Raw genomic sequence first — 41,775 nt, 5'->3', positions numbered from 1 at the left:
CCATCAGCATGTTGCCATCTGGCAACCAGTTCACCATCCGTGTGTGCACCCCATCCCTAGAATGCTGATTCCTATGTCGCTTTTTCTTTTCAGACACTTACCTCCCTCCTACCTTAGTAGTGCACATTTCTCCATCAAATCTGCTATGATACCCGGCTTCATTGAGCGCTGTGGCAATGCCCTGTGCGATAGATTTTACCGGAGAGCGAAGATGAGCCCTTGTCCGCTGTGCCATAGCCAAAGCACTGCGCTGTTTTTTGAAGATCGGCGTCGGCAGTATGTCCGTTGCGGTGAGTGCGCATTAATTTTTGCTGATCCCGAGTCGAGATTGTCGTCAGAAGAAGAGAAAGCGCACTATGATTTGCATGAGAATAACCCGGAAGACTTGGGCTACCGGCGCTTTCTCGCCCGGCTTGCTGAGCCACTGATGGAGCGTCTTGGCGCTACCTCGCTTGATGGTTTGGATTTTGGTTGCGGCCCCGGCCCGACCTTGTCGCTGATGTTGGCTGAAGCGGGCCACAAGATGGCAATTTATGATCCGTATTTTGCCAATAAGCCAGAGGTGCTGGACACGCAATATGACTTTGTGACCTGTACCGAGGCAATAGAACACTTTTATACGCCTGCGAAGGAGTGGGGGCAGCTGGTTGGTATGGTAAAATCCGGTGGTTGGCTGGGCTTGATGACCAAACTGGCAAAAGATGCAGATGCCTTTGCGCAATGGCATTACAAGAACGACCCAACGCATGTGAGCTTTTTTAGCCGCGAGACGTTCCAATATTTAGCCCAAAGAGATGGCTTGGACGTCGAGTTTGTTGGGAATGATGTAATTTTGCTGAGGAAAACCCAGTAATGACCCGTAAGAAAAGAAGTCGTGCTACCGGATCATCCGATCAGGTAGTCACCATTAAGACCCGTACTCAGAATGATGTCGATGGCCTACAACGTAAGAAAGATCGTAAGCGTAAGGGCCTGAAGTCAGGTAGCCGCCACTCGATGGTATCGCCAGACGATGCTCGTAAGGCCGCGCAGCGTAAAGATCCGCGTCACGGTAGTAAGAAGGCTATCCCTTTGGTTGTTGAGCCGAAAAAGCCGATGACTAAGCAACAACGCCGCATGAGCGCTGAGCAAGAGCTACAAATGCTGGAAAATGATGCCCAGCTGATGGTACTGCTTGACCGTATCGAAGCCGGTGAGAAACTGGGTGCTGGCTTGCAGAAGCAAGTTGACCAGAAGCTTGATCGTATCGAACAGCTGATGAACCAGCTTGGCCTAATGGAAGAAGACGAGCCGGAAATGAACGAAGTAGATACCCCTCGTGGTCCTCGTTCAGATGATGACCTGCTCGATCAGTTCGAAAACATGGACTTTGACGGTTTAGACAAGGAGTAACCCTTGCAGGATTTGACATTGTGGCTAGGGCTGGCCGGCTTGATTGTGGCGGTATTGGCAAGTTATGCCGGCTATTTGTTGTTTAAACTCTACCAGCAGACCCAGCGCCATAAGGCATTTCTCGCTCGCGCCCAGCGTCAGCAGGAGGAAGGGATTAAGCAGCGCAATGCCAATATCATGGAAAGCGTGTTGATCATTGCTGCCGCCGGCAAGCAAGATGAATGTGATATGTCGGAAATTGCCATTCGTTTGTACAAGCTGATGGAAGTGCTGCAAGGTGATCATCGGGTGGACTTTTCCAACCAGTATCCGGCTATGCATGAGCTTTACCAAGTGGTGAAGGACATGCCACGCGGGGATGCGCGTAAGACCCTGGCCAAGCAAGAGCGCATGCAGCTGGACTTGCTCCGGATGAAGGCCGAAGCGCGCTTGGTTGAAACTATCAAGTCTGAGCTGGATCTGATCTTGGCTGCCAAGCCAACTGTCTGATTTTGGTTCCTGTTTTCCCCTGTCTATACTCAGAGACAGGGGAATACTGATCGGGGTAGCAGTTTAGTTATCTTCTATCTACATCTTTACCAAGTTGTGTCACACTTGGTGATCAATATTCTCTCCCCCTCTAATTTAGTGGAACTAAGTCATGTCAAATGAGCAAATTATTTGGGATCAGGCCTTAATCGAAAAATATAACTATTCGGGTCCGCGTTATACCTCATACCCAACAGCGCTGGAATTTCACGAAGCGTTTACGCCTGCGGAATTTGACATGGCGTGTGCCCAGTATCCTGAGCGCAACCTGTCGCTGTATGTCCACATCCCGTTCTGCCACAAGCTGTGTTATTACTGTGGCTGTAACAAGATCATCACCCGTCACCAGCACAAAGCTGATCAATACCTTGATGCGTTGGAGCAGGAAATCCGCCAGCGTTCGACATTGCTGGGTGAGCGAACTGTTAGCCAGCTTCACTGGGGCGGAGGCACCCCAACGTTCCTGACTAAGCTGCAGGTGAGCCGCTTGATGGGCCTGTTGCGCGAGCAATTTACGTTTACCCCCGATGCCGAGATCAGCATCGAGGTTGACCCGCGTGAAATCGAACTAGATATGCTTGACCACCTGCGTGGCGAAGGTTTCAACCGCCTTAGCATCGGGGTGCAAGACTTCAATAAAGAAGTGCAGAAACTGGTTAATCGAGAGCAGGATGAAGCGTTCATTTTTGCTATGGTAGAGCGTGCCCGCGAACTGGGTTTCCGTTCGACCAACCTAGATTTGATCTACGGCCTACCAAAGCAGACCCCGGATCTGTTTGCCCAAACACTCGATCAGGTGCTGACCATGCGCCCGGGTCGTTTGTCGATTTTCAACTACGCCCACATGCCGACTCTGTTTGCCGCCCAGCGTAAGATCAAAGATGCGGACTTGCCGCAGGCCAATGAGAAGCTGACGATTTTGCAGCAGACCATTGCGACCCTGACTGGTGCCGGATACCAGTTCATAGGTATGGATCACTTTGCCCTGCCGGAAGACGAGCTGGCGGTGGCCCAGCGTGAAGGTATCTTGCACCGTAATTTCCAAGGGTATACCACTCAGGGGGACACTGATCTGCTGGGTCTTGGGGTATCGGCGATTTCGATGATTGGTAATAGCTACGCCCAGAATCAGAAAGAGCTCAAGCAGTATTACGCCAGTGTGGATGAAAAACGTGAGGCGCTCTGGAAAGGGGTTTCGCTGGATGCCGATGACTTATTGCGCCGTGAAGTGATCAAGTCGCTGATTTGTAACTTCCATCTTGATAAAACCGCGATCGAGCAACAGTTTGATATCGACTTTGATAGCTACTTTGCTGAAGATATCGAATTGCTACAGACCTTTATCAATGATGGTCTGGTTGAGGTGAGTGATACCGCGATTGATGTCGCGCTGAAAGGTCGCCTGCTGATCCGAAATATTTGCATGTGCTTTGATAAGTATTTGCGCCATCGCGCTCGTCAGCAACAGTTTTCGCGGGTGATCTAAAACCAGTATTGGTTTTATCGTCCAGATAAACAAAAAGCCCTCGAGCCGTTATGCTCGGGGGCTTTTTGATATTGGCTAGCTCAAGGATTAGCCGTGAAACATGTTCACCGCGGCAATCAGTGCCAGGATACCGGCAGCAAAATGACCAGGGCCATTGGCTGCGATTTCACTGACAGCAGGCATTGCCACGCTGAATGAAAATAGACTTTCCAGCATGGTGGGGATCCAACTGTGTTTTTAGTGTTATGTGGTTTAAGTGATGATTGAAGCCGGGGGTATTGTACGCAAAATGAGCGAAGATGGAATGGGGGGAGGTCAAAAAGCGACCAGTAGTGGCATTTTATTTGCTTCTCACCGCCCTCGCCATGCTGCGGTCGAGTTGTCATCTCGATGGCTTTCACATGCGGTTTTGGTCATCGCTGGGACAAGTTGTTGATGCGGAAAGAAACCCTGTGGTGCTGTTGAATGCCTTTCCGCATGAAAGGTGTGCAGGATTAGTCGGTCATGACATTGAGCTCTTTGAGTTTGCGGGTCAGGGTGTTACGGCCCCAGCCCAGCAATCGCGCGGCTTCCTGTTTATGGCCATGGGTGTGCTCCAAAGCCGCTTCGAGCAGGATTTTTTCAAATTCCGGCAATGCTTCACCGAGCAGGTTTTGGTGCCCTTGTCGAAGGTTGTCGAAGGCCCATTTTTCCAATGCATTATGCCAGTGTAGATGGCCACCTTCGCTGGTGTCCGGCTCGCTCGGGGCAACCAGCTCCGGTGGCAGGTCAGCAGGTAGGATTTCCTTACCGCTGGCCATCACAGTGAGCCAGCGGCAGGTATTTTCCAGTTGGCGGACATTGCCCGGCCAGTCCAGCATCGTCAACGCTTCTTCGGTATCCGGGTGTAAGGTTTTGACCTCGACTCCGAGCTCGTTAGAGGCACGCATCAGGAAGTGGCGGGTTAGCTGCGGAATATCCTGGCGGCGATCTTTGAGCGCGGGAAGGTGAACCCGGATGACATTGAGGCGGTGAAACAAATCTTCGCGGAAGTCTCCGGCGGCAACCAACCTTTCTAGGTTCTGGTGGGTCGCAGCGATGATCCGGACATCAACATTGACTGGTGAATGGCCACCCACTCGGTAGAACTGGCCATCTGCCAGCACTCGCAGTAATCGGGTTTGGATATCTAGCGGCATGTCTCCTATTTCATCAAGAAACAAGGTGCCGCCGTTGGCCTGTTCAAAGCGGCCTTGGCGGACACTATTGGCACCAGTAAAAGCGCCTTTTTCGTGGCCGAATAATTCCGATTCAATCAAATCTTTGGGAATGGCTGCCATGTTGAGGGCAATGAATTCCTTGTGGCTGCGCGGGCTATGGCGGTGCAGCGCATGGGCGACCAGCTCTTTACCGGTACCCGACTCACCGTTGATCAGCACTGAGATGGACGAGCGGGATAGGCGGCCGATAGCGCGGAATACCTCCTGCATTGCCGGGGCTTCACCGATGATTTCTGGGGCGTTTTTTTCAACTGTTTCAGGTTGTTGTTGGCGTTTCTGCTCCTGGCTGTGGGTTACTGCACGTTCGACTAAACTAACGGCTTCATCAATATCAAACGGCTTGGGCAGGTATTCGAAGGCCCCTTCCTGATAGGCATTCACCGCAGCGTCAAGATCGGAGTGGGCGGTCATGATGATTACTGGTAGGGTCGGGTAGTCTGCCTGTAGCACCTTGAGTAAGGTAAACCCGTCCATACCTGGCATGCGGATATCAGACACCAGTACATCGGGTACGCTGCGCTCCATTGCCTCGACCACGCTATCGGCATTGGCGAAAGTTTCACATTTCAGTCCGGCGGCATTGAGGGTTCGCTCCAGTACCCAACGGATTGAGCTGTCGTCATCAACGACCCAAATTAGTCCTTTGCTCATGGTGAATCCTCTACATAATCGGTAAATACAGGGTGAATTTGGTATGGCCTGGCCAGCTGACGACTTCAATCTTGCCTTGATGCTGGTCGACCAGGTTCTGTGCAATGGACAGTCCCAGCCCGGTTCCGCCCTCGCGTCCGGTGATCATGGGGTAGAACAGGGTGTCCTGGATATCACTCGGGATCCCTGGGCCATCGTCGATGATGTCGATTTTGGCGGCAACCCGGTATCGCTTGCCGTGGATCAGTGTCTGATGGGCGGTACGGGTCTTGAGGGTAATATTACCGCCACTGTGTTGCTTGAGCGCCAATGAGGCATTGCTGACAATATTGAGGATAGCTTGCTCGAGTTGGTCGGCATCCATGGTGAAATCGGGCAGGCTGGGATCATAGTCGCGGTGCAGATGGATATCCTCGCCACAATCAATACTGATCAGCTGACGGACTTTTTCCAGTACCACGTGAATATTGTCTTGCTGACGGTTGCCTGGGCGCTGCGGCCCGAGTAGGCGATCGACTAGGTTGCGTAGTCGGTCGGCCTGCTCGATGATCATCTGGGTGTATTCGGTGTAGCTCGGATCGGGCAAGGTTTTTTCCAGCAGCTGGGCGGCACCGCGCAAGCCACCCAGTGGGTTTTTGATTTCATGCGCTAACCCGCGCACTAATTCCTTGGCGGCTTGTTGCTGGGCGTGCTGGCTGAGCTCTTGGCTGATCCGACGTTGTTGATCAATAGGCTTGAGCTCGAGCAATATCAACAACTCGCGCTGCCATGACAGCGGACTCGCATTGAGCTCGAGGGTATGGTGGCGACCGTCGATGACAAAGGTGAGATCGCTGTCAGCCAACCCTTGCCCACTTTGAAGGGTGTCGGAAATAAGGCCCAGATCTAACGATGTGTGCTGGAGCAGATCTGGGAAGCGGGTGTTGTTGAGTCGACGCTTGCTGAACGACAGCAGTTGCTCGGCTGCCGGGTTGACATAGCGTATGGTCAGCGACTCATCGAGTAATACGATTGCCGTGACTTGGTTGTCCAGGATCAGGGAAGAAAAGTCAGCCGTCACAGTTACCATCCTTGTTGGTGCAGTTCATAATGGTGCACTGAACCGCCAATGCACCATATTGGTGCAATCAAGTGTAGCCTGTCTGTCTGGTATCGTGAACGAAAAAATGGCAAGCGCCTGTTATTTGGGCACTGGGAGTGGTGCCGGGCGCTGGTTGATACGGGCACGGTGCAAGAAGACAGTTATTTCTTCAGATGATGCAATAACCTTGCCGTGTTTTAGCAACTCTACCTGTAGGGTATGGCTGCCGCGGTCAATATTGGTGAGAGGCCAAATTAGTTGGGCCTGCGGGCGGCCGTAGATTTCACCATCGAGGCGCAACCGGGTGCTGTGGCCTTGATTGAGTTTGCGGTTACTCGAAGCCATGACTGTTAGGTTGCCCTGGTTGTCGCGTACGGTTTGTTGATCGGACGGACTGGTCAGCTGAATGCTTGCGGCTGGCAGGATCGACTCGTTTGGTTGTTCAGTGTCGAGGTCTGTTTCTGCGACGAGAGGTTGGGGATCCGTTGATTCTTGGGGGGCCTGAATGCTTATCACCGATGCGCCAGGGAAGGGCTGGTCGGAAAAGTGGGTAACGCCATCTTCATCTTGCCAGGTATAGATTTCGCTGGCGGCTGTGGTGGTTGAAATTAGCAGTAGTGCTGTTAGCAAGCGGGATATTCTAGTTCTGTACATTTTTGTTATCAGACGGTGGATGATCCCTCATTGTTGGCATTGGGTTGGTCGGTAACAAGATCAAAAAGGCCAGCTTGTGAAGCTGGCCTAAATCTATAATGTCGAGCTGTTTATCAGTTACTTAAACTGAGTAGTACAGTTCGAACTCTAGTGGGTGCGTGGTCATGTTGATTTTTTCAACATCCTGAGACTTCAAGCCGATGTAAGAATCGATAAAGTCGTCAGAGAATACGCCGCCAGCGGTTAGGAACTCACGGTCATCGTCAAGAGCTTGTAGTGCGCCCTGTAGAGATTCGGCAACGGTTGGGATTTCTGCTGCTTCTTCTGCTGGTAGGTCATACAAGTCTTTATCCATCGCTTCACCCGGGTGGATCTTGTTCTGGATACCGTCAAGGCCAGCCATCAGCATTGCTGCAAATGCTAGGTACGGGTTAGCGGCTGGATCACCGAAGCGAACTTCGATACGGCGTGCTTTCGGGCTTGGTACCACTGGGATACGGATAGAAGCCGAACGGTTACGTGCAGAGTAAGCCAGCATTACTGGTGCTTCGAAACCAGGAACAAGACGCTTGTACGAGTTTGTCGCTGGGTTAGCGAAGGCGTTGATTGCACGTGCGTGCTTGATGATACCGCCGATGTAGTAAAGCGCCATTTCAGAAAGGCCGCCGTACTTGTCGCCAGCGAACAGGTTAACACCGTCTTTCGCCAGTGACTGGTGAACGTGCATACCGCTGCCGTTATCGCCTACTAGTGGCTTAGGCATGAATGTCGCAGTTTTACCAAATGCGTGAGCAACGTTGTGTACAACGTACTTGTAGATTTGGATTTCATCCGCTTTGGTTGTTAGCGTGTTGAAACGGGTAGCGATTTCGTTCTGGCCTGCCGTTGCAACTTCGTGGTGGTGCGCTTCAACAACCAAGCCCATTTCTTCCATGATTAGACACATGGCTGAACGGATGTCTTGTGAAGAATCAACCGGTGCTACTGGGAAGTAACCACCTTTCACGCCAGGACGGTGGCCTTTGTTACCGCCTTCGAAATCTGAACCTGTGTTCCAAGCCGCTTCTACGTCGTCGATCTTGAAGAAAGAACCAGACATATCAGTGGCAAACTTCACGTCATCGAACAGGAAGAACTCCGGCTCAGGACCGATCAATACAGTGTCTGCAACGCCAGTTGCACGCATGAAGTCTTCAGCACGCTTGGCAATAGAGCGAGGGTCACGGTCGTAGCCTTGCATTGTTGCAGGCTCTAGGATGTCACAGCGGATGTTCAGTGTTGCATCTTCTGTGAATGGGTCTAGTACCGCGCTAGCTGCATCCGGCATCATTACCATATCTGACTCGTTGATACCTTTCCAACCAGCAACAGAAGAACCATCAAACATCTTGCCTTCTTCAAAGAAGTCAGCATCGATCTGGTGGGATGGGATAGAGATGTGCTGCTCTTTACCTTTGGTATCGGTAAAGCGTAGGTCAACAAACTTAACTTCATTTTCCTGGATCAGCGCTAGTACACTTTCTACTGACATCTTGAATAACCTCCGGTGTTAGATTGGGCATCAGGCCGCAATAAATTAGGAATGAGCGTGTTTCGCTCTATTGCTAAAAGACAATGCGATAACTGTGCCAACTTTTCAAAGCCCCAAAATAGCGCACTTAGCAGGTATTTGAGGCTGAATTTGTCCATCACTTGCACTGTTATGGGGATTTGCTGCACCAAGTTGGTGCGGTATGGGTTGTTATCCCTTTAATGGTGCGCGTATCTACATTAGCCCAGCGCGATATATTGTCAATTGGCTCGGCCGGGAAAAGTTGATAGAAAAGGCGTTCGGAGGGGGGCTTTACTGGCCTGCGATGCAGCAAAATGCCTGGTTAGAGCAAGTAGAACGAAAAAGGCGGTGATATAAATCACATATTACGTGGGTTTTGGCGTAAAATCTGTTAGATTATGAGCCGTTTTTTTAACCAAGTAGCGCCATCCGGTTGCTGCATGTTCTGAGTGAATGTGAATCCATGTCTAATCCACAGATCGATAAATTAAGAAATATCGCAATTATTGCGCACGTTGACCACGGTAAAACCACCCTGGTTGACAAACTGCTTCAGCAGTCTGGCACGTTAGAGTCTCGCGGTGACGTTGAAGAACGCGTAATGGATTCCAACGACATCGAAAAAGAGCGTGGTATTACCATTCTTGCTAAGAACACAGCAATTAACTGGAATGATTACCGCATCAACATCGTAGATACTCCAGGACACGCCGACTTCGGTGGTGAAGTTGAGCGTATCATGTCGATGGTTGACTCTGTATTGTTGATTGTTGATGCTGTTGACGGCCCAATGCCTCAGACGCGTTTCGTAACTCAGAAAGCGTTTGCCCACGGCCTTAAGCCTATCGTTGTTATCAACAAGATCGACCGTCCGGGCGCACGTCCTGAGTGGGTTATGGATCAAGTATTTGACCTGTTTGATAACCTAGGTGCAACAGATGAGCAGCTAGACTTCACGACTGTTTATGCTTCAGCTCTTAATGGCTGGGCAACAATGGATGAAGGTGAAGTTGGCGAGAACATGGAGCCATTGTTCCAAGCGGTTGTTGATACGGTTGACGCCCCAAGCGTTGACGTTGATGGCAGCCTACAGATGCAAATCTCTCAGCTAGACTACAGCTCTTACGTGGGTGTTATCGGTGTTGCTCGTGTAACCCGTGGCTCTGTGGTACCAAACCAGCAGGTTACTATTGTGGGTGCTGATGGTAAGACACGTAACGGTAAAGTCGGTACGGTATTGGGTTACCTTGGCCTTGAGCGTCACGAAGTTGAAAAAGCAACGGCGGGCGACATCATTGCAATTACAGGTCTTGGTGAACTGAAAATCTCTGACACTATCTGTGATGTGAACGCGGTTGAGGCTCTGCCTGCTCTGTCTGTTGATGAGCCAACTGTAACCATGACGTTCCAGGTCAACACGTCTCCGTTCGCAGGTAAAGAAGGTAAGTTCGTTACTTCACGTAACATTCTTGAGCGCCTACAGAAAGAGTTGGTACACAACGTTGCACTTCGCGTTGAAGAAACGGATAACCCAGATCGTTTCCGTGTTTCAGGCCGTGGTGAGCTTCACCTGTCTATCCTGATCGAAAACATGCGTCGTGAAGGCTTCGAGCTAGCAGTATCACGCCCAGAAGTTATCATCAAAGAAGAAGATGGTCAGCTAATGGAACCGTACGAAACGGTTACCATCGATGTGCTAGAAGAGCACCAAGGTGGCATCATGGAGAACATCGGCCTACGTAAAGGTGAGCTGACTGATATGTCTCCAGATGGCAAAGGCCGTGTACGTATGGACTTCATGATGCCTTCACGTGGTCTGATTGGTTTCCAAACGGAATTCCTAACGCTAACTTCAGGCTCTGGTCTGATGTACCACACGTTTGACCACTACGGTCCACACAAAGGTGGCGTAATTGGTCAGCGTAACAACGGTGTTCTAATTTCAAACGCAACAGGTAAAGCGCTAACTTATGCGTTGTTTAACCTGCAAGAGCGTGGCCGTCTGTTTGCTGAGCATGCCGACGAAGTTTACGAAGGCCAGGTTATCGGTATTCATAACCGTTCTAACGATCTGACTGTAAACTGCCTGAAAGGTAAGCAGCTGACGAACGTACGTGCGTCTGGTACCGATGAAGCGCAGGTGCTTTCGCCACCAATCAAGCACACACTTGAGCAAGCGCTAGAGTTCATTGATGAAGATGAGCTAGTAGAAGTAACACCAGAAAACATTCGTATCCGTAAGAAACTGCTTACTGAAAACGAACGTAAGCGTGCAAGCCGTACAGCAAAATAATTGCTAACTGATTGCCGTTAATCAATCCCCCCATCGGTGCTACCATGGGGGGATTGTTGTATCTGGCCCTACAAAAAAAGAAGAACAGACTATGCAGCCCATAATTATTACCGGGGGACCGGGATCCGGGAAAACCTCGCTGCTGGATACGTTGGCACAGCGAGGATATATGACTTTTCCTGAAGTCTCCCGTAGCCTGATCCGTGAGCAGGCCGCTTTGCTTGACGGGGTTCTCCCCTGGACCGATTTGCCGCGCTTTGCTGCGCTGTGCCTTGAGATAATGAACAACCAGCGCGAGCAGGCCCGGCGAGGGACCATGCCGGCATTTGTCGACAGGGCGATTGGCGATATTTGTGCTTACCTGACTATTGGCGGCGAGAGGGTTGACGAGCACTATTGGGCGATGGCTAAAGGGTACTTTCCAACGGTTTTCGTCTGTGCCCCGCATGCCGATATTTATGTACAGGATGACGAGCGGCCGCACAGTTTTGTCGAGGCAGAGCAAATCCATGCCCAGTTGGTATCAACCTACCGTGAGCTTGGCTACGAGGTGGTCGATGTGCCGTGGGACAAGATAGAAGAGCGGGCCAGCTGGTTACTGGCCCGGCTCAAGCAGGAATAAATAGGTAGGTTAGCTGCGCTGCAACTGGGAGATAAAGCGCTCGGACTCGGTGATAGCGGCTTCCATGTCGGTGATCGCCCGCTGGATATCCCGTTGCAGTGACTGGAATTCTCCCTGTAGAGAACCAATTGCGGCTGCATTGAGGTTATGCTTTAAGTACAGGGTGTTATCCCGTAGGGTATCCAGTACCGGATCCATTTTCTGCTCGGCGCGATGCATCGCACTGAGCATGCGCTGGTATGAGGCTTTAGTGCTGTTGAGCTTTGTTTCGCTGTCGCGGCGCAGCTTGCTGTTGCTATACAGGGACAGCTCATCTTGCCATTCAGCAAACAGGGCGTCGGCGACGTCTTCAATAGCAGCGATGCGTTCACGTACTTTCTCGGCAGCCTCATCGCTGGCCTCGTACTGATCGTTGACTTGGTTGTAGGCGCTTTCCAGATCGCCGCCGTCAAATTGGTTGAGTGCCTTCACTGCATCGAGTGCACTGGTAAATTGCTGTTGGGCGTCTTGCTGGGCCTCGTTGGCATCCTCGACCCGGTCGACCATGATGTCACGTTTGTGGACGCCGACTTGTTCCATGGCAGAGTAATAGGCACTTTGGCAACCGGTCAGGGCGGTGAGGCTGAGAAAGATCGCAAGCAGGTAGGGCATAGTTGACTCCATGTGTCCTAATATGTGAAAAGTGACTGTGAATACAAGCAAATAATGACATGACTATGGCTGACAAACCAATAACTAGCAAGCATACATGGCGCCAGCGGACGCGGAACTTCATGGCGTTTTCCGGTTATTTATACCACCGGGTCGGGCACGATCGATTGACCGTGACGGCGGGATCGATGGCGTATGTGACCTTGCTGTCCTTGGTGCCGTTGATCACTGTGGTGCTGTCGGCCCTGTCGTCTTTCCCGGTGTTTGCCGGGCTGGGGGAGCTGCTACAGAACTTCGTGATTGAGAATTTTGTTCCGGCCGCGGGCGAGGTGGTGAAACAATACCTCAATGAGTTCGTCGCCAATGCCGGGAAGATGACGGCAGTAGGGGTGGCCGCCCTGTTTGTGGTGGCGATGATGCTGATTTCCTCCATCGATAAATCGCTCAACTATATTTGGCGGGTGCATGAAAAGCGCCGCCCGGTGATCTCGTTTTCGATTTACTGGATGGTATTGACACTCGGTCCGATTTTAGTCGGGTCGAGTATTGCTGTTAGCTCCTACCTCGGCTCGCTCAATCTACTCGGTAGCGAAGCTGTCAACGGCTTGCTGCAGCGATCTCTACGTTGGTTGCCAGTGATCATGTCGAGCATGGCTTTTTTGGTTTTGTATCTGCTGGTGCCTAATACCAAGGTGCATTTCCGTCATGCCTTGGTCGGTGCGGTGATTGCCAGTGTCTTGTTTGAACTGAGCAAGAAGGGGTTCGCCCTTTATATTACCAATTTCCCTTCATATCAGGTGATTTACGGTGCCTTGGCGGTGGTACCTATTTTATTTGTCTGGGTGTATTTGTGTTGGTGTATTGTATTGTTCGGAGCCGAGATCACCGCTAGCCTTGGTGAAAAGAGCCATTGGCACCCCGAAACCAAGGGCTGGCAAACTACGGTACCGACCCAGGCCGAATTATCGGGTATCCAACAGGCTGCAGTTCCAGACACAGACATTCAACAGACTGACATTATAGGAAAAGGTAAAAACGAATGATTGCACTGATCCAACGGGTGAGCGAAGCCAGCGTAACAGTGGATGGCCAGGTGACTGGTGCTATCGGCAAGGGCTTGCTTGTTCTGCTTGGCGTAGAGAAAGGCGACGATGAAGCCAAGGCCAAGCGACTGCGTGAAAAAGTGTTGGGCTACCGGGTATTCGAAGACGAAGACGGTAAGATGAATCTCAATGTCCAGCAGGCGGGTGGCAGTGTATTGGTTGTTTCGCAGTTCACATTGGCGGCAGAGACAAAGAAAGGGATGCGCCCGGGCTTCTCCAACGGTGCCGCGCCACAGGACGCCGAGCGGATGTATGAATATTTTGTCGAATGCTGCCAAGAAACAGGGATCAAAACGGAAACCGGTATCTTTGCTGCTGATATGAAAGTGGCACTGCTGAATGACGGCCCGGTAACCTTCTGGTTGCAGGTATAATGATAAAAAGGCGTATTGCCTAGGAATGCTGGAGAAGGATTTCATGTTTCGACTTGTCACCCCACAAACGGAAGAAGAGCTAGCCAGCTATTACGACTTTCGCTGGCGTATGCTGCGGGAGCCTTGGCATATGCCGATCGGCTCTGAGCGAGATGCCTATGATGGCCTCAGCAGCCACCGGATGATCGTCAGTGACAATGGCCAGACGATTGCCATTGGCCGGTTGTATATGACGCCGGATAATGATGGCCAAATTCGCTACATGGCGGTACATCCGGATCATCGCCATCAGGGGATGGGGGCTATCGTATTGATGGCATTGGAATCACTGGCCCGAGAAGAAGGCGCAAAGCGACTGGTCTGTAATGCCCGCGAGGATGCGATTCCCTTCTACCTACGTAGCGGTTTTACCAACCAGGGAGAGTTGAGCGAGGAAAAAGGGCCGGTCAGGCATCAGCAGATGCTCAAGCACCTCGAGCCGCTGGCCGAAGTGGTCCGTCATCCTGATTGGTGTCAGGAGTTGCAGGCGTTGTGGCAGTCCCAGATCCCGATCAGTGAAAGAATGGGGGTGAAGATAAGTCAGTACACTGGCTACCGCTTTGAGGTCAGTGCCCTGATCAATGCCAACCTCAATACCAAAGCCAACATGTTTGCCGGCAGTATCTTCACCATGGCGACACTTGCAGGCTGGGGCTTTGTCTGGATGCTATTGAAAGAGCGAAAATACAAAGCTGATATCGTTCTGGTTGATAGCCATATCCGTTATCGATCCCCGGTCAAGGAGCGGCCGCGTGCGGTTGTCACCGTTGAAGATCTCGAGGGGGATGTTGAGCGTCTTGCCAGTCACCGCAAAGGCCGAGCTATCGTCAAGGTCAACGTATACAGCGGCGATGAGTTGGCATCGACCTTCACCGGCACTTACATGTTATTGCCGACACAAGTCGAAACCGACACCGTCTGCTGACCATCCTGCCAGCGCCTGATAAGGCGTTGGCAACCCAACTTCGCATTCAATTCAAGTTGTTGCCCGGTAGGGCTTGCCAAATCCCATTGCCCTTTCAATGAGGCGTCTATGTCTTTGCCCTTGATAGTGAGCGGCGCTATCGTGAGGCGGCCCCGATCACTGCGGATTTTGAGCGGGGTAATGGCCAGCGAGGTTTTCTCTTCCGTGTCATCTGTTGGTTTTTCACTTTGGCTGCCCGTTATCGTAGGCTCTGCGGTTGCGGATATACTCTCCTGTGCAGCGGGTGGGTGCCAGGCCTGCAGAAAAGTGGTTGAGCCCTGGTTGACCTCGCTGTCGCGGAATGTAGCCCGGAGCTCGCCATTCAGGCTATGGGCAAGACCGGTATAGTGCTGGCCGAGTCCCTGCAGGGCGGCGGTGGCATCTATGCGACCGGCCGCTGGCCATGGCAGGGATAACCACTGTGGCAAAATATTGGCAGGCAGACTATCGCCTTGCAGTGCTGCGTGCCAAGGCAAGCCTTCTTGATTTAGATCCCATTGCCCTGTTGCCTCTAGCAATCCCCCTTTGAATGGTAGGAAGGCTTGCTCCAGCTGCCACTGGCCTTGTTCACTGCGCATCTCGACAAGCGGTTCTTGCAGGTCAATGGTATTGAGACTCGCTTGCCTTGCTGTTGCGGATAGGCTGCCATGCCATAGGTTGAAATAGGGCTGCTGGCGGATCAGCAGATCGCGACCGTTGACGTTAAGCCCATTGATATACCAAGGTGTATTGCTGTCGGCGGCGGTTAGCTGGGCATAACCGATGTTCAGTGTAGCGATGCGAATCTGCTTGAAGGGCGAAACGGCCTGTACCAATTGTCCGGTCCAGTCGGCAGGCAGGAACCATTTGATCCCTTTGCTAGTAAGGTTGTCTAGCCGCAGAGCATCTGGGGTAACGCGGCCGCTTGCACGCCAATACCCTTCTAGCGCGTTGACTGCGACACCGTTGAGAGCAACGGTGCCGGGTGTGAAGCTCAAATCAAGTAGGGGATCGGTAAATGGCCGTTGGCGCCAGCTACCGCTCTCGGCATTGAAAGATAACCAGGCATCCTCTTGTGAGTAAACGGTGCCGGGCCAATGCCAGTTGGTCAGGGATAAATTAGCATGATTAAGGCTCAGCGACGGCAGCTCGATACTGCTGTCGAGAATATCAGCCCGGCGTACTGTCGCCTGCCAGCCTTGCGAGGCCAGCGCATAGGCTTGTTGCTGGATTTCATTGGTGAGCTTGAAATCTTGTAGCTGCAGCCCGGAGAGGGTGAGTTGATGGATATCCACGGAGCGTTTGTCGAGGGCTGCATCAAACTGGCCATTGATGTTGGCATTCTGCCAGTCGAAAGAGAAAGCATTGAGTGTCCACTGATTGTTTCGGTGGCTTCCATCAAGTAGGGGCTGCTGGATCTGCCATTGCTGCCAGCGGGCGCTGTCGGCTGCCAGCTGGAAATTACCATCGAATTGTTGCCACCAAGGGGCCGGATTGCTGGGCTGATAATGCCACTGGTCGAGTTGAAGTTCGCCCTGCTTGAGCCTTAACGAGGGTGTTGATACGTTCAGGTGACTGATCGCGAGCCGGTGGCTGCGTAATTCGGGCAGTGCAAAGGTGCTTGCTTCCATCGCTTCTGGTGCGAGGTCGGATAGCTGCTTGGCGAAAACAACGGGTTCGTCAACCAGTATGCTATCAAATTGCCACTGCAGTTGGAGCAGTGAGCTTGGGTTGAACCAAACAGAAAGCCGGTTGGCGGTTATTGGCGGTTGACCGTCTGTGATAGTCAGTGCGGGGCGTTGTAAGGTCAGGTGCCACGGATCGCGGATATGATAGCGGATGTCGTCAAGGGCCAAGGTATAGGGTGTAAATCGGTTGACGGCTTGGGTGATCATCGGCGTCGCATACCGGGTATGTAGCAGGGCCAGCACGATGGTGATCCCCAGTGCGATAAGTACAGCAAGGGTGGCGATGATCTTCCCGATAAAACGCATATTGGCTCCCAGCACGCTATAGATCTGAATATGCCTTCAGTGCAAAAATACTGATGGTTATGATTATTAGGCGGTAATTTCACCAAGGCTGCAAGGGTTGGGCGGGAAAACTGGCGTTTAATTAACGAAAAAGCCCCTCGTGTGAGGGGCTTAGAACTGTGTGGTTAGCGATTAGTCTAGCTGAGGTCCAGCTGCGACCAGAGCGGCACCTTCGGTATTGTCGGTGTATTTCTCAAAGTTGTTAATGAAACGCTCAGCCAAGTCTTTCGCCTTGCTTTCCCACTGCAGAGGATCGGTGTAAGTCTCGCGAGGGTCAAGGATTTCTGGGTCGACATGTGGCAGCGATGTTGGTACTTCCAAGTTGAAGATTGGGATATTCTTCATTTCTGCGCTGTCGATAGAGCCATCAAGGATAGCATCAATGATGGCACGGGTGTCTTGGATAGAAATACGCTTGCCAGAACCGTTCCAGCCAGTATTTACCAGGTAGGCTTCTGCGCCTGCTGCTTCCATACGCTTAACCAGTACTTCTGCATACTTAGTTGGGTGTAGCGTTAGGAACGCGTTACCGAAACATGCTGAGAAAGTTGGCGTTGGCTCGGTGATACCACGCTCAGTACCGGCGAGTTTAGCGGTGAAGCCAGACAGGAAGTGGTACTTGGTTTGTTCTGGTGTCAGCTTGGACACTGGAGGTAATACGCCGAACGCATCAGCCGATAGGAAGATCACCTTGTTAGCATGGCCGCCTTTAGATACTGGCTTAACGATATTTTCAATGTGGTAAATCGGGTAAGAAACGCGGGTATTTTCTGTTTTCGAGTTGTCATCGAAATCAATCGCACCATCGCTGCGTACAGTGACGTTTTCTAGTAGTGCGTCACGACGAATAGCATTGTAGATGTCAGGCTCGGCTTCTTTCGATAGGTTGATAGTCTTCGCGTAGCAACCACCTTCGAAGTTAAACACGCCGTTATCATCCCAGCCGTGCTCATCATCACCAATCAGGGCGCGCTTAGGATCGGTAGATAGGGTGGTTTTACCTGTACCTGACAGGCCAAAGAAGACTGCCACATCACCGTCTGCACCCATATTGGCAGAACAGTGCATTGATGCGATGTCACGAAGCGGTAGGAAGTAGTTCATCATTGCGAACATACCTTTTTTCATTTCACCGCCGTACCAAGTACCGCCGATAAGCTGCATTTTTTCCGTGAGGTTGAACACCGTGAAGTTTTCGGAGTTCATTTCGTGCTCTTCCCATTTCTGGTTAGTGCACTTGGCACCGTTCATGACCACGAAGTCAGGCTCGAAAGATTCCAGCTCTTCTTCTGTCGGACGGATGAACATGTTTTTCACGAAGTGAGCCTGCCAAGCAACCTCGGTGATGATACGAATACACAGGCGAGTATCTGGGTTGGTACCACAGAAGCCGTCAATCACGAACAGGCGCTTGCCAGATAGCTGGCCTGTCACTAGCTCTTTCAGATCGTTCCATGCTTCAACACCAATGCTCTTATTATCGTTTTTGCCTTGGTCTGCCCACCACATGGTATCGCGGGTGGTGTCATCTTTAACAATGAATTTATCTTTCGGGGAACGGCCAGTGAAAATGCCGGTATCAACCGCGACGGCACCTAGCTCGGTAACGATACCTTTTTCGTATCCCTCCAGGCTTGGCTTGGTCTCTTCTTCAAACAAAACTTCGTAGCTTGGGTTGCGAACGATTTCCGCAACATTACTGATACCGTATTGAGATAAATCTAGCGTTTTTGCAACCTTTTTCTCGACGTTCATGACAGTCATAGGTGCTCCTTGGGTAAGATGTTGTTTAACTGTTGACCATGCTAGCAACCCTAAAGGGGTAATTCAGGGAGGTTTATCAAAAATTAACCATTAAAAGGTTAAAATTAAGTAAAATCCTTTAATTTGTTGTGGGTGGTGATTTTATCGTTATGTGAAGTGTTTAATCTAGCCCCTGTGGTTTAATACTTTTTCTGAAAAAAGCGAGGCTTAGCATGTTGCTTGCTTACAAAATAAACAGCTAAAGTGTGGGGTAGGTAAAAAAAAAGCCGGACAATGTCCGGCTTTTGTAATTCAGTTTCAGTCTTTTTTAAACTGAATAATTAATGCACCTGGTTGCTGTTGCCTGTCGCCGCCTGTTCGAATAGGGCTGCCACATCAACACTGTCGAAGTCATAACTGGTACCGCAGTAGTCACAGTGCAGGGAAACCTTGCCTTCTTCGGTAATGATGCGTTCTACTTCAGCACGCTCGATTGAGCAGATTGCAGAGGCACTGCGCTCACGTGAACAACCACACTGGAAAATTACGTCTTGTGGGTCGAATAGCTTAACTGTTTCCTGGTGGTACAGGCGGTATAGGACATCTTGCGCCTCCAGGCTGAACAGCTCTTCGTTTTTCACGGTTTCCGTCAGCTGCTCAAGGTGATCGAAGTCACCTTCATGGCCTTGGCCGTCCGGCAGGATCTGCAGCAGCATACCCGCTGCTTTGGCATTGCCTTCATGTTCGCCAGTGCGCAGCCAAATACGGGTTTTCAGTTGCTCGGAGTTGGCGAAGTAACCTTCTAGGCAAGAAGCTAGGCTGTCGCCTTCTAGGCCAACTACGCCTTGGTAGCGCTCGCCTTTGGTTGGGGTAATGGTGATCACCATGTGGCCTTTGCCCATCAGGTCATGGATAGTGCCTTCGGCAGGTATGTCACCGTCCCAGCGAGCAACACCACGTAGTTTCTGATCATGGTCACCGTTGATCACTGCCAGTTTTACCGGGCCGTCACCTTGAAGCTGGACAGTGATTGAACCTTCGAATTTTAGCGTGGCAGTTAGCAGGCTTGTGGCAACCAGCAGTTCACCCAACAGGGTCTGAACAGGGGCCGGGTAGTCCTTGCTGGAAATGATCTGTTGGTAAGTATCGCCCAACTGAACCAGTTCACCACGTACTGATACACCGTCAAACAGGTAACGGTATAGACTATCTTTTGTCATTAGCTTGATTTCTCCAGCAGGTATCTAATTGACCAATTTTGGTATTGAACGTCAACATAACGAAACTTTTCTGCGCTACACTGAACTAATACCGTTAATCGGAATGACTTTTAAACTTAATTATATCGCGACGCTGCTTTTTATCAGGACGCTTTTCAGGACTCGGGCTGCCGTAGGCATGGAGGCGACGCATTTTAGCGTGCTCTTCGCGTAATTTTACGCTTTCCGCTGTTTCCCGATAGAGAGTTTGAGCTTCAGGCGCACCGCGGCGGGTGCCTGAGAGTTTCTCTATGATAATGGTTTTGTCTTCATTACCTTGGCGCACACGGATCTCTGCACCTACTTCAACCAGTTTACTTGGCTTGGACCGTTGGCCGTTATATTGCACTTTTCCGCCATCGACCATGGTTCGGGCAATAGAACGGGTTTTGTAAAAACGTGCCGCCCATAACCACTTATCAAGACGGACCTGAAAGTTGTCTGAATGCGATGTTTGCTGGCCCACAGCATGCTCCTTAACCCGAAAGGGCGCTAAAAGTACCATATTGACGACAGAGCGTCAGCAGGCATTGAGAGTTAATAAATGGTGATATGGGATCGGGATTTCAACAACAATCTGGGAATAAATCACATAAAATAGATAGTCTATTGATAGTAGGAGAAACTTTATCGGCTCACTTTGATAAACTAAGTCAGATAATTATACGATTTAACCAAGAAGTAATATGTTTTCCTATTACATTTTGATATAACGCGCTAGTTTTTATTTCCGCAGGATGATGGATTTTTCATGGTAACAGCAAATTGGTTAGGGACCCTGCAGTCCAATAGTAGGATCTCAATCTCTTCATTGGCCCGCCTCCTTACTTGGACGCTGGTTGTGATGCTCGCCTGGGTGATTGGCCGAATGGTTTGGTTGGCCTTGCAGCCAACGCCAGCTCCCGCCACCTGGCAGGCATCGACTGTCGCTGTATCGTCCAGCGCTGGTAATGATCGTGGCGAAATCACCAAAGTATTGAACATGAACCTGTTCGGGCGCTATCAGGAAAGTGCTGCTCCGGTCGTGGAACGTAAGCAACCGGTGAAGCAGGATGCGCCACAGACCCGCCTCAGTTTGACCCTCGTCGGTCTGGTTGCCAGCTCAAACCCGCAAACTGCCCTGGCGGTTATCACCCACCGCGGTAAACAAAATACCTATGGCTTGAACGAAGCGATAGAAGGCACCCGTGCTACCCTTCAGGCCGTCTATCCAGACCGGGTGATTATCCGCAACAGCGGACGTGATGAAACACTGATGCTCGATGGTGTCGATTTCAATAAACCTTCCCAGAATACGGCAAGAACTCGTCCACCAGAGCCCCGGGCTCCCCAAGAACCGGAGCCAACGTCTGATTTGAGCCGTATCAAACAAGAAATTCTTGAGAAACCACAAACATTATTTAGCTATATTCGCCTGTCCCAAGTGAAACGGGATGGCGAGTTGGTGGGGTACCGGGTTAACCCCGGGAAAGAGCGGGCGTTGTTCGACGCCGTGGGCCTGAAGGCCAATGATCTGGCCGTGAGTCTCAACGGCAATGATCTGACTGATGCTGCAGTGATGGCGAAATTGTGGACCGAATTGTCGAGTGCCTCCGATTTTACCTTGACCGTCGAGCGAGAAGGTCAGTTACACGATATTTATATTGAGCTGCAATAGTAGCCCAAAGCGAACATGCGATAGCGCAGGAGTTTTTTGTGAAAAAATGGATGGGTAAAAGTGCCCTCTGGTTATTAAGCAGCTTAATGTGCAGCTCTGCATTGGCGAGCGAGTTTAGTGCCAGCTTCAAAGGAACAGACATTCAGGAATTTATTAACATCGTCGGGCGGAACCTGCAGAAAACTATCATCGTGGATCCAGCGGTGCGTGGTCAGGTCAATGTTCGCAGTTATGATTTGCTCAATGATGAGCAGTACTACCAGTTTTTCCTGAATGTACTCGAAGTCTATGGCTTTGCCGTGGTCGAAATGGACAACGGTGTGCTTAAGGTCGTCCGTGATAAAGACGCCAAGATTTCAGCTATCCCTGTGGTCGGTGATAACAGCAATATTACTGGCGATCAGGTCGTTACGCGCGTGATTGCCGTGCGCAATGTGTCGGTACGTGAACTGTCGCCACTGTTGCGCCAGCTTAACGATAACGCAGGCGCCGGTAACGTGGTGCACTATGATCCGGCCAATATCATCATGATCACGGGTCGTGCGGCAACCGTGAACCGCTTGGCGGAAATCATCGAGCGGGTTGACCGGGCCGGTGATAAAGAGATCGATGTGGTCGAGTTGCGTAATGCCTCGGCGGCGGAAATGGTACGCATCGTAGACGCGTTGAACAAAACGGCTGACGCGAAATCTACCCCTGAATTCCTGCAGCCTAAGTTAGTTGCTGATGATCGTACTAACTCGGTTCTGCTATCGGGTGACCCGCAGGTGCGTGATCGGCTTCGTCGCCTGATCCGCCAGCTGGACGTAGAGATGGCCTCGTCGGGCAACAACCGGGTGGTGTACCTGAAGTATGCCAATGCCGCAGAGATGGTTGATGTCCTTAAGGGGGTATCAGATAACCTGCAGGCAGAGAAACAGGGCAATGCGAGTGCCACGTCAAGCAGCAACTCCCAAGTCATGATTTCGGCCCACGTTGATACCAACTCGCTGATTTTGACCGCGCCGCCAGATATCATGCGCGCACTGGAAAATATCATTGCCCAGCTCGATATCCGCCGCGCCCAGGTACTGATCGAAGCCATGATTGTCGAGCTTGCCGAAGGCGACGGGGTGAACTTCGGTGTTCAGTGGGGTACCACTGACGGTGGCGTGGTGCAGTTTGGTAACTCAGGCGTACCAATTTCCCAGTACGCAATTGGTCTGGAAGAAGCTCAAAGCTCGACCCGTACCGAAACTTATCTTGATGCCAATGGTATTGAGCAGACCCGGACTATTGAAGAAGATGGTGACTTCAGCACCTTAGCTTCCGTGCTTGGTGGGGTAAATGGTGCGGCGCTAGGTATCGTGATGGGTGACTGGACTATGCTGGTCAATGCCGTTGCCTCAGATCGTAACTCCAATATTTTGTCATCGCCGAGTATCACCGTAATGGACAATGGCGAAGCGTCGTTTATTGTCGGTGAGGAAGTCCCGGTTGTGACTGGCTCGACCTCGAGCTCGAACAATGATAACCCGTTCCAGACTGTTGAGCGTAAGGAAGTGGGTATCAAGCTGAATGTGACACCTCAGATCAATGAAGGGGACTCGGTCCAGCTGAAAATCGAGCAGGAAGTGTCTAACGTGCTGGGGGCTGATGGTGCTGTCGATGTGCGTTTCTCCAAGCGGCAGCTCACTACCAACGTATTGATCCAAGACGGTCAGATGCTGGCGCTGGGTGGCCTTATTCAAGAGCAGACCAATGAGAGTGAGCAGAAGATCCCTCTATTGGGTGATATTCCGATCCTCGGCCACTTATTCAAATCGACCAATACCACTACGGCCAAGACTAACCTGATGGTGTTTATCAAACCAACGATTATCCGCGACGGGGTGACGGCAGATGGTATTACCCAGCGTAAGTACAATTACATCCGTGCCGAGCAGTTATACAAAGCGGATCAGGGCTTGCGTCTGATGCCGAACGCTGAACTTCCGGTACTGCCTAAATATGGTGAAGACATTTCGTTGCCGCCAGAGGTCCGCGCCTTTGTTGCCCAGTTGGAGGGCAAACAGTAATGCATGATTTGAGCCAGGAACAGGATAAGCAGCCGCTGTTCCGGCTGCCTTTCTCTTTTGCCAAGCGCCACCGGGTGGTGCTTGAAGTATTGGATCAGGATGTTGCGCTGTATTACAGCGGCCAGATCTCTGGTTCGGTACTGGCGGAAATCCGTCGGGTGGCAGGTGGCAGTTTTGTTCTGCATCCATTGGAAGACAAGGCATTTGAGCTTAAGTTGACCGAAGCGTATCAGCGTGACTCCTCCGAAGCCCGCCAGTTGATGGAAGATCTGGGTTCGGATAGCGATGACTTCTTCGCGTTGGCCGAAGAGTTACCTGAAACAGAGGATTTACTGGAGTCGGAAGACGACGCACCTATCATCAAGCTGATCAATGCCATGCTGGCCGAAGCGATCAAAGAAGCTGCGTCGGATATCCATATCGAAACCTTCGAGAAAGTCCTGTCGATCCGCTTCCGGGTTGATGGCGTACTGCGTGAAGTGTTACAGCCGAGCCGTAAGCTGGCGCCGCTGCTGGTATCGCGTATCAAGGTTATGGCCCGTCTGGATATTGCTGAAAAGCGGGTCCCGCAGGATGGCCGTATTTCGCTGCGGATCGGTGGTCGTGCGGTGGATGTGCGTGTATCAACTATGCCGTCTTCTCACGGTGAGCGGGTGGTACTGCGTTTGCTCGACAAGAATGCGACCCGGTTGGATCTCTACAGCTTGGGGATGACCGAAGCTAACCATGCTAACTTCCGTCATCTCATTGAACGTCCGCACGGCATTATTCTGGTGACCGGTCCGACAGGTTCGGGTAAGTCGACCACCTTGTATGCTGGCCTGCAGGAACTTAACGGCAAAGAGCGCAATATCTTGACGGTTGAAGACCCGATTGAATTTGATATCGACGGCATTGGTCAGACCCAGGTCAATCCGAAAGTGGACATGACATTTGCCCGTGGCTTGCGTGCTATCTTGCGTCAGGATCCTGATGTGGTGATGGTTGGTGAGATCCGTGACCTCGAAACCGCATCTATTGCGGTGCAGGCGTCATTGACCGGTCACATGGTAATGTCAACCTTGCACACCAATACCGCCGTGGGTGCTATTACCCGATTGCGTGATATGGGAATTGAGCCTTTCTTGGTGTCCTCTTCCCTGCTTGGGGTACTGGCCCAGCGCTTGGTCCGGACTCTTTGCCCTACCTGCCGTGAACCGTATGACGCCGATACCGAGCAGAAGAAGCTGTTTGGCCTTTCGGCAGAAGAGAGTTTGACCCTCTACCATGCCAAAGGTTGTGAAGCCTGTAACAACAAAGGGTACCGTGGTCGAACCGGTATCCATGAATTGTTGATGATCGATGACTCAGTACAGGAGCTGATCCACGGTGAAGCCGGTGAGATGGCAATTGAAAAAGCTATACGGGCCCATACACCAAGTATTCGCGATGATGGTTTGTCCAAAGTAAAAGTCGGTATTACTACCCTTGAGGAAGTGATGCGGGTTACCAAGGAGGGCTAACTAATGGCGGCGTTTGAGTACAAAGCCCTGGATGCCAAAGGGCGTCAGAAGAAAGGGGTCCTCGAAGCGGATACGGCGCGGCAAATTCGCCAGCAGCTCCGTGAGCAGGGGATGATCCCGGTTGAAGTCGTACAGACCCGCGAGCGCGAGAAGAAAAAATCCAGTGGCGGTTTTCAACTGCGTCGGGGGATCAGTACCAATGAACTGTCACTGATCACTCGTCAGTTGGCGACCTTGGTACAGGCGTCGATGCCTCTTGAGGAGTGTCTAAAGGCGGTTGCAGAGCAGAGCGAAAAGCCACGGCTGAAAAATATGCTGCTGGCCATACGTTCCCGGGTGGTCGAGGGGTATACCCTCTCAGATTCACTGGCGGAATATCCGCACATCTTTGACCAGCTGTTTCGTGCCATGGTAGCTGCCGGTGAGAAATCTGGCCATTTGGATACGGTGTTGAACCGTTTGGCGGATTACACCGAAAACCGTCAGAAAATGCGCAGTAAACTTCAGCAGGCGATGATTTACCCAACCATGCTGACCTTGATCGCGATTGCCGTGGTGGCCTTTTTGCTGGCAACCGTGGTACCGAAGATTGTTGATCAGTTTGTCCAGATGGGCCAGCAACTGCCAACCATTACCGAAATTTTGCTGGCGGCCAGTGACTTTGTTCAGAACTGGGGGCTGGTGGTATTGCTGGTCATTGCTGTGGTGGTGATCTTGCTTAAGATGGCCCTCAAGCGGCCGGACTTCCGGCTTAAATGGGACCGCTGGGTCATGCGCTTGCCGGTAATCGGCAAGGTTGCCCGGGGCTTAAGCACATCTCGCTTTGCCCGGACATTGTCTATTTGTACCTCGAGTGCCATCCCGTTGCTGGAAGGTATGAAGGTGGCGTCGGATGTAATGACTAACACCTGGGTCAATCAGCAGATCCGCGAGGCCGCGGACAAGGTGCGTGAAGGCTCGAGCCTGCGGGTCTCGTTGGAGCAGACCAAAATATTTCCCCCTATGATGCTGCATATGATAGCCAGTGGTGAGCGCAGTGGTGAACTCGAGCAGATGCTCACCCGTGCTGCTGACAACCAGGACCGGGACTTCGAGTCGCTGGTGAATATGGCGCTCGGGATTTTTGAACCCTTATTGATCGTCGCGATGGCTGGCATCGTGATGTTTATTGTTATTGCTACCCTTATGCCGATCATTGCTTTGAACAACATGGTCGGAATGTAATTTTTGGAGGTTTTCTCAATGCAACGCAAACAACGCGGCTTTACGCTGCTGGAAGTCATGGTCGTGATCGTTATCCTTGGGGTATTGGCCAGCTTGGTGGTACCTAACCTGTTAGGTAACAAGGAAAAAGCGGATCAGCAGAAAGTCGTCACCGATATCAGTGCGTTAGAGCAGTCATTGGACATGTACAAATTGGATAATAGCGTGTACCCAACCACGGATCAGGGCCTTGAGGCGTTGGTGAGCATGCCGTCATCGAGCCCGGAGCCACGTAACTATCGTGATGGTGGTTATATCCGTCGTTTGCCTAACGATCCTTGGGGTAACCCATACCAGTACGTGATGCCGGGTGAGCACGGAGCTGTTGATATTTTCAGCCTGGGTGCCGATGGCCAAGAAGGCGGCGAGGGTATCAATACCGATATCGGTAACTGGAACATGCTGGACTTCTAAATTGTGATGATAAGTAAGCGTGCAGCGGGTTTTACCCTGATCGAGATACTGCTGGTACTGGTGCTATTGGCAACCAGCGCAGTGGCAGTCATCGTGGCCTTGCCCGAAAGCAAGGAAGACAAAGTCAGGGAGGAAGCTGCGCGCTTTCACTACCTCGTCCAGTTACTGGGCGAGGACGCCCTACTCAACGGCTACGACTATGGTGTCAGGGTGGAGCGTAATCGGTACCAGTTTCTTCAGCTAACCAGTCAAGATTGGCAGCCGTTGGAATCTTCTAAGTTCTTCACTGAGGTGGAGATGCCCGAAGAGATTCGTTTGACTGTCGACATTGGCAGCTACTCTTGGCAGGACAAGGATCGCTTGTTTAAGCCTGGCTCGCTGTTTAATGAAGACTTGTTTGCTGAGCAAACTGACAAAGACAAGATAAAGCCGCCTCAGGTTGTGGTGATGGCCAGTGGGGAATACACCCCTTTTACGTTGGAGTTTGAAGTGACGGGCGAGAACCAGTTTTGGCGGGTACAGGCCGATGAATTGGGCCAGTTGTTCCTGTTGCCGCCGGGTGAGACTATCGCTAGCGTGCAGGAGAAGGCCCAGCAGTGAAACACCCATTGATATCCCGACGCGATCGGGGGATGACCTTACTCGAAGTGCTTGTGGCACTGGCGGTGTTTGCTACTGCCGCACTCAGTGTGATGAGAGCGGTCAGCCAACACCTCAATACCCTGGGTTATCTAGAGGAAAAAACCTTTGCCGCCATGGTGGCCGACAATGAAATGGCCAAGATCAGGCTGTCGGGTGAGATCCCGACATCGGCCAAGCGCGGGAAATCCGAGTTGGCTGGACGCGATTGGTACTGGTTGATTACAAGCACCCAAACGGCAGATGGGTTCTTGCGGGCGCTGGATGTCACTGTGGCCACAGACGAAGCACGCAAGCAGTCGGTAGTGACGCTGAGAACTTATGTTGAGAATTAATCCTTTTTCCCATCAGCGCATGTCGCGCCATAGTAGGGCGAAACAAACGGGTTTCACTTTACTCGAAGTGCTGGTGGCCATTGCTGTATTTGCCATGCTGAGCTTGTCGGCCTACCAGGTGATGAACGGGGTGCAACGCAGTGACGAACAGTCGCGTGAGCACAGTGAGCGGCTCAAGGATATCCAGCGGGCGATAGTTATGATGGACAATGATTTCCGCCAGGTAGTCGCTCGTAAGGTTCGCAATCAGGGTGAGACGGTCAGCGATAGGATACTCCAGAGCAGTGAATACCTGCTTGATTCGTCGAGCTATGGCATTTTGTTTACCCGCACCGGTTGGCAGAACCCGCAACAAATGTTCCCTCGCGGAGAGAATGTTAAGGTCGGCTACCGGATCGTCGACGAGCAGTTAGAGCGGGTTTGGTTCCGCTACCCGGACAGTATTGTTGGCACCGAAGCTTTGATCAGACCGATTTTACCTGGGGTTGAGGAAATGTCATTCCGGTTCTATAGCGACAAAACGTGGCTGGAAACGTGGGATCAACCGGCTGCTTTGCCCGAAGGGGTGATGATTAAGCTGACGCTTGAAGACTACGGAGATATCGAACGGGTGTATATGCTGCCGACCTCTGCATTGGAGGCGGGTAGTGATGAATAAGTATACTCCGCTCAAGCAGCAACGTGGCGTGGCCCTGATTGTTGTACTGTTGCTGTTGTCAATGATGACCTTGCTAGCGGTGCAGATGACTGAGCGGCTGCATCTCAATTTTTATCGGGTCGAAAATCAAATCCAGAATCAGCAGGCCTATTGGTTTGCACAGGGAATGGAAGAGTTGGCCAAGGTAGCGATCAAGCAAGGGATTGATGATAGCGATACAGTCAATCTTAGCCAAGCCTGGGCAACACAAGGTCAGCGCTATCCGCTCGATGGCGGTGAGGCCATCGGCGATATTATTGATCGTCAGGCATGCTTTAATCTTAATGCCTTGTCGGGGGTACAGCCGACAACAGAGAGCAGTACCAAACCCTATATCGTGACTGTACTGCAGACCTTGATTGAAGAAACGGGTGTCGAAAGCTACGACGCCGAAGTGGTTGCCGATTCGGTGTGGGAATACGTCGACACGGATGAGAAGGTCAATGCTGCCTTTGGGGCGGGAGACAGTACCTATGAAGGTTTCCGCCCGCCTTACCTCCCGCCACGAGATTGGATGGCCGATGCCAGTGAGTTGCGGGCGGTGAACGGTGTAACGGCGACTATTTTTGACAAGTTGCGCCATCAGGTATGTGCTATTCCCACCACCACGCTGGCGATTAATGTTAATACGCTTTTCGAGCAGCAGGCGCCTATTTTGGTGGCATTGTTCTCACCACGGCTATCGCTATCTGATGCCCAGAAGTTGATCGCCGATCGGCCGTATGATGGCTGGGATAATGTTGATGATTTTCTCGGAGAATCTCAGCTGGCCAGTGTAGATGCCACGATAAAAGATCAGGCCAAGGAATTTTTGGCAATCAGTAGTGATTATTTTCAGATGGATACCGAGGTATTGGTCGATCGTTCTAGGGTGAGGCTAGTGGCCTTGCTCAAACGAGATAGTGAAGACACGGTGACGGTAGTGCGTCGTCGTTATGGAGGAATTAGTGAGCGAATTTCTGACAATCAGGCTAAGTAGCCGTGCTGATCAGCCGGTGCAATGGCTTGTCTGGTCGCCACAACAAAAAGAAGTCATTGCATCGGGTCAGCTTGATGCGATCAGCCAGCTGAGCGAGATTGCCGATTATGCTAGTCAGCGTGTTGTCTATGCATTGGTGCCTGCAGGGGATGTACTGCTGACCCAGATCGCCATTCCTGCTGGTAGTAGCCGGCAGTTATCTGCGGTACTGCCGTTCTTGCTGGAAGAAGAGCTGGCCCAGGATGTGGACAGCTTGCATGTTCATCTTCTCCAGAAAAAAGGTGATATGGCCCAGGTCGCGGTGGTGGAGCATCAAAAAGTCGCGCTGTGGCTGGCGGCGCTGGAAGATGCAGGTATTGAAACCAAGGCCTTACTTCCGGACTGCTTGTGCTTGCCGCTGTTCGATAATGGTTTTACGGCCGCTGAGCTAGATGGCATGTGGTTGATTCGTCAGTCTGAATCCCTGGGGATTGGGGCTGAACGCGCATGGTTGGCACCATGGCTTGAATCACAGAGAGTGACGGATGATCCTGACGCAGATGCAGATAGCACAGAGACTGATGCGATAGAAGTCAAAGACAAGGTTGAGTCGGATGAAGTCGCATCCGATGACGATCTTGTGGTGCATTATTATACCCCTGCACCTGAAAATATGCCGGGCCAGTGGGTTGCGGAAACGCCTGAGTTGGTGATGCAGTTGTTGGCGCAAGGAGCTGCCGAGAGCAAGGTGAATTTGCTCTCTGGCAAATACAAGCAACAGCCGGCGTGGCGTAAGTACCTCAAACCATGGCGCAAGGTAGCTATTGCCGCTGGGCTACTAATGGCTGTGATGGTGGCGGAGCATGTTATTTCGGTACAGGCGATGGAGCAGCAAGCGTTGACCTACAAGGCCGAAAGTGAGCGTATTTTCCGCCAGGTACTGCCTCAGTTCCAGCGTGTGCCATCGCAAAGTTATCTCAAACGACAAATGAACAGTGAGCTGACTCGCCTTGGTGGAGGAGGCAGTACGGAGGGGATTCTGTATTGGTTGGCGGAACTACAGCCATCATTGGCCAAGGTCTCGCAGTTGTCAGTTCAGAACTTCCGCTATGATCAGAACCGCAATGAAATGCGCTTCCAGGCGACTGCCTCTGAGTTCCAGCACTTCGAGCAGCTGAGAACCATGTTGGATGAAGACTTCGAAGTCGAACTCGGTCAGTTGAACCGTGAGGGGAACCAGGTAACCGGTGCTATCGTGCTAAGGAGAAAATCATGAACGCGTGGTGGAAAGGGTTGAGCCAGCGGGAGCAGAAGTTGGTTTTGGGCGGGGGAGCAGCCCTGTTCGTTGCCGTTCTCTATTGGGGGATATGGCAACCGATGGCAACGTCTGCGGATAATACCGAACGTCGCCTGCAAAGTGAGCGCCAGTTACTGAGCTGGGTTAAGACCAAGGCAGATGAAATTCTGTCGCTACGCGGGACTAGTGGCACGACCGGTTCAGTCAGCGACAAAGGGTTGAACCAGGTGGTCAATGAAACGACTAGCCAGTTCAATATTGAATTGATCCGGATGCAGCCACGTAGTGAATCGGTACAGGTATGGGTGCAGCCGCTACCCTTTAATACCTTGATCAACTGGCTGGCATTTCTGCGTGATGAGCACGGTATTGATGCCCAGTTCTTGGATGTATCGAAAGCCGATCGTACTGGTGTGGTCGAAGTTAACCGCTTGCAGTTAGGGCGGGGGTAAGTGTGAAGTATAAGTTATTACTGGGCGCCTCGTTTGGTGCTGTATTGGTGGGCAGCCTGGTGGCACATATTCCGGCTAGCTGGGTATGGCAGCAGGTGCCGAATGTTCAGGGGCTAGATATTTCAGGGATCCGGGGAACGCCTTGGCAGGGCTCGGCCAGCCAGATCCGCTGGCAAGGTAAGAGTTTTGGTCGGGTGCAGTGGGATATGCAAATATTCTCCCTGCTGACCGGCAAGCTGAAGTTGGATGTAAGGTTTGGTCAGGGCAGTGAGATGAATCTGCAGGGACGGGGTCTCGTGGGTTATTCTAGCCACGGACCGTTTGCCGAGAACCTGTTGGTTTCGATGCCTGCCAGCGAAGTGATCAAATTTTCACCGACGGCCCTGCCGGTATTGGTCAATGGCAACCTCGAGCTGACGCTGCGGGATTACCGTTTTGAAGCGCCATACTGTGCCCAGCTAGACGGCGTGCTGGCGTGGTCAGCGGCACAGGTGTCTTCTCCTCTGGGAGCGCTAGACCCCGGCCCGGTCATTGCCGATTTAGCTTGTGAAGAAGGCAAGTTGATGGCTGATGTCTCTCAGTCTTCTGATGATGTGGCCAGTGAATGGCAGGCATCGCTGGCACCAGGCAACACCTATTCGTTGGCGGGCTGGTTCAAGCCGGGTGCGCAGTTTCCTCCTCAACTTGGCCAGCAACTCAAGTGGCTGGGGACCCCCGATCCTAAGGGGCAGTACAAAATTTCCTACAACGGACGCCTATAAACGTTAACCCGACTTTATTAGTCGGGTTAACGTTTTCCTCACAAATTACTTTATTTCCTGCGCGGCATGCCATTAAATAGCAGTTATTGTCTTGGTTACCGCGTTGTTTGCGGTAACCCGCTTTCCCTGGAATAGGACATTACATGGCTGCGGAACACAACAACCCCGAAATTTTGGCGACAGAAATCGTTGCCCAATCACGACTGTTCAAGATTGAATCGCTCGATCTACGGTTTTCCAATGGCGTAGAGCGCACTTATGAACGGATGAAACCCTCGGGGCGTCACGCAGTGTTAGTTGTGCCGGTGTCAGAGCAAGGCGACTTATTGTTGATCCGGGAATATTCCGCTGGGACCGAGCGCTATGAGCTGGGGTTCCCCAAAGGACTTATTGATCAAGGTGAATCGGCAGCCGAAGCGGCAAACCGTGAGCTAAAAGAAGAGATTGGCTTTGGGGCGAATGACTTGCAACCGCTCAAGGAAGTGGTGCTGGCACCGTCGTACTTCTCCAGCAAGATGACTTTGTTCTTAGCTCAGGGGCTTTACCCGGAAAAGCTTAAAGGTGATGAGCCTGAGCCATTACAGATCGTCCGCTGGCCACTTAGCCAAGCTGAAGAGCTGCTTCATCATTTGGACTTTGCCGAGGCGAGAAGCATTACGGCCTTGTTCCTTGCCCTCAAACAACTTGGAAAATAGGAGCGCATATGGACTTATCTAACCTGTTGCCACAAGTTATCGATATTGCCCGGTCTTCGGGTCAGGTGATCCTGGATATCTATCAGCGCGGCCAGTTTGAAAAGCAAATTAAGAGTGATAATACGCCAGTGACGAGTGCTGATTTGGCAGCACATAAGTTAGTGGTCCAGCGTTTATCAGAGCTTACTCCAGATATTCCGGTGTTGTCGGAAGAAGATGCGGATGTTCCGCTGACAGAGCGTGCCGAGTGGCAGCGTTACTGGTTGGTGGATCCGTTGGATGGTACGCAGGAGTTCATTGCCGGAAGCGGAGATTTTGCCACGATTATTGCGCTGGTGGATAACAACGCCCCGATAATGGGTGTGGTGTACGCACCGGTATCAGGTGTGGTGTATTATGCCTATCACGGTAAAGGGGCGTGGAAGATCACCCCGGAAGGTGAAAAGGTACAAATTTCTACCCATAAGCATGAGCTACCCACCCAGTCGATTGCTGTTGCGATCAGCCGTCGCCAAGACATCGGTGCAACCACCAGCCGGTTAGACCCGGCGCTGAATTATGATTTGGTGCCACTCGGTTCAGCGGCGCTTAAGTCCTGTCTGGTTGCGGAAGGGGCCGTTGATTGCTACCTGCGCCTTGGCCCTACAGGCGAGTGGGATACAGCCGCAACCCAGTGTATTGTCGAAGAAGCTGGTGGCCGGATCCTCAATACTCACCTGACGCCTCTTTCTTACAATGAGCGTGATACGTTAGAAAACCCTAACTTTATTACCCTCGGTGATGAGAGTTTGCCGTGGTCATCTATTCTGACCCCGGACGACCGGCTGATGGAAATCAGTGACTAGCAAACAAAACGGAGCCTTCGGCTCCGTTTTTCGTTTAACCTCTTATCACTCAAAACAGCCGGTTGAGTCCATTGAGCGCTGCGACCCGGAAGGCTTCGGCCATGGTCGGATAATTGAAGGTGGTATTGACGAAGTAGTTGATATTATTTCCTTCGCCTTTTTGTTCCATGATCGCTTGGCCGATGTGGATGATCTCGGCTGCACGCTCACCGAAGCAGTGGATCCCGAGGATCTCTCTTGTTTCGCGGTGGAATAGGATCTTCAAGCTGCCGACTTCAGTTCCGGCGATCTGTGCTCGGGCCAAGTGTTTGAATTGTGACCGGCCAACCTCGTAAGGCACTTTTTCGGCCGTTAGCTCCTGCTCCGTTTTACCCACCGAGCTGATTTCCGGAATGGTGTAGATCCCGGTCGGAATATGGTCGATGAGTTGGCCTTCTGCGGCGCCATTGGCAATCGCCTGGGCAACGAAACGGCCCTGGTCATAGGCAGCACTGGCAAGGCTTGGGTAACCAATCACATCACCCACGGCATAGATATGCTCGACATCGGTACAGTAGTTCTGGTTGACCTGCAACTGGCCGCGAGAGTCGGGCGCCAGGCCGACTTTGTCCAAGCTGAGCTTATCGGTATTACCGGTTCGGCCGTTGGCATAGAGCAGGCAGTCGGCACGCATCTTTTTGCCGGATTTAAGGTGCAGGATCACCCCGTCTTCGGTTCCTTCAATTTGGTCGTAGACTTCGCCGTTGCGGATCATCACCCCGCTGTTCCAGAAATGGTACGACAGCGAGTCGGAAATTTCGTTGTCGAGGAATTCCAGTAGTCGGTCCCGGGTATTGATCAAGTCTACCTTGACCCCGAGACCGCGAAAAATTGAGGCATACTCACTGCCGATGACACCGGCACCATAGATGATGATATGGCGGGGATCATGTTTAAGCTGCAGAATCGAATCGCTGTCGTAGACTCGGCTATGGCGAAAATCAACATCGTTCGGCTGGTAAGGGCGTGAACCGGTGGCGATAACGAATTTGTCGGCGCTGTAATGCTCCCGGCTACCATCGGGCTTTTTCACCATCACGCTATGGCTGCCGGTGAAACAGGCTTCGCCGAAAATGATGGTGCACTGGTTACGATCGTAAAAACCCTGGCGCATTTGGGTCTGTTTATTGACCACTTCTTCGGCATGGCCAAGAATCTGGCTGAAAGTGCTGTGCAAGGTTGAGTTATTCTTGCAGTAGAGTGGATTTTGGTTGTATTCGATGATCCGGCTGACGGCATGGCGCAGCGCTTTGGAAGGAATGGTTCCCCAGTGGGTACAGCCGCCACCAACACTGTCTTCACGTTCAATGATTGCGACATTGAAACCGGCTTTAGTCAGCCCCATGGCCGCCCCTTCTCCACCTGGACCACTGCCAATGATGATGGCATCAAAGTGTTGGGTTGAAGAGTGTTTGCTTTTCGTCATGCTTGGCCTTGTTTATCATCCTGGCAACATTGCTATCGCGTTATTTTAACTTCTTCTAAAGCAAGGTAGAATTAACCTTCTACGATAGGGAGCGGAGGATCACGTTGCTGGGATAACTTTTCGGTAAAACTTGGAGATCGGTGGCGGTTTTGCTGGTCGCCTTGCTGTAGTGGAGTTTGTGAGCCACTAGAAAAACTGGCAAGAACGGCTTTGATTAAGCGCCAGTCAGGATTTACTATGTTTTGATGGCAGTGAAAAAGCGCGTATAGTGACTATCAATGTGACGCAAGATAATTCAAAGAGAAACAAAAAACCCATGGGAATCAGGGCTCAGCAGAAAGAGAAAACCCGCCGTTCACTGATTGATGCTGCCTTCAATCAATTAAGTGCTGAACGTAGCTTTTCTAATTTAAGCTTGCGGGAAGTGGCCAGAGAGGCCGGTATTGCACCGACTTCGTTTTATCGTCACTTTAAAGATATGGATGAGCTTGGTCTGACAATGGTTGATGAAGGTGGTCTGATTCTTCGCCAACTGATGCGCCAGGCTCGTCAGCGTATTGCTAAAGAGGGTAGTGTGATCCGCACCTCGGTGGAAACCTTTATGGAGTTTATCGAGAGCAGTCCGAACGTTTTTCGTTTGTTACTGCGTGAACGTTCGGGCACCTCGCCAGCCTTTCGTGCCGCCGTTGCCCGCGAGATCCAGCATTTTGTTGCGGAACTTACCGAATATCTCGTGGCTAAAACCGGTGTGACCTATGATGAGGCGTTTACCCAGGCGGAAGCGTCGGTGACCTTGGTCTTCAGTTCGGGGGCAGAGGCGCTGGATTTGGACAACCATGCTCGCGTAGAGCATGCAGAAAGATTGATTCTGCAATTGAGAATGATTGCAAAGGGTGCTTATTGGTACCGCAAAGAGCGTGAGCGCAGAGAGCTCAGGCAAAAACTCTAACTTTATTATGTTGGTGAAAGGATATGAACAAGGAACAAACTAAAGCTGAACGTAAAACGCTAGTATTGTCATTGCTGGCTGGCCTATGTGGTAACGCTACACTGGCAGTATTTACCTCAAGCGCGGTGGCGTTTTCGATCTTCCCTGTGATTGCGTTTGCGATGGCGCTGTACTGCCTGTATCAGGAATACCTGAGCAAACCAATGGCCGAAGGCACGCCTGCCATTGCATTCGCTTGTTTCCTCGTCGGCGCGTTTGGTTACTCGGCATTTGTCCGCGCTCAGGTGCCGGATATGGGTTCAAACTTCCTGCCATTGATTCTAGCGCTAGGCCTTCTGTTCTGGGTCACTTACAAGCTGGGTATCATGACACCAAAAGCACAATCGGAAGCGTAGTTGCTGCTGTTGTGACATAAAGAAAAAGGCGCCGATTGGCGCCTTTTTTAGTGTGTGATTGGGTTATTTACGCTCGAGCATCACACCCGCTTCCATGTGGTGGGTATACGGGAACTGATCGAACAGGGCGAAGCGAGTGATGCGGTGCGTTTGAGATAAGATCTCGAGGTTCTCTTTGAGTGTATCCGGGTTGCATGAGATGTACATGATACGTTCGTAACCTTGCACCATACGACAGGTACCTTCATCCATACCTGAACGTGGTGGATCAACGAAAATCGTGTTGCAGTTGTAGCTCTGCAGGTCGATATTTTGATCTTTCAGGCGACGGAACTCACGACGGCCTTCCATTGCATCGGTAAAGTCTTCGGCAGACATGCGGATGATTTGGACATTGTCGATATTGTTCACGGCAATATTGTACTGGGCAGAGTCAACCGATGGCTTCGCCAGTTCAGTGGCCAATACGCGTTCGAAATTCTTGGCCAGTGCCAACGAGAAATTACCGTTACCACAGTACAACTCAAGCAGGTCGCCTTGGCTTTCTTGGGTACAGTCAACCGCCCACTCCAGCATCTTCTGGGCGACTTCACCATTTGGCTGGGTAAAGCTGTTTTCAACTTGCTTGTACGTTAGCACGCGGTCGTTAACCTGCAGTTTTTCTATTACAAACTCTTGGTCTAGAACGATTTTTTGCTTTCGGGCTCGTCCGATGAAGTTCAGCTTGAAGCCTTCGTCATTCAGGCGCTGTTTCAGTGCCTTGGCTTCTTGCTCCCACTCGGCATCTAACTGGCGGTGGTATAGCAGAGAAACCAGAATTTCGCCGCTGAGGGTCGATAGGAAATCGACTTGAAATAGCTTGTGGCGTAGGGCTTTTACCGGTTTTAGTGCATCAACCAATAGAGGCATTAGGTCATTGATCAAACGGCTGGCCGCCGGGAATTGGTCAACGCGATACTTCTCACGGGTTTCTTGGTTAAACATCACGTAGTAAAGGTCTTCGCCTTCGTGCCAAACACGGAACTCGGCACGCATACGATAGTGTTCGGCAGGAGAGGCAAACACCTCAAGCTCAGGTGTATCAAAATCAGCAAAGATATTTTGAATACGCGCTGCTTTTTCATCTAGCTGTGGTTGGTACTCAGCTGGATTGATTGTGGTGGATGCCATAGAGGTTGCCTCAAACTGCTCAAAATAAGAGCGCCAGATTTTATTGTATTGTTGACCGATGTCCAGTGTTGTGCCGGATAAAATCGTGAATCAACCGTTATTTTGTGCTCACAGCAATAACAGCTAGACATTAAGATGTAGGATAATTAGCATGCAATTGCGCTGGTTAGCCTGCTTGCAGGCAAGGGAACGCGGTGAAATTCCGTGACTGACGCGCAGCGGTGATAGAGAACGAAAGCACATGGACGTTAAGTTCGAACACTGCTTCTACAATCTGTGCAATGCAGATGCCTGAAGTGGGAAGTTGTTGCCTAGGTGGCCGTCCGGCCAAGCTCTTAAGTCCGAAGACCGACCAGTGTACCGAGCCAAGCAGTGGCTTAGGATTTAACGCGACTTAAGGTATCTAAATAATGAATAAAACGCTTTTAGCTGTGGCGTTGGCACCCTTGTGCCTGCCGTCTATGGTTTCCGCCGAGACTTCGTCCGATGAAGTGATGGTCGTAACCGCCAACCGATTTGAGCAATCTGTCAAAAATGTGATTGCCCCTGTCTCTGTTGTAACCAAAGAAGAGATTGATGCCATTCAAGCCAAGTCTATGGCTGAGGTACTACGCCGCTTGCCGGGTGTGCAGGTGGTTTCTGGAGGTTATGGTCAAAATACAGAAGTGTATGTTCGCGGTACGACCTCACGTCATATATTAGTGATGATCAATGGCGTTCGAATTGGGAGTGCGACGCTGGGCAGTGCTGACTTTAGCCAAATCCCTTTGACGGGTATTGAACGTATCGAGTTTATCCGAGGTTCAAGAGCGGCACTTTATGGTTCTGATGCGGTAGGTGGCGTACTGAATATTATTACGGCTTATCAACCGGGCGAGACGTTGGCAGAGGTTACTGCTGGAGCGGGCAGTGATGGTTATTACCAGTTAGGAGGCTCAGTTGCTGGAGCGTTAGGTCAAAATAGTTGGGGTAAAATTGCCCTCAGGGGTGAAAAGGCTGACGGATTTTCTGCCCGTCAGGAGCCGTATGAGCAAGATGATGACGGTTTCAAGAACAGTAATATCGTGGCTGAAATTGGTACCCAGCTAAATGACAACTGGAAACTCAGTCTTCAAGGTTACTATCATGATGGTGAAAGTGAATACGATGATGGGTATTTCGACTTTGCAACGGGAGACTTCATTTCCACCCCTAATGCTCAAACGGAGTCATCATTGTATAACGTGGCTGCCAAGGCGGGTTACACCAATGATAACTTCATCAGTGAGTTAACTGTTGCGCAGAACCAAGATGAAGCACGTAACTTCAGTGATATCAGTGCAGGCAGTAAGATCAAAACCAAGCGGGATGTAGTAAATTGGCAAAACTACTACCAACTGAACTCTGAACTGGAATTCGGCGGTGGTGTTGAGTGGTATCGCGATTCGGTATCCAATAGTACGACTGTTCTTTCGCAAGATGAGCGTGACAATACTGCGCTGTATTTTACCTCTATTTACCGTAACGAGGCGGGTTTGCAGCTAGAGGGTAGCGTCAGGACTGATGATAATGACAGTTATGGCCGTAATAATACTTGGCAGGCCGCAGCCGCATACTCTTTCCTGACAAACTATCAGATTTCGGCCAATGTTGGCACAGCGTTTAAGGCACCGACATTCAATGATTTGTATTGGCCTGACTCCGGTAACCCGAACCTTCAGCCAGAAGAGTCGACCAACTATGAAGTATCACTGTCTGGCTCACACCAACTACTGGACTGGCGGGTAACAGCCTACCAATCTGATATCGATCAGCTTATTGCATGGGCGCCGATTGATCCCGACAACCCATTTAGCGACTGGATCCCGATGAATGTGGATGAAGCGAAGATCAAGGGGCTTGAATTAACCGCTGGATTCAATACCGGGCCACTCTACCACGATATCAGTTATGACTATTTGGATGCTGAAGATAGCAGCACCAAGAAACAACTGATCCGTCGCTCTAAGCATAACGCGAAATGGAATGTGTCCTATTTGCTTGACCAATGGCAGTTTGATGTCAGTGCGTTATACAAAGGCAAGAGCTACGATGATGCAGCCAATACTAAAAGTTTGGATGCTTATACCTTGGTTGACTTGGCAGCAAGCTATTACTGGAACGACAACCTAATTCTACGAGGACGAGTCGCTAACTTGTTCGATGAAGATTATGTAGCGAAAGAAACTTATAACGTCCAAGAGCGTAGCTACTACGCAACTGTGACTTACCAGTTCTAACTACACCCTAAGCCACCTGCTGGTGGCTTTTTTCTTGGAGCCAATACCCATGTGCCCATTAAAAACCATTATCAGCTGGTCTTCTGGCAAAGACTCAACTTTAACCTTGATCCGCTTGCTGGAAGATCCCCGCTATAATGTGGTGGGGTTGTATACCACCTATGTTGAAGACGAAGTCCCTTTTCAGGCCACACCATTAGAGGTGGTTCGAGCTCAAGCTGCCTTAACCGGTCTACCATTAGTAGAAATAGCCTTACCCGAGGTGTTCCCGCCAAATGAGGTCTACCAGTCACTGGTTATTGAAGGGCTGCGTAGTAGTGGCTTGGAAGTCGAGGCTGTGGCCTTTGGTGATATGTTCTGTAATGGGATTGCCGATTATCGTCGCAGCTATATCGAACCTGCTGGCTGGCAGTGCGTCTTCCCTTTGATGGGAGAAGAGAGCAGTGCATTGGCCAATGAAATACTTCAGCGGGGTATCCAAACCATATTAACAGCAATAGATACCAGTCAGCTAGATGGGGGCTTTTGTGGTCAGTGGTATAGCAGCGAGCTTATTGTCTCATTACCTGCTGAAGTTGATCCGTGTGGTGAGGATGGCGAGTTTCATACTTTAGTGGTTAAGGCGCCATGCTTTCGTGGGGTATTGAATATTGAGTTAACGGAGACAGAAAGACAGAGCCGCTTTCATTATCAGCGCTATTGCCTAATTTCAAAATAATCGCTGTTATTTTGGTGAAGCCCTAAATTCGCAGTATGATATTGCCCCTTGTGAGTGACATGGCAGAGAGTGAGTGTGAAGCGGGTACTGATTTTTGATTCCGGTGTAGGTGGACTTTCCGTATATCAGGAAATATATGCGCAGCTGCCTGACGTCCAATATATCTATGCATTCGATGATGCTGCTTTCCCCTATGGCGAATTGTCTGAAGAAGAGCTTATAGCGCGAACCCGCCATATTGTCTCTCGGCTAGTCGAACGCCATGTTATCGATTTAGTTGTGATTGCTTGTAATACCGCCAGTACGATCGTGCTGCCAACGTTACGTGAGTGCTTATCTATCCCTGTCGTTGGTGTGGTTCCGGCAATAAAGCCCGCGGCCATACTTAGCCAGCGAAAGGTGATTGGTCTATTGGCAACACCAGCTACGGTACAGCGTGAGTATACTGACTTACTTATTAGCCAGTTTGCCAGTCATTGTGAAGTGCTAAGAATAGGATCCACACGCTTGGTTGAAATGGCGGAACAAAAACTGCGTGGCCAGCCGATTTCTATTACTGAACTTGAAGGCATTTTGTCACTATGGCGAGGCAAAGTGGATTGTGTAGTGTTGGGATGTACCCATTTCCCGTTGATTAAAGATGAGATAATTGAAGCCATCAAAGGTGATGTGATTATTGTCGACTCTGGGCGGGCGATAGCAAATAGGGTGAAGGATTTGCTGGGAGAAATAACAAGAACCAGTGCTGAGCCTAACCTGACATACAATAGTGCCGCTGGTAATAACACAGCGGCACTCAATAAAAGTTTGGCAGAAATGAAATTAACGCCAGTTAGGACTCTTCAGTTTCCCCGGCCTTAGGCTCATTGGCTTCACGGACTTTCAGGGTGCGTTGGCCATATTCTTTATCATTTAATTGGGCTATCGCATTGTCAGCATCGTTGCTGCTCATAACAACGAAACCAAACCCTCGCCTTTTACCTGTTCGTTTGTCTTTCATTAAGCGAACAGCAAAGACTTCACCATGCTCAGAAAATAACTTCTTTACTTCACTTTCATTGGCCCGATAAGGCAGGTTGCCAACGTAAAGGGTTTTACTGGCTTGGGTTATGTTTGGTTCAGCAGATGATGATTGAGTTGGGATTAGTGGCAGGATAAAAGCAGTACAAATCGCTCCAAGTGCAAAGGCAATACCGGGGTAGATGGGGAGGAAACTAAATACTAAGCCCCCAACAATGGCGATTGCGAGAATCGGTTTAAGAGATTGATCGGATAATTTCATAAGTTAACTACATCGTCATAAGAAAAAAGAAGGCGTTATTGGTTATTTTAACAACAAAGTCACATTGATATTACTTTCATTGACTTGTAATTGCTAGCTAGCGAGTGTGACGCCCCTCTAATGTTGAAATTAGAGGCGTTTATCTCACATTAGTAGAAATAATCGCCGGGTGGAATTTTTTTTAAAGAAAACCCTTGTCAGAGTGATTCAAATCTCTATAATGCCGCCTCACTGACACGGAGCACGGCAACTTAAGCCGCTATCCAATCAGTATTGTTCTTTAACAATTTGACCATGCAATCT

General features: G+C 50.9%; 42 protein-coding genes and 1 riboswitch. Of the genes, 29 read left to right on the top strand and 13 right to left on the bottom strand.

Going from position 1 to position 41,775, the window contains the following annotated elements; translation table 11 throughout:
- Positions 1-211 precede the first annotated feature (211 nt).
- From ACVA53_RS20870 to hemN, 4 genes are all read left to right on the top strand, one after another.
- Positions 212-853: a class I SAM-dependent methyltransferase gene (locus ACVA53_RS20870; protein WP_255041622.1), complete on the top strand. Its 642-nt coding sequence runs from the start codon at positions 212-214 to the stop codon at positions 851-853.
- On the top strand, positions 853-1,392 hold the full coding sequence (gene yihI, locus ACVA53_RS20865; RefSeq protein WP_255041623.1) for a Der GTPase-activating protein YihI: 540 nt from the start codon (positions 853-855) through the stop codon (positions 1,390-1,392). The genes ACVA53_RS20870 and yihI overlap by 1 nt, the downstream gene beginning before the upstream one ends.
- A gap of 3 nt (positions 1,393-1,395) precedes the next feature.
- Entirely contained in the window at positions 1,396-1,881 is a 486-nt protein-coding gene (locus ACVA53_RS20860; protein WP_255041624.1) for a DUF2489 domain-containing protein, read from the top strand.
- A gap of 151 nt (positions 1,882-2,032) precedes the next feature.
- On the top strand, positions 2,033-3,406 hold the full coding sequence (gene hemN, locus ACVA53_RS20855; protein WP_446506152.1) for an oxygen-independent coproporphyrinogen III oxidase: 1,374 nt from the start codon (positions 2,033-2,035) through the stop codon (positions 3,404-3,406).
- 87 nt (positions 3,407-3,493) lie between these two features.
- On the opposite strand, the gene ACVA53_RS20850 is transcribed toward hemN, so the two are convergent.
- Positions 3,494-3,622 (bottom strand): hypothetical protein, encoded by a 129-nt coding sequence (locus tag ACVA53_RS20850; protein WP_255041626.1) that lies wholly within the window; start codon positions 3,620-3,622, stop codon positions 3,494-3,496.
- A 43-nt stretch (positions 3,623-3,665) separates the two neighbouring features.
- Between ACVA53_RS20850 and ACVA53_RS20845 the strand changes: the two genes are divergently transcribed.
- Positions 3,666-3,842 (top strand): hypothetical protein, encoded by a 177-nt coding sequence (locus tag ACVA53_RS20845; protein WP_446506151.1) that lies wholly within the window; start codon positions 3,666-3,668, stop codon positions 3,840-3,842.
- Positions 3,843-3,900: 58 nt separating this feature from the next.
- Here the strand turns inward: ACVA53_RS20845 and glnG are convergent, their stop codons facing one another.
- The 4 genes from glnG to glnA all read right to left on the bottom strand — a co-directional run bounded on the left by glnG (position 3,901) and on the right by glnA (position 8,582).
- Entirely contained in the window at positions 3,901-5,316 is a 1,416-nt protein-coding gene (gene glnG / locus ACVA53_RS20840; RefSeq protein ID WP_255041628.1) for a nitrogen regulation protein NR(I), read from the bottom strand.
- 10 nt (positions 5,317-5,326) lie between these two features.
- The gene (gene glnL, locus ACVA53_RS20835; protein ID WP_446506150.1) at positions 5,327-6,376 is read right to left on the bottom strand and encodes a nitrogen regulation protein NR(II); all 1,050 of its coding nucleotides are present in this window, start codon (positions 6,374-6,376) and stop codon (positions 5,327-5,329) included.
- 120 nt (positions 6,377-6,496) lie between these two features.
- Positions 6,497-7,051, bottom strand: a complete 555-nt coding sequence (locus ACVA53_RS20830) for a DUF4124 domain-containing protein (RefSeq protein WP_446506149.1) — start codon at positions 7,049-7,051, stop codon at positions 6,497-6,499.
- A gap of 121 nt (positions 7,052-7,172) precedes the next feature.
- Complete coding sequence (glnA, locus tag ACVA53_RS20825; protein ID WP_255041632.1) at positions 7,173-8,582, bottom strand: glutamate--ammonia ligase; 1,410 nt, start codon at positions 8,580-8,582, stop codon at positions 7,173-7,175.
- A gap of 484 nt (positions 8,583-9,066) precedes the next feature.
- On the opposite strand from glnA, the gene typA reads away from it, so the two are divergent.
- A complete protein-coding gene (typA, locus tag ACVA53_RS20820; protein ID WP_255041633.1) occupies positions 9,067-10,896 on the top strand; it encodes a translational GTPase TypA in 1,830 nt (609 codons plus the stop codon).
- 91 nt (positions 10,897-10,987) lie between these two features.
- On the top strand, positions 10,988-11,518 hold the full coding sequence (locus ACVA53_RS20815) for an AAA family ATPase (RefSeq protein WP_255041635.1): 531 nt from the start codon (positions 10,988-10,990) through the stop codon (positions 11,516-11,518).
- A gap of 9 nt (positions 11,519-11,527) precedes the next feature.
- Here the strand turns inward: ACVA53_RS20815 and ACVA53_RS20810 are convergent, their stop codons facing one another.
- The gene (locus tag ACVA53_RS20810) at positions 11,528-12,169 is read right to left on the bottom strand and encodes a DUF2959 domain-containing protein (RefSeq protein ID WP_255041636.1); all 642 of its coding nucleotides are present in this window, start codon (positions 12,167-12,169) and stop codon (positions 11,528-11,530) included.
- A 65-nt stretch (positions 12,170-12,234) separates the two neighbouring features.
- Here ACVA53_RS20810 and ACVA53_RS20805 point away from each other — a divergent pair, with 65 nt between their 5' ends.
- Genes ACVA53_RS20805 through ACVA53_RS20795 form a run of 3 tightly spaced genes read left to right on the top strand, consistent with a single transcriptional unit; the run spans position 12,235 to position 14,610 of the window.
- Positions 12,235-13,212, top strand: coding sequence for a virulence factor BrkB family protein (locus tag ACVA53_RS20805; RefSeq protein ID WP_446506148.1), 978 nt, complete (start codon positions 12,235-12,237; stop codon positions 13,210-13,212).
- The gene (dtd, locus tag ACVA53_RS20800; protein ID WP_255041639.1) at positions 13,209-13,646 is read left to right on the top strand and encodes a D-aminoacyl-tRNA deacylase; all 438 of its coding nucleotides are present in this window, start codon (positions 13,209-13,211) and stop codon (positions 13,644-13,646) included. The genes ACVA53_RS20805 and dtd overlap by 4 nt, the downstream gene beginning before the upstream one ends.
- Before the next feature lie 43 nt (positions 13,647-13,689).
- The gene (locus tag ACVA53_RS20795; RefSeq protein ID WP_255041640.1) at positions 13,690-14,610 is read left to right on the top strand and encodes a bifunctional GNAT family N-acetyltransferase/hotdog fold thioesterase; all 921 of its coding nucleotides are present in this window, start codon (positions 13,690-13,692) and stop codon (positions 14,608-14,610) included.
- Here the strand turns inward: ACVA53_RS20795 and ACVA53_RS20790 are convergent.
- From ACVA53_RS20790 to hslR, 4 genes are all read right to left on the bottom strand, one after another.
- A complete protein-coding gene (locus tag ACVA53_RS20790) occupies positions 14,565-16,622 on the bottom strand; it encodes an AsmA family protein (RefSeq protein WP_446506147.1) in 2,058 nt (685 codons plus the stop codon). The two genes, ACVA53_RS20795 and ACVA53_RS20790, sit on opposite strands and share 46 nt — an antisense overlap.
- A gap of 171 nt (positions 16,623-16,793) precedes the next feature.
- Positions 16,794-18,425, bottom strand: coding sequence for a phosphoenolpyruvate carboxykinase (ATP) (gene pckA, locus ACVA53_RS20785; protein ID WP_446506146.1), 1,632 nt, complete (start codon positions 18,423-18,425; stop codon positions 16,794-16,796).
- A gap of 320 nt (positions 18,426-18,745) precedes the next feature.
- Positions 18,746-19,624 (bottom strand): Hsp33 family molecular chaperone HslO, encoded by an 879-nt coding sequence (gene hslO / locus ACVA53_RS20780; protein WP_446506145.1) that lies wholly within the window; start codon positions 19,622-19,624, stop codon positions 18,746-18,748.
- A 94-nt stretch (positions 19,625-19,718) separates the two neighbouring features.
- Entirely contained in the window at positions 19,719-20,168 is a 450-nt protein-coding gene (hslR, locus tag ACVA53_RS20775) for a ribosome-associated heat shock protein Hsp15 (RefSeq protein WP_446506144.1), read from the bottom strand.
- A 246-nt stretch (positions 20,169-20,414) separates the two neighbouring features.
- Between hslR and gspC the strand changes: the two genes are divergently transcribed.
- The 14 genes from gspC to cysQ all read left to right on the top strand — a co-directional run bounded on the left by gspC (position 20,415) and on the right by cysQ (position 33,235).
- On the top strand, positions 20,415-21,320 hold the full coding sequence (gene gspC / locus ACVA53_RS20770) for a type II secretion system protein GspC (protein ID WP_446506143.1): 906 nt from the start codon (positions 20,415-20,417) through the stop codon (positions 21,318-21,320).
- A gap of 38 nt (positions 21,321-21,358) precedes the next feature.
- On the top strand, positions 21,359-23,377 hold the full coding sequence (gene gspD, locus ACVA53_RS20765; protein WP_373689547.1) for a type II secretion system secretin GspD: 2,019 nt from the start codon (positions 21,359-21,361) through the stop codon (positions 23,375-23,377).
- Entirely contained in the window at positions 23,377-24,879 is a 1,503-nt protein-coding gene (gene gspE, locus ACVA53_RS20760) for a type II secretion system ATPase GspE (RefSeq protein WP_255041647.1), read from the top strand. Before gspD ends, gspE begins: the two co-directional genes overlap by 1 nt.
- Positions 24,880-24,882: 3 nt before the next feature.
- A complete protein-coding gene (gene gspF, locus ACVA53_RS20755) occupies positions 24,883-26,103 on the top strand; it encodes a type II secretion system inner membrane protein GspF (protein WP_255041649.1) in 1,221 nt (406 codons plus the stop codon).
- 18 nt (positions 26,104-26,121) lie between these two features.
- Positions 26,122-26,556 (top strand): type II secretion system major pseudopilin GspG, encoded by a 435-nt coding sequence (gene gspG, locus ACVA53_RS20750; protein ID WP_255041650.1) that lies wholly within the window; start codon positions 26,122-26,124, stop codon positions 26,554-26,556.
- A 9-nt stretch (positions 26,557-26,565) separates the two neighbouring features.
- A complete protein-coding gene (gene gspH / locus ACVA53_RS20745) occupies positions 26,566-27,156 on the top strand; it encodes a type II secretion system minor pseudopilin GspH (protein ID WP_255041675.1) in 591 nt (196 codons plus the stop codon).
- Positions 27,153-27,530, top strand: coding sequence for a type II secretion system minor pseudopilin GspI (gspI, locus tag ACVA53_RS20740; protein WP_446506142.1), 378 nt, complete (start codon positions 27,153-27,155; stop codon positions 27,528-27,530). The genes gspH and gspI overlap by 4 nt, the downstream gene beginning before the upstream one ends.
- Positions 27,517-28,188: a type II secretion system minor pseudopilin GspJ gene (gene gspJ / locus ACVA53_RS20735; protein WP_446506141.1), complete on the top strand. Its 672-nt coding sequence runs from the start codon at positions 27,517-27,519 to the stop codon at positions 28,186-28,188. Before gspI ends, gspJ begins: the two co-directional genes overlap by 14 nt.
- Entirely contained in the window at positions 28,181-29,206 is a 1,026-nt protein-coding gene (gspK, locus tag ACVA53_RS20730) for a type II secretion system minor pseudopilin GspK (protein ID WP_446506140.1), read from the top strand. The genes gspJ and gspK overlap by 8 nt, the downstream gene beginning before the upstream one ends.
- The gene (gene gspL, locus ACVA53_RS20725; RefSeq protein WP_446506139.1) at positions 29,175-30,461 is read left to right on the top strand and encodes a type II secretion system protein GspL; all 1,287 of its coding nucleotides are present in this window, start codon (positions 29,175-29,177) and stop codon (positions 30,459-30,461) included. Before gspK ends, gspL begins: the two co-directional genes overlap by 32 nt.
- The gene (locus tag ACVA53_RS20720) at positions 30,458-30,934 is read left to right on the top strand and encodes a type II secretion system protein M (protein WP_255041658.1); all 477 of its coding nucleotides are present in this window, start codon (positions 30,458-30,460) and stop codon (positions 30,932-30,934) included. The genes gspL and ACVA53_RS20720 overlap by 4 nt, the downstream gene beginning before the upstream one ends.
- A 2-nt stretch (positions 30,935-30,936) precedes the next feature.
- Entirely contained in the window at positions 30,937-31,695 is a 759-nt protein-coding gene (locus tag ACVA53_RS20715; protein WP_255041659.1) for a type II secretion system protein N, read from the top strand.
- A 143-nt stretch (positions 31,696-31,838) separates the two neighbouring features.
- Positions 31,839-32,390, top strand: coding sequence for an ADP compounds hydrolase NudE (gene nudE, locus ACVA53_RS20710; protein ID WP_255041660.1), 552 nt, complete (start codon positions 31,839-31,841; stop codon positions 32,388-32,390).
- Positions 32,391-32,398: 8 nt separating this feature from the next.
- Positions 32,399-33,235, top strand: coding sequence for a 3'(2'),5'-bisphosphate nucleotidase CysQ (gene cysQ, locus ACVA53_RS20705; RefSeq protein ID WP_446506138.1), 837 nt, complete (start codon positions 32,399-32,401; stop codon positions 33,233-33,235).
- Between the two features lie 49 nt (positions 33,236-33,284).
- Here the strand turns inward: cysQ and sthA are convergent, their stop codons facing one another.
- Positions 33,285-34,700, bottom strand: coding sequence for a Si-specific NAD(P)(+) transhydrogenase (gene sthA, locus ACVA53_RS20700; RefSeq protein ID WP_446506137.1), 1,416 nt, complete (start codon positions 34,698-34,700; stop codon positions 33,285-33,287).
- Between the two features lie 316 nt (positions 34,701-35,016).
- On the opposite strand from sthA, the gene fabR reads away from it, so the two are divergent.
- Both fabR and ACVA53_RS20690 read left to right on the top strand, forming a co-directional pair.
- Positions 35,017-35,649, top strand: coding sequence for an HTH-type transcriptional repressor FabR (gene fabR, locus ACVA53_RS20695; RefSeq protein ID WP_255041663.1), 633 nt, complete (start codon positions 35,017-35,019; stop codon positions 35,647-35,649).
- A gap of 23 nt (positions 35,650-35,672) precedes the next feature.
- On the top strand, positions 35,673-36,044 hold the full coding sequence (locus ACVA53_RS20690; protein ID WP_446506136.1) for a YijD family membrane protein: 372 nt from the start codon (positions 35,673-35,675) through the stop codon (positions 36,042-36,044).
- 63 nt (positions 36,045-36,107) lie between these two features.
- Here the strand turns inward: ACVA53_RS20690 and trmA are convergent, their stop codons facing one another.
- A complete protein-coding gene (gene trmA / locus ACVA53_RS20685; protein WP_255041665.1) occupies positions 36,108-37,214 on the bottom strand; it encodes a tRNA (uridine(54)-C5)-methyltransferase TrmA in 1,107 nt (368 codons plus the stop codon).
- 146 nt (positions 37,215-37,360) lie between these two features.
- Positions 37,361-37,585: riboswitch (cobalamin riboswitch) on the top strand.
- Positions 37,586-37,624: 39 nt separating this feature from the next.
- Between trmA and ACVA53_RS20680 the strand changes: the two genes are divergently transcribed.
- The 3 genes from ACVA53_RS20680 (at position 37,625) to murI (ending at position 41,051) form a co-directional block, all read left to right on the top strand.
- Positions 37,625-39,472 (top strand): TonB-dependent receptor domain-containing protein, encoded by a 1,848-nt coding sequence (locus tag ACVA53_RS20680; RefSeq protein WP_255041666.1) that lies wholly within the window; start codon positions 37,625-37,627, stop codon positions 39,470-39,472.
- 49 nt (positions 39,473-39,521) lie between these two features.
- Complete coding sequence (locus ACVA53_RS20675) at positions 39,522-40,190, top strand: adenine nucleotide alpha hydrolase (RefSeq protein WP_255041668.1); 669 nt, start codon at positions 39,522-39,524, stop codon at positions 40,188-40,190.
- Positions 40,191-40,265: 75 nt separating this feature from the next.
- Positions 40,266-41,051, top strand: coding sequence for a glutamate racemase (murI, locus tag ACVA53_RS20670; RefSeq protein WP_255041670.1), 786 nt, complete (start codon positions 40,266-40,268; stop codon positions 41,049-41,051).
- On the opposite strand, the gene ACVA53_RS20665 is transcribed toward murI, so the two are convergent.
- Entirely contained in the window at positions 41,023-41,472 is a 450-nt protein-coding gene (locus ACVA53_RS20665; protein WP_255041671.1) for an RNA recognition motif domain-containing protein, read from the bottom strand. The genes murI and ACVA53_RS20665 overlap by 29 nt on opposite strands.
- Positions 41,473-41,775 lie beyond the last annotated feature (303 nt).

It is taken from the genome of Photobacterium sp. DNB23_23_1, from assembly GCF_052873815.1.
Note: the sequence above shows the minus strand (reverse complement) of the source record. Positions and strands in the feature narration are given on the sequence as shown.

Excerpts from the sequence above, each read along its gene's own strand:
- cysQ (WP_446506138.1), top strand. The coding sequence starts at position 32,399 with ATGGACTTATCTAACCTGTTGCCACAAGTTATCGATATTGCCCGGTCT.
- fabR (WP_255041663.1), top strand. The coding sequence starts at position 35,017 with ATGGGAATCAGGGCTCAGCAGAAAGAGAAAACCCGCCGTTCACTGATT.
- gspK (WP_446506140.1), top strand. The coding sequence starts at position 28,181 with ATGAATAAGTATACTCCGCTCAAGCAGCAACGTGGCGTGGCCCTGATT.
- ACVA53_RS20675 (WP_255041668.1), top strand. The coding sequence starts at position 39,522 with ATGTGCCCATTAAAAACCATTATCAGCTGGTCTTCTGGCAAAGACTCA.
- ACVA53_RS20810 (WP_255041636.1), bottom strand. The coding sequence starts at position 12,169 with ATGCCCTACCTGCTTGCGATCTTTCTCAGCCTCACCGCCCTGACCGGT.
- ACVA53_RS20790 (WP_446506147.1), bottom strand. The coding sequence starts at position 16,622 with ATGCGTTTTATCGGGAAGATCATCGCCACCCTTGCTGTACTTATCGCA.
- gspG (WP_255041650.1), top strand. The coding sequence starts at position 26,122 with ATGCAACGCAAACAACGCGGCTTTACGCTGCTGGAAGTCATGGTCGTG.
- ACVA53_RS20850 (WP_255041626.1), bottom strand. The coding sequence starts at position 3,622 with ATGCTGGAAAGTCTATTTTCATTCAGCGTGGCAATGCCTGCTGTCAGT.
- ACVA53_RS20690 (WP_446506136.1), top strand. The coding sequence starts at position 35,673 with ATGAACAAGGAACAAACTAAAGCTGAACGTAAAACGCTAGTATTGTCA.
- gspJ (WP_446506141.1), top strand. The coding sequence starts at position 27,517 with ATGTTGAGAATTAATCCTTTTTCCCATCAGCGCATGTCGCGCCATAGT.
- yihI (WP_255041623.1), top strand. The coding sequence starts at position 853 with ATGACCCGTAAGAAAAGAAGTCGTGCTACCGGATCATCCGATCAGGTA.
- dtd (WP_255041639.1), top strand. The coding sequence starts at position 13,209 with ATGATTGCACTGATCCAACGGGTGAGCGAAGCCAGCGTAACAGTGGAT.
- sthA (WP_446506137.1), bottom strand. The coding sequence starts at position 34,700 with ATGACGAAAAGCAAACACTCTTCAACCCAACACTTTGATGCCATCATC.
- ACVA53_RS20795 (WP_255041640.1), top strand. The coding sequence starts at position 13,690 with ATGTTTCGACTTGTCACCCCACAAACGGAAGAAGAGCTAGCCAGCTAT.
- glnG (WP_255041628.1), bottom strand. The coding sequence starts at position 5,316 with ATGAGCAAAGGACTAATTTGGGTCGTTGATGACGACAGCTCAATCCGT.
- nudE (WP_255041660.1), top strand. The coding sequence starts at position 31,839 with ATGGCTGCGGAACACAACAACCCCGAAATTTTGGCGACAGAAATCGTT.
- ACVA53_RS20805 (WP_446506148.1), top strand. The coding sequence starts at position 12,235 with ATGGCTGACAAACCAATAACTAGCAAGCATACATGGCGCCAGCGGACG.
- ACVA53_RS20830 (WP_446506149.1), bottom strand. The coding sequence starts at position 7,051 with ATGTACAGAACTAGAATATCCCGCTTGCTAACAGCACTACTGCTAATT.
- ACVA53_RS20845 (WP_446506151.1), top strand. The coding sequence starts at position 3,666 with ATGATTGAAGCCGGGGGTATTGTACGCAAAATGAGCGAAGATGGAATG.
- typA (WP_255041633.1), top strand. The coding sequence starts at position 9,067 with ATGTCTAATCCACAGATCGATAAATTAAGAAATATCGCAATTATTGCG.
- gspC (WP_446506143.1), top strand. The coding sequence starts at position 20,415 with ATGGTAACAGCAAATTGGTTAGGGACCCTGCAGTCCAATAGTAGGATC.
- ACVA53_RS20680 (WP_255041666.1), top strand. The coding sequence starts at position 37,625 with ATGAATAAAACGCTTTTAGCTGTGGCGTTGGCACCCTTGTGCCTGCCG.
- gspE (WP_255041647.1), top strand. The coding sequence starts at position 23,377 with ATGCATGATTTGAGCCAGGAACAGGATAAGCAGCCGCTGTTCCGGCTG.
- glnA (WP_255041632.1), bottom strand. The coding sequence starts at position 8,582 with ATGTCAGTAGAAAGTGTACTAGCGCTGATCCAGGAAAATGAAGTTAAG.
- hemN (WP_446506152.1), top strand. The coding sequence starts at position 2,033 with ATGTCAAATGAGCAAATTATTTGGGATCAGGCCTTAATCGAAAAATAT.
- hslR (WP_446506144.1), bottom strand. The coding sequence starts at position 20,168 with ATGGTACTTTTAGCGCCCTTTCGGGTTAAGGAGCATGCTGTGGGCCAG.
- trmA (WP_255041665.1), bottom strand. The coding sequence starts at position 37,214 with ATGGCATCCACCACAATCAATCCAGCTGAGTACCAACCACAGCTAGAT.
- pckA (WP_446506146.1), bottom strand. The coding sequence starts at position 18,425 with ATGACTGTCATGAACGTCGAGAAAAAGGTTGCAAAAACGCTAGATTTA.
- ACVA53_RS20665 (WP_255041671.1), bottom strand. The coding sequence starts at position 41,472 with ATGAAATTATCCGATCAATCTCTTAAACCGATTCTCGCAATCGCCATT.
- hslO (WP_446506145.1), bottom strand. The coding sequence starts at position 19,624 with ATGACAAAAGATAGTCTATACCGTTACCTGTTTGACGGTGTATCAGTA.
- ACVA53_RS20815 (WP_255041635.1), top strand. The coding sequence starts at position 10,988 with ATGCAGCCCATAATTATTACCGGGGGACCGGGATCCGGGAAAACCTCG.
- ACVA53_RS20720 (WP_255041658.1), top strand. The coding sequence starts at position 30,458 with ATGAACGCGTGGTGGAAAGGGTTGAGCCAGCGGGAGCAGAAGTTGGTT.
- ACVA53_RS20870 (WP_255041622.1), top strand. The coding sequence starts at position 212 with ATGAGCCCTTGTCCGCTGTGCCATAGCCAAAGCACTGCGCTGTTTTTT.
- gspF (WP_255041649.1), top strand. The coding sequence starts at position 24,883 with ATGGCGGCGTTTGAGTACAAAGCCCTGGATGCCAAAGGGCGTCAGAAG.